Origin of the sequence: Ferruginibacter sp. (assembly GCF_014377975.1) — a bacterium.
Lineage (GTDB): Bacteria > Bacteroidota > Bacteroidia > Chitinophagales > Chitinophagaceae > Ferruginibacter.
In genome coordinates this window covers 1-57671 of the sequence record NZ_JACMOO010000186.1, presented here as the reverse complement: position 1 = coordinate 57671, position 57671 = coordinate 1, and the positions used below count along the sequence as shown (strand labels likewise).

Sequence of the window (57671 nt, the reverse complement as noted above, 5' to 3'; positions counted from 1 at the left end):
TATGGGCAGGTAATTACCCAGCTCTTTTTTTAAATCAATTTTACCCTGCTCATACAAGCGCATAATGGAAATAGTAGTGGCGCAAATTTTTGTGACAGAAGCCATATCGTACGCGGTTTCTGTTGTTACCGGCGTGGGGTCATTGTAATTAAAATGTCCGTACGCTTTTTGATAAGCAACCTTCCCGTCTTTTACTACCAATACCACACAACCAGGTGTAGCGCCTTTACTGATGGCATTTTCAGCAATTAAATCAATGGTTTTAAGTTTACTTATGTCCAACCCTGCCACTGCCGGATTTACTGAAGGAAGTATTGCAACGGTGGTATTAATTCCACTGCCAAATGGATATGCTTCACAAACTGTTACAGGCAATTTTCCTTTGGCGGAAATTTTTCCCTCTAAAAAATCAACGGCTGCATTTTGAGTGTATTCATCATCTTCGTAACAGGCCACTAAATTTTTTGCAGTACAAAAGTTTTTAATTGCATAAGCATTACCAAAAACAAAACTGATGCAATTGGTTTCTTCTTGTAATTGTGCTGCCAGGGCAATGGCTGCAGCAGCGATCCCAAAATTATTCGCAGGCCTGCGATCATAATCATGTATACCAATCACTACATTTTTATACCTTTTTTTTATTAACGCAACGGTAGATAAAATTCTGATGGCATCTGCTTTGTAGTCAAAATAAAAAACGTCTGCACCATATTCGCTGCGCATTCTTTTTGCAAATGCATTGTCTTGATTAATGCCAATGCCAACATACACAACATCTTTGTCAGTCGCTGTAGAATTTGGCTTTAAAGGAAAAAAGTCATCACTTGTTTTATGTAGTAATGTCAATGCGTTTTCTGCTACCAGCTTTTTCATTGCCGGAATATTGCTGTTTAAATCTTCAGTAATATTAGCGGGATTGATTGGCACAAAATGGTTCATACCATATTGATATTTGGCCAGCAAAACTCTTTTGCAGTGCAGGTCAATATCCGCCCAGCTCAATTGTTTACTGTTGATAGCGTCTTTTATTTTTTGAATGCTTTGTGCTACATCTCCTGGCAAACAAAGCATATCGTTGCCAGCTATTAGTGATTGTGCAGAAGCCTGTCCATCCGGAAAATATTTTTTTACTCCCTGCATTTCCAGCGCATCAGTAAAAGTTAGTCCCTGGTATCCAATCGTGTTGCGCATCAGTCCGTTTACATTTTTTGAAGAAATGGAAGTAGCTCTGTTGGCAGTATTGTCAATGGCCGGAATATACAAATGCGCCATCATCACGCTACTAATGCCAGCTTTAAATATTTCACGAAATGGATACAATTCCAGTGAATCCAATTGTGCCATTGTTTTGTTAATGACTGGTAAATCCAGATGCGAATCAACGGAAACATCGCCGTGGCCGGGAAAATGTTTGGCGCAGGCCATGATACCTGCATCCTGCAGACCCTGCATATATTTGATACCGAACAAAGCTACTTTGTATTTATCTTCTCCAAAACTACGGTCGTTGATAACCGGGTTATTGGGGTTGTTATTAATATCTACTACCGGTGCATAATTAACGTTAATGCCTAACCGTTTGCATTGCTCTGCCACTATTTTTCCATACTGATAAACGATTGACGCATCCTGCATAGCACCCAGCATCATCTGATGGGGTAATGCGGATACACTATCGAACAACCGCATGCCAACGCCCCACTCTGCGTCAATACAGGTCATGAGCGGTGTTTTGGCAATGCTTTGCAAATTGTTGATGATGGTAGCCAGTTGTACCGGGTTACCCTGAAACGGGCAGATGCCACCCACATTGTATTTTTTAATGTCCGCTGCAACTGCGCTGTCATAATAAATGGGAGTACGTGTTTTAAAATCGTAGGCAGATAAACGCAATATCATTAATTGAGCAATGCGTTGATCAGGCGAAAGGCTGTTAAATACACTGTCAACCCACTGCCGGGCAGCCATTGGATTGTTTAACCTGGTTTGTGTTTGCGCCACAAAAAAACTCATTTGTAAAATAAAAAACAGCCAATAAAATTTTCTCATAAAATAAAAGATATGTAGTACAAAATAAGTATTTTTTGCCGGAGACACGTTCAATAAATATTTTTAACTTTACACTATGTCAATCGCAGCAAAATACCGGCCTTATTATACGTACGAAGATTATTGCCAGTGGGAAGGCAGGTGGGAATTGATTGAAGGCATGCCTTACGCTATGAGCCCGGCACCGGTTCCAGATCATCAAAGAGTATGTGTACGATTGTGCCTTCGCCTGGAGCAAGCTTTGGAACACTGTAAAAAATGCAAGGTATATCTTCCAATAGACTGGAAGATAACCGAAGACACCGTTGTACAACCGGATATACTGATCGTGTGCAAACCCATTAATAAAAAATTCCTTGATTTTGCTCCTGATTTGGTGGTGGAAATATTATCTCCTTCAACAGCTTCCAAAGACCGTGGAGAAAAAATGGAACTGTATCAATCACAAAAAGTAAAGTACTATCTGATTGTTGATCCGAAGTTTAAAAAAATAGAAATATATCAGTTTGTAAATAATCAATATCAGCCTGTAGCCGTCAATCCAGATAAGCAAGCTTTTATTTTTGAAGAGACTGACTGTAAGCCGGAAGTGAATCTTTTAAACATCTGGGAGTAGCCCAATTTTTATCTACGTAAATTTGCTCCAAAATAAAGAAGAAATTTTGCCCGACATTATTCAGTTATTGCCCGATAATATTGCCAATCAGATTGCTGCAGGCGAAGTAATTCAACGACCCGCCAGTGCTGTAAAGGAATTGCTGGAGAATGCAGTTGACGCAGGCGCTACAGAAATTAAGCTAATAGTAAACGATGCCGGCAAGGCATTGATACAGGTAATTGATAATGGTAAAGGTATGAGCGAAACCGATGCCCGCATGAGTTTTGAAAGACATGCCACTTCAAAAATAAAAAATATCGATGATCTTTTTCATATAAAAACCATGGGCTTCCGGGGAGAAGCACTGGCGAGTATTGCCGCAGTTTCGCAGGTTGAATTGAAATCTAAAAAGGCAGAAGATATTACCGGCACTTATATTGAAATTGACAACAGTGTAGTTAAAAAACAGGAACCCGTAGCTATGCCGCAGGGCACAAGTATTGCCATGAAAAATTTATTTTTCAATGTACCTGCAAGAAGAAATTTTTTAAAAAGTAATCCTTCTGAACTGCGGCATATTGTGGATGAGTTTATACGGGTTGCCATGGCTTTTCCCAGCGTGTTCTTTTCACTAACCAGTAACGCCCAGGAGGTTTTTCATTTGGAAAACGGCAGCATGAAACAACGCATTGTACAGTTGTTGGGCAATAGCTACAACGCCAAATTAGTAAGCGTTCAGGAGCAAAGCGATTACATGAATATTTATGGTTTTGTAGGCAAGCCTGAAACGGCAAAAAAAACCAGGGGCGATCAGTATTTTTTTGTAAATAACCGGTTTATAAAAAGCGCTTACCTAAACCATGCGGTAATGGGGGCTTTTGATGAAATGATTGCAAAAGATAGTTTTCCGATGTACACCTTATTTATTGATCTGGATCCATCACAAATTGATATTAATGTGCATCCTACCAAGCAGGAAATAAAATTTGAAGATGAAAAAATTGTATACGCATTTGTAAAAAGTGCGGTGAAGCATGCGCTGGCACAATTCAGTATTACACCCACCTTAGATTTCGAACTCGACTCGTCTATTCAACACCTGGATGCAGTGAGTAAGCCATTTACAGCCGAACGAAAATCATCGGTTGCATCTTCTTCATTATACAATACGTTTACACAAAAAAACCAGGCGCACTTTATAGAAAATAAGAGTGAGTTAAAACACTGGAAAGATTTGTATGAACCTTCCAGCGGCGAATCGGGTGCGTTAAACCCGATGCCAGCAAGCCCATTAACAAATGCGGAAGTTGCAAACCGGGAGCCGGGATTTGTACCCCTGCGTGCATTTGTAACAACGGCACCCACGGCTTTGGAGCACCTAACACAGTTGCACCACACCTATATCATGGGGCAAAATGAGGATGGGTTTATGGTAATTCATCAGCAAAATGCGCACGAAAGAATTTTGTATGAACGTTTTATGAAAGCAGTGGCAGGCAAACCAATAGCCATTCAGCAAAATCTGTTTCCCATAACAATAGAACTGGCTGCCATGGATATGGTTATTTTAACGGAACTGTTGCCTGAACTGCATTTACTTGGCTACCACCTGGAACCTTTTGGTAAAAATACTTTTGTAATTCAGGGAACACCAGCAGACGTGGACCAGGGCAACGAAAAAACTGCCATCGAAAAAATGCTGGAACAGTTTAAACATTTTAGTGCCGATTTAAAATATACAAAAAGAGAAAAGCTATTTCGTTCAATGGCCTGGCAGCGGGCAGTTAAAGGCGGTACGGCGCTTACGCAAAAAGAAATGAAAATACTTGTAGAAGATTTGTTTGCCTGCAATACACCCAATATTACTCCCAATGGCAAACCGGTTTATACTTCCTTTAAAAAAAACGAACTGGATAAAATGTTTGGCAGGTAAAAATCAAAGCATAAAATTAACTGCTACCATCAATGCTCGTTGCAAAAGGCAAACGAATCCACAAAAAATTAGTCTTTAAAATTTTCATCATCGACTCATTTATTCTACTGCTATGCTGGCGGGAATTCTTTAAATAGTATTCCCCAAGCCACAATTAATTGTATTTTATTTATTAGAAGAATAAGGGACCTCTTTTAATTTTTAGTCAAAAGCAATCATCTGCATCAATCTGTTTGTAATGCATACCTTCACGTATTTTTAATAAAGTATTTAGTACTTTCATATCTATAAATAAACCAGCATGCCGTTTACTGTTGAAAGTAAAAGCGAAGGAGATTTTGATAAAATAATTTTACAAGACAACAGCACCCAAACATCAGTGGAAATTATTCCGGGCTGCGGAGCTATTTTACATGCTTTTACTGTTTGGCATAATGATGCGTTTATAAATATTATTGAGCAGTACGAAAGCGCAGCCGATTTTGCTGCCAATGTGGAGGTTAAAGGTTTAAAAAGTTGTAAGCTGTCTCCATTTGCCTGCAGAATAAAAAATGCTACCTATAGTTTTGGGGCACAACAATACACCCTTGATAAATATATACTTGGTGGAAGTGCCATTCATGGCTTGTTGTATGATGTTGCATTTACTGTTACCCATGCCGGGGCAGGTAATGAAAAAGCCCAGGTTGTGTTAACTTACGCATACCAGGGTGATAATCCAGGTTACCCTTTTAGATATGATTGTATTATAACCTACACCTTAAAAGCCGAAAGTGCGCTTGAAATTGTTACCGAAATTATTAATAGAGACAAACAGATTATTCCCATGCAGGATGGCTGGCATCCTTATTTTACGTTTGGTAAAAAAATAGATGACCTGCAACTGGAATTTCAGAGTAAAGAAAAAATATTGTTTGATGAGTCACTGGTACCCACCGGTGAAACATTGCCCTATCAGGAATTCAACTCCCTAAAGCAAATAAAAGATACCTTTTTTGATAATTGCTTTTCTCTGAATTTTGCAACCTGTCAGCCATTGTGTGTTTTGAGAGATGCTGTACAAAAACTACAAATAGAAATTCATCCCGACAAAACATATCCCTATTTACAGATTTATACACCGCCGGGAAGAAACAGTATTGCCATCGAAAATTTAAGTGCCCTACCGGATGCATTTAACAATGGAATAGGTTTAATAACTTTAGCGCCGCAAAGCTCCCATGTTTTTGCAACTATCTATAAAATAACTACCTTAAAATAACCAATGATTTCACTTGCTGCTACTGTTTTGCAACGCTTCAGAGAAAGTTTTACATCTGAGCCAACCCTCTATTTTTCGCCGGGTCGTATTAATTTAATTGGCGAGCATGTAGATTATAATGATGGTTTTGTAATGCCTGCAGCCATTGACAAGGGCATTTACTACGCTGTTGCTGCAAACAACAATAAGGAACTTCATTTTTATTCCATGGACTTTGACGAATGGCTTACTGTTGCAGTGGCAGATATAAAAAAAATGAACAACTGGAAGAATTATGTGCTGAGCGTAGTAAACGAATTTTTATTATTGGGCCATGATGTAAAAGGATTTGATTGTGTATTTGCCGGAGACATTCCCCGTGGCTCCGGAATGAGTTCATCGGCTGCAGTTGAAGGTGGGCTTGCATTTGCATTAAATGAAATGCTGGATGCAGGATTAAACAGGGTGCAACTTGCTTTACTTTGCCAACGTGCAGAACATAATTTTCCACATGTAAATTGTGGTATCATGGACCAGTTTGCCAATATGATGGGCAGGCAGGATGAAGTATTGTTGCTGGATTGTAAAACCATGCAACATCAGTATTTTCCTTTGCAACTGCAGGGCTATAAAATTGTTTTAATTAATAGTAAAGTTCACCACACACTAGTATCCGGCGAATACAATATCCGCAGGCAACGTTGCGAGGAAGGATTGGCCATTTTAAAAAACCAGTTAAACATTCAGTCTTTCAGAGATATTACCAGGGTGGAAGATTTAATGCAATATAAATCTGGCATGCCGGAAAAAGTATTTAACTGTTGCCTGTATGTAATTGGAGAAATTGCCCGTACAAAAAAGGCAGCCGCTTTTTTACCACAGGATAATTTAATTGAGTTTGGAAAATTGATGTATGCTACCCACGAAGGGTTAAGTAAATTGTATGAAGTAAGCTGTACTGAACTGGACTTTTTAGTTGAGCTGGCAAAAAAAGATAGCCATGTAATTGGCGCAAGGATGATGGGTGGCGGTTTTGGTGGTTGTACCATTAATATTGTAAAAGAAGAAGCCATCCCCCGGTTTATTGAAACCACCAGTAAGGAATACTTGCAGCAGTTTGATATAGTTGCCGAAGCGTACGTTGTAGCAACAGCAGATGGTACCAGGAAATTGCCGGTTACACCCTGATATAAATTTTCTTTTTATCCAGCAGCCAGGCAAAACTCCACATCATGGTAATAAAACAAAGGGCATAAATTAAGGAACCAACCCTTGGCTCGGCAGGTAAAATTGGTTTGCATGCATGCTCGTAAAACCAGGCAAAAGGAGTAAGAAAATTTGGTTTGCCATCCGCCGTTACACCAGCAGGTATTTGTATCAATGCCAGCAGTCTGGGCAATATGCCGCTCATGGCAAAAATAAATAAGGCATTTTTGCCAAATACATCACAGAACCGGCTCCACTTACCCTTCCAGCCCTTAAATTCAATACAGTAAATCATTGTAGCCAGTATCAATAAAGCTAAGCCTGTTGTATAAACGGTATAACTGCTCGTCCATATTTTTTTGTTAATGGGGAAAACCATATCCCAGCAATATCCTGTAAAAATTAATACACAACCAGTTACAAATAAGCCGTTTACCATTTCGGGTGTTTTCCCTTTTTGTATAATATAATTACCGGCCAGGTAACCAAAAACTACCTGTACCACTGCACCTGTAATACTCATCAACCCTTCAGGATCAAAAGATAAACCTTCGCCTTTATAAATATGAGCTTCGCCCAAAATATCCAGGTCTATCTTAGTTCCAAACCAGCCTGTAAGGCTAAATGGGTCTGCTGCATTGGCGGCCACACAAACAAACCAATACGCCAGTAATAAAAAAGCACTCACAACAAAAGCTCCTTTTTGTTTGCCATAATGCGCCAATAAAGAAGCTAAAAAATAGCAAATGGCTATCCGTTGCAATACACCAAATATACGTACGCCCGCTGCTTTGCCATCTGCTGTAATATAGGCCCACGGCTTGCCCACCAAGTGTCCATCCTGCCACTTAATAAATGGAAACCAGTTTAAAAATAATCCAATTAAAAAAATAAGGACGGTACGCTGAATAATTTTTTTCCAAAAAAAACTTTCTCCTGCTGCCTCTAGTTTTGGCAAAACAAAAGCCATGGCATTACCAACAGCAAATAAAAAAAATGGAAATACCAGGTCGGTTGGCGTAACGCCATGCCAGGGGGCATGTTCCAGCGGTGTGTAAATATGCCCCCAGCTTCCAGGGTTATTTACCAGTATCATTAAGGCTACGGTGGCACCACGAAAAACATCGAGGGAATAAAAGCGTTGGTTCATTAGCGGCAATTTCTTTTATAAAGAAAGGTAACTAATTCTTTTCACTCAACTCCAGCCAGCGCATTTCTTTTTCATCCAGTAAATGTACAATATTGCCAATGCGCTCTGCCGATTTTTGCAGTTCATCAAAAGCGGGATTGCCTTCATTCATCCTGGTTTCAAGGTTGGCTTTTTCTTTTTGTAACTCGGGCATTTCTTTTTCCAATAGTTCCAGTTCTCTTTTTTCTTTAAAAGATAATTTATGGCTAATGGAGTTTAAAACCGCTACAGGAGCAACTTCTGCTACTTTTGGTTCCTGTTTCATCAGTTGCCGGTCGTCGGTTAAACTTCCGCTGGCAACAGCTTCCCGGTACTGGGTATAGTTACCCGGATAATCCCTTATAACACCATTGCCTTCAAAAGCAAACAGGTGATCTACCATCCTGTCCATAAAATAACGGTCATGGCTAACAATGAGGATACAGCCGGGGTATTCCATTAAAAATTCTTCCAGTGTTCGCAATGTTTGCAGGTCCAGGTCATTGGTAGGTTCATCCAGCACCAAAAAATTTGGATTTAAAAACAGTACACTCATCAGATGCAACCTGCGTTTTTCGCCCCCGCTTAATTTACTTAAAGGTGTAAATTGCTGTTCGGTAGAAAAGCCAAACTTTTCCATAAACTGGCTGGCACTTATTTTAGTACCGTCATTTAATGGAAAGTATTCTGCCATTGATTTTACGTATTCAATGGCTCTTTTATCTTCTTTATAAATCAATCCATCCTGGCTAAAATTACCAAACACCACGGTATCACCATGATTAATTTTGCCACTGTCCGGCTGTTCCTGTTGCAGGGCAATTTTTAAAAAGGTTGATTTTCCTACTCCATTTTTACCCACTACACCAATGCGTTCACCCCGTTTAAAAGTATAATCAAAGCCTTTCATTATCTGCAGGTTGCCGTAACTTTTATGCACTTTTATCAGTTCCAGAATTTTGCCGCCTAACCTCGTCATCTTCACCTGCAGGCTAACTTCTTCTACATCTTTTTTCAATTTCACCCTTTCTTCTACATCTGTAAATGCATCCTGCCTGCTCTTGCTTTTAGTAGTTCGGGCCTTGGGTTGCTTGCGCATCCATTCCAGTTCTTTTCTAAAAATATTTTTATCTTTCTGCAGCTCACTTTGCTGTACTTCCAGCCGCATGCTTTTTTGCTCTAAAAAATTATCATAATCGCCTTTGTACACAAATACTTTCTCTTCATCAATTTCTACTATTTCATTACAAACAGCATCTAAAAAATAGCGGTCATGCGTAACCAGTAGCAGGGTAACTTTTGCCGCCGCCAGGTAATCTTCCAGCCATTCAATCATGTCAACATCCAGGTGATTGGTAGGTTCATCTAATATCAGCAAACAGCGCCCCGGGTGCAGGTCGGCTTCTATTAAAGACTGTGCCAGTGCCACCCTTTTCTTTTGTCCACCGCTCAGGTTGCCTACTTTTTCATTTAAGTGATGCAGGTTTAATTTACCCAGAATCTGTTTCAGGTCACTTTCAAAACTCCAGGCATTCAGGTCATCCAGCCGGGCCATCAGTTCGCCTAATTTATCCATATCCTCCAGGCCATCTTCTAAAAACTGTTCGTATTCTTTTACAACTTTTACCACGGGGTTATCCAGGCGCAGTACATTGTCCCAAATGGTTTTACTGCCGTCAAAATCATTGTCCTGCTGCAGCATTACCACTTTAATATCCTTGTGTACCCAAACGGTTCCTTCATCGGGGGTATCCAGGCCGGTAATAATTTTTAGCAGGGTACTTTTGCCACTGCCATTGCGGGCTACCAGGGCTATTTTATCTCCTTCTTCTATATTTAAAGTGATATTTTTAAAAAGGGTTCTAATGCCGAAAGATCGACTGATATTTTCTATTGAAGCGTAATGCATGGCGGCAAAGGTAACGGAGGAATTTTTAAATCAGCTATTGACAACGATATTGAAACTGATTGTGGGATAAATTTGTACGACTGTTTATGAAAATCAATCCATTTTATAGGTGAAATTTGCTAAAATTGATTTAATAAGTCAGCATATTGTTTCATAATGATGGATAAATCAAAGTCCTTTGCCCGGTTAATTCCTACGGCAGCATAATGACTGCGCAACGTCTCTTTATCCATCATCATAACCATTGCTTCTGCCAAAGCAGCAGCGTCATTTACCGGTATCAGCAATCCGTAATTATTTTTTTCAATCCCCACACAGTGCTTACCAGGTGCAAATGTGCCTGCCAGTAATTCACGGGGCCCTGTCGGGCAATCGGTACTTATTACGGGCGTACCGCAGGCAAGTGCCTCCAGCAATGCATTGGGAAAACCTTCCGAGTCGGAGGTTAATAAATGACACTGTGACCTGGCTACATATTTTACAACATTGCTGCGATAGCCTAAAAAAACTATTTTATCGCTGATACCCATTTTGTGCGCCATTGCTTTTATATTCTCTTCCTGCGGCCCCTGACCTATCAATAAAACTTTAAAATTGCGGTGTTTTATTTTTGCGGTTGCCTGCAAAACAAGCGCATGATTTTTTCCTTTTTCTATCCTTGCCACGTGCGAAAAAGTAAAACTTTGAAACGTAAAATCTTCTACCGGTTCGCACATTTCTTTTTGTTGCCGGGTAATGTTAACCGGGTTATTGATTACGCAAAACTGGTTGGCAAGTTGAAAATTTGTGGTAAGATCGTATTGAATACCGGCTGAATTGGGAACAATAACATTGGCAAAAGGGTATAATTTTTTTACTAAAAACCGGCCTGTTTTGCCGGCAAAAGTATGCGGATTATAGGCGGAAGACGTATGTGATCTTTCACTGATTAAAATAGTACCCTTCCAGTTTAATATGCGTAAAAAGCAGTTGATATAGTTAGACCTGTTTAAAGCAGAAAAGCAGATTTCGATATTATGTTGTTGCAGATATTTTTTAAGCCGGTAAGAAAGCAGGGGAATTTTTAAAATTTCTCTGGCGCTTTTTCTTTTGGTTAGATTTGAATTGTCAATTGTTTTGATGGTAATATCATTCACTGGTAATTCAAACTCGATGGTATTATTCAATAATATCAGGTGAATATCAAAAACGGTATAAAACGAATTAATCATTTGTGCTATCACTTTTTCTGCACCAGCTACTTCCAGTGCATTAATGAGAATAGCCACTTTCTTTTTTTGCATTATAAAACGTCTCTTTAATAAAAATTTTATTGCGGGTATGTTTAAAATAACCTGTTATTTGTCATTATAAACTTTTGTATATAATGCTAACCTGCATTTTGAATTGTAAATGTAAACCTGAAATTTTTATAGAAAGAAAATTAATAGTTTTTACAAATGATATCAAGCGTGCTCTTTGCTGTACCTGATGAAAAAATTAAAACGGAATTGAAAATGGCAGGTATGATTGTACTTGCCGGTGCAGTCATTATTTATACGGTTATATTTTAGAGATAACGCGGTTCAAAAAAACTATTTTTGCCCGGGTGTTATTATTTGTAAACCAGTATAATGTTAGACAAAAAAAATATTCTTCCACAGATTGCCGCTTATAAAACGGTAATACTTGATATTGGCTGCGGCCCTTTAAAAAAACAACCTCACTGGATTGGAATAGATATGCTTGATGCCGATGGAGTGGATATTACAGGCGATATTTATGAAGTGATAAAAGCTTTTCCGGATGGTTGTGTTGATGAAGTACACGCTACTCATTTTTTAGAGCACCTTCCTGATGTACCGGGTTTACTGATTGAATTAAACCGTATTTTAAAACAAAATGGTTTTATTGAAATAGTGGTGCCACATTTTTCCAATGCTTACTTTTATTCTGATTATACCCATCAAAAATTTTTTGGGTTGTACTCTTTTTCATACATGGTAAAAGATAATTTATTGAAACGGAAAGTGCCCAGTTACAATTTGCATACGGGCTTACAATTGAAAGCCGTTTTTTTGCATTTTAAATCCCCTTGGATCATCAACAGGCCATTTCGAAAATTGTGCCAGGTAATATTTAACGCCAGTACCTTTATGAAAGAATGGTATGAAGATAGCTGGAGCAGTAACATATCCTGTTATGAAGTTGAATTTATATTAATAAAATTGTAGATTATTATGAGTGACTGCCCAGCCGTTTGCATAATGATACCTGCTTATAACCAGGCGCCTTATTTACAAAAAGCTATCGACAGTGCATTAGCGCAAGATTACCCCAATCTTATAATATTGGTGATAGACGATCATTCCGATGATGCAACGGATGAGGTAGTAGCCCCATACGTGCGCAGTAAAAAAATAAAATACATAAAAAATGATACGAATGTGGGTCGGGTGGCAAACTACCGAAAGGCACTCAACGCAGCAAATTATGCAGACTGGTTAATTAATTTAGATGGAGATGATTATTATACCAACCCGCAATTTATTTCAATAGCAATGGCTGCCATACAGGCTGCAGGCCAAAAAGAGGTATTGTTTTATCAGGGGATGCATACCTGTTTCCACGATGGTAAAGCAGATTTTTTGCCTACCGGTTTGCAAGAAGACGAATTAGTGCTGGATGGCGAAGATTATTTTTTTAGTTATTTTACCAGGCTACACTTTTCACACGTGTCTACTTTATACAATCGAAATCTGGCGGTGCAAAGTGGTTTTTATACCGAAGATATTTTATCGGCGGATATCTTTTCATTTTTACAACTCTGCCTGAATAACAGCACAAAAAAAATAATACTGAGTAAAACTATATCTGGTGTTTGGGTACAACATAAAAATAATAGCAGCCAAACGATGCAGGTAAAACCACATCTGAAAAATATGGACGGGTATAGAATACTGCACAGTCTTGCAATTAAAAAAGGCTTCAATCAACTGCGTTGCGCCAAATGGCTCATTAGGTCGCGTTATATTTATCTTCGTACTTTTACAGGCACAATTATCAGGAAATTAAAATAGTAATTTAAAGCGGATGTCGGCACAGCGAAAAACCCTAATTCAGAATTTTGTATCATTATCAGTAGTTCAGGGCCTAAGTATTTTATTTCCATTAATTACTTTTCCATATTTAATAAGAATTCTGGGCATTGAGGGTTTCGGTTTTTTCTCACTGGTGCAAACCTTTATCATGTATTTCGACCTGCTTGTTTCTTTTGGTTTTGGATTAACAGCCACTAAAAGAATATCAGCAAATATTTTAGATGAGTTGATGATAAAGCGAATAATTGTTGCTGTTTATATTATTAAGGCATTCTTATTTACCATCTCCCTGGTAATTTTTATTGCGTGTTCCTTTACCGCTTATTTAAAAGGACATTTTTATTTACTTCCCCTAGCTTCCTTTTACTTATTGGGAAATATGTTATTCCCCGACTGGTATTTTCAGGGTATACAAAAAATGAGGAACATTACATTTGTTACATTGATTTCCAAAGCAGTCTCCTTATTGCTTATTATACTATTGGTAAAAGAAAAAACAGATATAGAGTATGCTGTCATTGCTTTATCGGCGGGTAATATGATTGCTGGTATTATCGCAATGGTTTTAATGCTAAAAAGTTTAAATAAAAGTTTTGTAAAACCGGATATCTTTTTTGTAAAAGAAATGTTTTACGAAAGCCTGTATGTTTTTATAAGTATTATTTTAGTGCCTTTATACAGTTCAGTCAATATTTTTATTTTACGTTTCTTCACTAATTCTTTAATGGTTGGTTATTATGCCGTGGCTGAAAAAATATTGAATGCCGTAGGCATGCTGGCAAGTATTATTAACAGAACATTTTATCCATACCTTTCGCAATTGTATATTATCTCCCTGGAATTGTATAAAAAAAATATCCAAAGACTACTTTTAATAATTGGGTCAGTTTTTTTTGTCTTAGCTGCCATGCAATTTTCCGGTGCAACAATTATTATTAAATTTTTGATGGGGAAGGATCATGGCGATATATCCTATGCCGTTACACTATTAAAAATTATGAGTATTGCCTTACCTTTTTCACCCTTCGTATCTTTCTATTTTCAATTAATGATTATTCAGGGTCAAAAGAAGGAATCTGCTGTAAATATTGGTGTTACCGGGTTTGTAAATATTATTACAGCAAGTATTTTCACTTACTTTTGGTCGGCCGTGGGATTGGCTGTTAATTTGTGTATTATGATGATAATGTTATGCTTATTAAACCGCAGGTCATTTTTTAGGAAAATACAGTTGTTGAATTAATTCATACTATTAATAATTATCATGAGTTTTTTTTACCCCTTCAAATTGATACTAATTCTTTCATGCAATCTCTTTAATATTTACCTATTTTTATTTTAGTCAATTTATTATCTTAGTTGTTACCTTCACCAATTATTAAAAAGTAAGGGGTAATATGGAGATTAGTAAAAAACAGCCAAAAGATTGGAAACCGTTTAATATTGCCAATTTTTGGAATTGGATAAGTCAAAACCCAGCATCACAAACTGAATATTTTACTTCTGGTGTGGGCAATGGGCTCGTACGCCTGTTACGAAAACAAAAAATGCTAAAAGGCAAGGTACTTGATTACGGGTGTGGGGCAGGGCATCTTTTAAATTTGATGGTTGATGAGCCGACAGGTGATTATTATGGATTGGATTTTTCACCTGATTCTATTGAAGCAACAAGACAGCGAACCAATAACAGCAGCCGTATTAAAGAGTTGCTATGGATAGAAAACCTGCCGTGTGATTTTAACAATAATCAGTTTGACAGTATTAGTTTTATTGAAACTATTGAACATTTACAAGATGAGACATTGCATGCAACGCTTGATGAATTGTACCGTATTTTAAAACCAGAGGGTAAAATTTTAATTACTACTCCCTTTAATGAATCGTTAAATAGGAATGTAACATTTTGTCCGTTTTGTAAATCAGAGTTTCATCACATGCAGCATATGCAATCTTTTACTATAGAAAGAATGACAGCGCTTTTTCAGCAACATGGATTTGTGATTGAATATTGCAAAAATCTTGATCTCACCAAATACCAATTGGGCTCATTTAAATACGGTACTAAAAAAATATTATTACGGGTTGCCGCAAGTGTTGGCTTAAAAAAGTTAACTGAAAATCCTACACCCAACCTGGTAACAATTGTGTCAAAAAAATAATTCGATTATAAATAGCACTTGTTAAAATAATTATCAAAAATTAGGTACCCAATTTTTTAAAATGAAAATATTATTTATCGTACCGTCTTTTGCCAACGGAGGCCAGGAAAAAGCGGGTATGATTTTGTGTAATTATCTGATGCAGTATCACCAGGTGCTGGCAGTATGTTTTGAATCCCCGTCACCAACCGAGTACAATTATAAATGTGATATAAAAAGAATTATTTTAGCACCTAAAAACGGCCTGGTTGCAAGATTGCTGGGGCTCCTGGAAAAAGTAAAACGTTTGAAAAAGATAAAACAGCATTTTAATCCCAATGTGTCTATTTCGTTTGGGGACAATGCCATTGTTGCAAATTGTTTTACGGGTACAAACGAACTAAAAATTGCTTCGTTGAGGCATTCCTTTAAAAATTCGCTGATGGCCAAAACTGCCGGGGAAAAAATATATGACAGACTTTATAAATTTTGTTTAAAAAAGGCAGATATGATTGTTCCCGTTAGCAATGAAATAAACGGAGAACTAAAGAAATTATTCAACATAGAAAATAAATTGTTCGTAACAAATGGATATGATTTTGAAGAAATCAACTACAAGGCAAGCCTTCCACTTACAAATAATTTAAATGCTTTTTTCAATGATAAAGTGATTGCCCATGTGGGAAGATTTGATGCGCAAAAATGCCATGTTGAATTAGTGAAATTTTTTATAATTGTGAAACAAAGAATACCCTCTGCTAAATTAATACTGATTGGTGGAATAGACACGGCCCGATCGCAAAATAAAGAGATATATGAATTTTGTATTTCCTATTTGCAAAGGAACGATTGTGAAATTGTTTATGCTGACAAACATTATACTGAGGAGCAATTATTAAAGGCAGATATACTGATTACAGGGCGTCAAACCAACCCATTCCAGTTTCTATCTAAAGCAATACTGTTTGTATTTCCATCGCTTTTCGAAGGCTTTCCCAATGCACTGATGGAAGCCATGGCTTGTGGTTTACCGGTAATCAGTTCAGATTGTCCAACAGGTCCAAAAGAGATATTACTTGATGAAAACACGAACGAAATTTACGGGTTTTTACTTCCTTTATTTGATCATAGATATGATTTAATGGATGAAACCGTGAATGAAAATCACGAATTGTGGGCCGACACTATTGTGGAATTGCTTCATAATAAAAATAAACTGGAGCAACTTGGTAAACAATCTTACAAAAGAGTCAAACAATATACCATCGATGTAGTATGCAAAAAATGGATGGATATTTTGAGTTCGGGTAAAAATTAGTGCGCCTTCATTCTAACCATTTCCCTTAATAAACACAAATTGATTACAGCCATGCCGATTGGTGGTAACCAGGTTAACAAGGACATAATTTCTTTTTTTATAAAAATTAAAAATTGCTTCAACAGAGGCTACTTCAAATGGCAGTCCACCAATCCAATCAATCCAATCTGTGTACATGGCCATTCCCCTTGTCTGCTTATATGTTACATATCGTTTGATTGGATTTCTAACTAAAAAAAGATCAAGAAAAAAATAGCCAACAGAATAAAGACATACAAAAAATGTAGTTACCAAAAGTTTGCCTGCACTATTTGCATTGTAAGTTTGCTTAACCCTCAACCATACTTTTGATTCCAAATGTTGATCATTATAAATAGCTATAAATAACTTTCCGGTTGGTTTAACCAGTAAATCCACATTTGAAAACGCATTCCACATTTGTCCGGTATGGTGCAACACCCCCCATGAATAAACAACATCAAATTGCCCCAAAGTATTTAAATAGCCGGTATTTAAAACAGAACCTTCTTCAATTACCCAATCCGGATCATCTTTAAAATACAGTTCTTTTAGTTTACTGGTGCACGCCACAGACTTTTTATCAAAATCGAAGGAGTATACTTTAAATCCAAGCTTCCGGGCTGCCAAACTAAATAACCCACTACCGCTTCCTGCATCTAAAAAAGTTAAGCCCGTATAATCTTTGCCTCCCAGCATTTCATTAAGTGATACAATTGCTTTAATAATTCTGTCGTCATCTATTGAATCAATAAAGGATGCCCAGTTAGCGCCAAATTCAAATCTTTCGCCGCTCTTTACCTGTTCTGTATGTTGCTTTTCCATTTGGTGTATGATTATACTCAATTATATTGCAAAGTGGCAAAATTACTGGTTTTCACAATAGCAGTGATTATTCCTGTTTCCAGCGAAATGAATGCTTACAGAAGACGAAAGCTTTATATCAGTTATTAAATATTAATTTTGGTACTTACATAAATTAGTCAGGATAATATGTGTGGAATAAATGGGTTTTGCGATTTTAATAAACGGTTACAGAAGGAAGATATTGAAAAGGCCAACGAGTTATTACGGCACCGGGGGCCTGATGACGGTGAAACCGTTGTTTTTCAAACGCCGGATGCCCATATTGGATTAGGGCATAGAAGGTTATCCATTCTTGATCTGTCCAGTTTGGGTCATCAGCCTATGTACAGTGATGATAAAAAGGTGGTTATTATTTTAAACGGCGAAATATACAATTTTAAAGAATTAAGGTGCCAGCTTGAAGGCAAAGGCCACCGGTTTATTTCCAATTCCGATACAGAAGTCATCGTTAAATCATATCTGCAATATGGTATTGAATGCGTACAACAATTTATAGGGATGTTTGCGTTTGTTATATACGACATGCGGCTACAAAAAATATTTTTATGCAGGGATAGGGCTGGTGTTAAACCACTCTATTATTATTTTGCGAACGGATGTTTGTTATTTGCATCGGAGCTAAAAGCTTTTCATCAATACAAGGTGTTTAAAAAGGAGATTGAACCAAAAGCCGTATCCCTTTTTTTGAGTTACGGTTATATAAAAGAGCCCTACAGTATCTTTAAAAATACCCATAAATTATCTCCGGGCCATTATGCCATACTGGATATCAGTAACCAGCAGTTGCAGTTGCATCAATATTGGAATGTGCTGGATTATTACAATAAGCCGGTTATTGATATTGGTGAAGAAGAAGCAACAGATCATCTTGAAAAATTATTGACCTCTGCTTTTGAATACCGGATGGTAAGTGATGTGCCTGTGGGTGTTTTTTTAAGTGGAGGTTATGACAGTTCGTTGGTTAGTGCAATACTGCAAAAAAACAGTATGAACAAAATAAAAACCTTTACGATAGGGTTTAACGAAGATAAGTACAACGAAGCGGAACATGCGAAAGCAGTAGCCCATTACCTGGGTACAGATCACCATGAATATTATTGCTCTACAAAAGAAGCGCTGGAAATAATTCCAACATTGCCTTATTTTTATGATGAGCCTTTTGGTGACAGTTCTGCCATTCCAACCATACTTGTGAGCAGGTTTGCAAGGCAGCAGGTTACAGTTGCCTTATCTGCTGATGCCGGGGATGAAATCTTTGCAGGTTACGGACGATATGATCAACTGGTTAAAATCAAAAAAATCAAGCAATATATTCCATCTTTTTTAGCCAGGCCATCGTCAAAAATATTACAGCAATTACCCGTAAATAATCCACGATATGCCAAACTAGGTGAAATTTTATCTACTGAAACGGAAGTGGAAATTAGCGATAACCTCAGCCGGCATTTTACCCGCAAACAAGTAAACGCATTGTTGAATACAACTGAAAAATTTAAGGCAAGTCTCATTGATTTGGATAATATACCTTTAAAAAGCGACTTTATTAATACGGTACTGGCAGCCGATTATAAAACGTATTTAGCCGATGATATTTTAACTAAAGTAGATCGTGCCACTATGAGTGCAGGACTGGAAGGAAGGGAACCATTTTTAGATCAGCGAATTGTTGAGTGGGCCGCACAGTTGCCTTCTTCTTTAAAGTATAACAAGGGCAATAAAAAATATGTATTAAAAAAGTTAACCCACCGTTATCTGCCGGAAAAAATAATGGACAGGCCAAAAATGGGCTTTGGTATTCCAATAAATAAATGGTTGAGGGGAGAATTAAAGCCCCTGGTGATGGATATTATAAGCAGAAAAAATCTTCAAAAGCACAACCTGCTAAATGAAGACGCAGTGATTAGCTTGCGGGATAATTACCTCACCAGCAGTGAATCCGATACTTCCCAACTGTGGTTGTTATTAATGTTTCAGATGTGGTGGAACCAATGGATGGAATAAGGAGAAGGGGAAGCTGATTTGCCGCCTGCAAGCTAGAAATTAAGTGATTTTTTGAAACAAGTACTCATCACACCCGCTTGAAAAAGATTTTGATACTCCCTCTTTAACTATATTTTGTTTTATAAGTTTAAAATTATTTTTTTCGAAAAATAATCTGCATTCTGCAGGAGTAATTGCTTCATATGGGTAACCTCCCAGCCAGTCATGGATATCGTTAAAAAAATTCATACCCCTTTCTGTATGGTACTCCTTAATCATTTTATTAAAGTCTTTTCTTTTTACAAAAAAAGCCAATCGTATTTTTATGGCCCAGATATTTTGAAAAAAATGCTGCGTTCTTTTACCAGATCGTGTATAATATTTTTTAAACCATTTCCAAAAATTATCAAAAATTGTTTTTCTATACAGAGCAATGTAAAAAAAACCATTGGGTTTCACTTTTTCCATTGAATAACTAATAGAAGTATACATATTACCGGTATGGTGTAAAACTCCCCAAGAATATACGTAATCAAATTGCGGTAAAGTATCCATGAATTTTTTTTCTAATACAGAGGCCTGTTTAACAATCCAAGATGCGTCGTCATTGGGGTAATATTTGTTTTTTAGATAAATTGTGCAGTTTACAGAATCGGTATCATAATCAAAGGAAAGAACATTAGCACCCAGGTTTCTCGCTGCAAGTGAATGTAATCCGCTTCCAGAACCTATATCAAGAAAATATTTATCCTTCAACGAGCTAACATCCAGCATCTGGCATAAAGTAGTTTCAGACTCTTTAATTCTGGTATCATTCAGTATTTTTAAAAACTCAATCCAGTTTTCCCCGAATTTAAATCTAATGCCTGCTTCAACTTCATTTTTAAATAAAAAATCATTACCATCCATAATTCTTTCAGATTAATTTTTCTTTGGCTAAGATAGTTTAATAAACTTAAGAGGCAAATTAACAATACCTGGGTGCGTAATTTATAGAACTAATAATATTTAAGTCTGTGAATCAATTTCTATATAGTACAAACAGCAACTGTGGGTAATACGAAGCAATAAATTTATGACTAACTAAAATGTAAAAAAATTGATTTTACCACACTTGATTAAAATAATACCTATATTATGAATAATTTCCTTATTGCTTCAAGATATTGTTGATGGTTAAGAGATTCATCAAATTCAGCAATGGCTTTTTGTCTGCTGTGCTTACCCATGGCCAGTCTCTCTTCAGCAGATATACTGATCATCCTTTCAATGGCTGCTTTTAAAGATTCTGTATCCTTTATCGGCACCAGGTAGCCGTTTTGCAGATCATCTACCGTTTCCCTGCAGCCAACATTATTGGTAGTAATGATGGGCAAACCTTTCGACAATCCCTCTATCAGCACCCTGGGAACACCTTCACGGTAGTAAGATGGCAATACCATTACATCTACCTTATTCAATGTATTGCTCATATTATCTGATACGCCCCAATAGTCAATGATGCCCTGGTTATGAAAGTCGTTGATGATGTTTAAAGATACCGCTGAAGGGTTATTGGCTGGAGGGCCAAGCAAGGCAAAAGTAACAGAACCATATTTTTTTTTAACATCCCGGGCAGCGTCAAAATATTCGTACAAACCTTTTTCTTTCAAAAGGCGGGCCGACAAAAGAAAAATAAGTTTATCAGAATTGCTAAATAGGGTTTTATTATTGAACTCAGCCACATTTACTCCTGATCCACGTACTACGCAGATATTTTGACTTCCGTTTATAATATTTTCTTTTTTAAAAAAAGCTTTATCCTCCTCGTTTTGAAAAAAAACTGCATCTAATTTTTTGAAAGCAATCCGGTATAATTTTCTTACAGTGAATTGCAGCCATCCGGGCTGCGCATCATTAAATACAAATCCCAATCCATTAATGGTTGCAATGGCTTTAATACTGGTAAATTTAATAGCTATACTTCCATAAATATTAATCTTGGGTGTAAAAAAAAGACAACATTGGATGTGATTGGATATAAAAATTTTACGCAACTCTATTGTAAGTAAAATATCCTGAAAAGGGTTTTTACCCTGATTATTGATATGTTTCAATTCTATAAATATACAGCCCAGCGCCTCAATTTCTGGTACAAATTTGTCTCTTGGTGCAATTGCAAAAACGTTGTAGCGCTCCGTTAATTTCTTAAGCAGTCCTTTACGAAAATTGTAAACATACCAGGAAGTGTTGGATACAAGCGCTATATTTTTCATTGAGTGTCGAGCCAATTTTTAAAATTTATGACTCCTTGTCTAAACCCGGTTCTTGGCATATAGTTTAATAATTGCTCTGCCTTAAAAATATCTGCAAATGTAATAGGCACATCTCCCATTTGCTCAGGCAAATATTTGATAATAGCTTTTTTATTAAATACGGATTCAAGGGTTTGTATCATTTCAGATAAGGATACCGTTTGGTGGTTTCCCAGGTTAAAAACCTCGTAAGGAGTGCGGGTGTACTGTATTGCGTTTACGATACCGTGAATGGTATCCGCGACATAGGTATAATCCCGCCTGGTACTGCCGTTGCCAAAAAAATTTATCGCTTCGTTGTTTAAAATTTTTTTGCTAAACAGGTGAATAGCTAAATCTGGTCTTTGCCTCGGTCCAAATACAGTAAAAAACCGCAAGGCAATAAATCGTATACCAAATAAATGACTGTAAACATGCCCTAAAAGCTCACCGGAAATTTTTGTGCTGGCGTATGGACTGATTGGTTTTAGGGAAACATCGCTTTCCTTCCATGGAAAATTTATGTTAGTTCCATACACGCTGCTGGAAGAAGCAAACACAAACTGTTTGATATTTTTATGCCTTGCAAATTCCAGCATATTCTGAGTGCCTTTTACATTTACATCCTGGTAAGCTATCGGGTCTTCAATAGATGGACGAACGCCCGCTTTGGCTGCCAGGTGAACAATAACCTCGTAGCTCCCCGTCAATTGTGTGAATAATGCTTCCAAATCTAATATGTCCAGATCAATTAACTTCAAATAAGGACTATTTATTACACCTGAAATATTTTTGAGCTTAATATCTTTTGAATAAAAAGGATCAAAATTATCTACTATGGTTACTTTGTAATTATTTTCCAGTAATTCCTCTATTAAATGACTTCCAATAAAGCCTGCACCGCCGGTTACCAATATCTCTTTTCTGTTTTCTTCCATAAACAATGACTATCTCAAAAATCAAAAGTAAGCAAATTAGCTATTTAAAAGATTTAATCTGAGTCATTTGTAACAAAAGGCCGTACATATTGAATATTCAATATGTAACTGTAAATCAAATTTTGGTAAAATTGATGACAGATTTATTGGCGGCGGTTTATAATTTAATATTGATTCAATAGATCGTTAAAACACATCATTATGGCAGAGACATCAAAATTTTTCGCCCGGTTAAAGTTCTTTAATTTGTAGGTTTGATGCAACGCAGTATCAAAATATATTTTTCTCATAGCCTGGGCAAGCACCTCCGCATTTCCTACTGGTACAAGCATACCGTATTCGCCGTAGAAAATATCAGTTGTAGCAGGTGTATCTATTGCAATTGAAGGTGTCAGAAGTTCCCTTATCCCCCCTTTACAATCGGTTGAAATAACTGGTAAGCTGCATGCAAGGGCTTCCAGAACCACATTGGGGAAGCCCTCAAAATTAGACGTAAGTACAAAACAATCAGCCATGGTTAAATAACTGAATGGGTTAGAGGTGTGATCAATTATTATAACGTGTTCCTGCATACCGGCAGCCACAATATAATTGTCCAGGGTTTCCTTTAATTCTCCCTTACCAATAATTTGCACCCGGCAATTAATATCCTTTAAAAGAGAGGCCGCCTTTATCAGCATTAAGTGGTTTTTAATATAATTGAGCCGGCCAATACTTATAAAAGTAAATGGCTTACTTGTAATGCTTGCTGGTGGTGCAAACTGTTTAATTTTTTCTTTTATTACCTTTAGCTCAATTGGATTGTAAATGATACGATAATTCGTTTGCACCTTAAATGTAGTTCTAAGATCTGCCTCAATATTTTTAGAATTGCATACTATCAGGTCGGCATAGGGATATAATTTTTTTACCAGCAAACGCCCCATTTTGTCTCCGATGGTTTTAACAGTATAATATTCAGAAGTTAAAGTTCTTTCGCTCAAAATTATCTTACCCTTCCAGCCAAATACTTTTAAAAATCCTGAAATAAAATTAGGGCGGTTAAGAAAAGACAAACTTGTATTAATATTATTTTTTTTTAAAAAGCGGTAATAACGAAAAGCCAATAGTGGAATTCTTAAAACGTTTAAGAGCGGATTATTGGAAGGATTTTTATCTAATACGGTAATTTGCTGATCACTGGGAATTTCGTATTCAATAACAGGTTGCAACAGAACAAGCTGAATATCGAAAGTGTCTTTAAAATAATTCAATAAAATGGATACGACCCTTTCTGCACCTCCACTGTAGAGGGAAACGATTAATATGGAGATCTTTTTTTTTTTCATGTACAGCATGATTGGGATAAAAAGTGGCCTGTTACTGCTTTTGCTATGCGGTGATGGATGCTTTACTGGCTGTATTTTTTTTTCGCACCATTGCAAACAGTAACAATAAATAAGTGTAAAAAAATGGAACTGCAGGAAATTTATATCTTACCAAAGTACCAAAGTTAAACGAAACAAAACCTGCCAAAGGTGCAAGCAATAAACTGAAAACCAGGGAAAAAAATAAAACAGAATTTTTTGAAGCAAACTTAAAGAACCCTTTAAATTTAGTTTTAATTAATAAATATATTGTTAATAGCATTACTGTGAAAGATTCCATTGCATTTAACAGCATCAATGGATTACGAACCTCCCAGAAGTATGGCCTGAACAAAGCAACATTTAGAGATAGCAGGTAAGTTCTTAAAATACCCCAGGCCGAAAAATCAGTAACACCAGGTATAGTATAGCCGGACGCCCCATCCTCGGCCTGGGCAGATTGAGCATTTTGTATGCCAATGGCAAAGCCAGTAAAGTTTGTATATAACAGGGTTCCTAAAAACTGCATGTTTCTATATGCTAAAAGAATGCCTGTAAACAATCCCAGAAAAATAAAAAAGCGAAAAACAATCCTTATAACCGGATATTGGCTTTTGTACATACAAAAAAAAGTAATCAACACAGCAACAAGGAAGATGTAAAAGATATAATTTTTAACAAGTAATAATACTAATGATCCAATAAAAAGTTCAACCAGGTTCACCAGTTTTAGTCTTTTTTTACTAATAGCAAACAGGCCTGTTACGCAAAGCCCCAGACCATACATACAAATGGGATCTTTTAAAATATTGGTGCCCCACAAAAGTGCCGATGGTGCAAATAAACAACCAAGGGCAATTGATTTATGATACCCAGGGTTTTGTTCATAGAAAATTAAAAAAATCTTCCACGTACCCATAAAAGCCAGTAAAGAAAAAAACAGGGCGATGGGTAAATAAGTTCCAAAACAAAACATACCAATAAAACCTGCCATTCTGAATATAAACAGCGTAGGTACATTTTGAATTGGATTAATTAATTGCACCGCATATTTTTGGGCTCCAAAAGAACAGTTTTCTACTGGTTTAAATACTAGTTCAAATCCATACAACGGATTCTCTTTTGCGGCCCTCCATATTTCCTGCGATCCGTTAAAATAAGTCTCGCTATCGCTATATCCGTAGTAAAAATGGTAGATGCAAGCAAGAAAAACACAACAAATACTTTTTAAAACGAAACAGGGAATTATATACTTTGCTACAGGTGAATGGTTATAATATTTTCGTTTCCACAATATTAATAGCAAAAGTATTAAGATAAAATAGAGCGGTGCCAGTATTGCATCGTAATAAGTGAGCATTTAAGGTATTTGATGGGGCTGCAATAAGTAACAGCACTTTGATGGGTAATCCATTTATTTGTACCTGATAAAGATATTGACAAAAACTGACAACGTTTTGCGATGAAATTCAATAAGTAAAAAACAATGCCTGGCAGTTAACAATTTAGTTTTCTTAATCAAATCAAAGGTGAAAGCAGATTCCTGAAAGATCATGGTAATTTTATATCTTTGCCGTATCCTTTTTTCCAATTGCATGCCAGTAAGGCTTATTGTCAGAAAAACAGATATTGATCAAGCCACATGTTTCCATCATAAGCTGTATCTCTGCTTTTGAAAATCGGTGTTCCAGCCTGGTTCCAAACCTGTCTAATGCATCATTCCTTATAATAAAAAAAGACTTATCCTGATAATAGGATAAAGGGATTTTTTTTGCCAAACCCTGTAATCCAACAAAATGTAAAACCTTACCGGTAAAGATTATAGGTACATAAATCATCACCGCCAGCAGATCGCACATTAATTTTTTCAGAACGGAAGGCATGGAAGAAATGATTTTTCTTATCCAATTCACTATTTTAAAAATAAACCGGAATACAAAGCCCCTGTTATCAAGATTGTAATAGAGATAAACAAAAAAATATCCTCCGGGTTTTACTTTACTAACGCAATTTTGCATAGCCATCTGTGTATCCGGAATATGATGTAAAACACCAATGGATAATACAAGATCAAAAGTATTATCATTAAAAGGAATAGAATCTGCAGAAGCATTGATCATCCTTACATTGTTAATACCACATAATAATTTTTCTGCTGCCCAAATGGCTTCGCTGGGATCCATTACTTCTATAAAACCTACTTTGGAAGACAGGTACCTGGAAAATCTTCCACTACCGCAACCCATATCCAGTGCATATGTATTTTTATTTAAAATGGAAGCATCGGTAATATCAAAATATTCGTCGCCAAACTGGTTAATATCTTTTTCATTAAAGTTGCTGAATTTTAGCCATTCTTCACCAAAAGAACTTACTACTGCTTCATCGATATTAGCACTTTTTTCTTCCTCAAAAATATATACCGGTTTTTCCTTTCCTTGTATTGCTTTAATGGGTTGGGTATTAAAATTGGCTACCATATTAACTTATTCAGATATTCTAATTATGCGTGCAAAAATAGAGGAAACTAAACCAAATGCTTTTGCAAAAAAATGTAGCAGTAAACCTGATTGATTAAATTGTAGTAATAAAATAGAAATATAAGTTCTGTTTATTAATGAAAGAGAGTGTAAGTTTTTACTGAATATTTAGTTATAGAACATCCATGATTTTATAGCAAGGCCCTGAGGATTATCAATAATGATTGTGATACATAAAATTAATAGATGACGTAACCATTTTGTAATATCCCAAACTGACCTTTACTTAAAAATTTATTTCTACTTTTACAGAATTTTAATAACTAACACATGCACACTATTTTAGTTACCGGCGGCGCCGGCTTTATTGGTTCTCATTTAACAAGGTTGTTTGTTACCAAATACCCGCAATACAAAATTGTAAATCTTGATAAACTTACTTATGCCGGTAACCTTGAAAATTTAAAAGACATTGAGGCACAGCCCAACTATGAATTTGTAAAAGGCGATATAACCGATCTGCCTTTTTTACGCACCTTATTTGATAAGTATTCTTTTACTGCAGTGTTACATTGTGCTGCCGAAAGTCATGTAGACAGGTCCATTACCGATCCGCTTGCTTTTGTTACCACCAACGTGGTGGGTACCGGTTGCCTTTTGCAAACCGCCAAAGAATGCTGGAAAGATAATTTCGACGATAAAATCTTCTACCATATTTCTACCGACGAAGTATATGGCTCATTGGGTGCAGAAGGCTTTTTTACAGAAGAAACCGCTTATGACCCCCGTAGCCCATATTCCGCATCCAAAGCGGCTTCCGATCATTTGGTACGGGCCTTTTATCATACTTACCACATGCCCGTTAAAATTTCTAACTGCAGCAACAATTACGGACCTTTTCATTTTCCCGAAAAATTAATTCCTCTTTGCATTCACAATATCATCAATAATAAACCTTTACCCATTTACGGCAAGGGCGAAAACATACGGGATTGGTTGTATGTAGAAGATCATGTAAGAGCAATTGATGTTATTTTCCACAAAGGTAAAATGGGTGAAACCTATAATATTGGCGGGCATAATGAATGGACCAATATAGACCTGGTAAAGGAATTGTGCAAGCAAATGGATACAAAACTGGGCCGTGAAAAAGGCGCTTCTGAAAAGCTGATTACTTATGTTACAGACAGGGCTGGCCACGATTTGCGTTATGCCATTGATGCTACCAAACTTAAAAATGAATTGGGTTGGTTGCCTTCTCTTCAATTTGAAGAAGGCATATCAAAGACAATAGACTGGTACCTGAGCAATACGGAATGGCTTAATGACGTTACGAGTGGAAATTATCAAAATTATTACCAGCAACAATATGATAAACGATAAAAAAGCAGTTTCTCTTTTAGGAAACAGGGCAATATGAAAGGAATTATTTTAGCAGGTGGCAGCGGTACCAGGTTGTACCCCATTACCATGGGTATTAGTAAACAGTTAATGCCTGTTTATGATAAACCAATGATATATTATCCGCTGAGTACTTTAATGCTGGCAGGCATCAGGGAAATACTGATCATTACTACCCCCGACGACCAGGCCCAGTTTATGCGCCTGCTGGGTGATGGCAATCAGTGGGGTTGCGAAATTTCGTATGCAAAACAGGAAGTACCCAATGGCCTTGCCCAGGCTTTTGTTATAGGCGAAAAATTTATTGGTACTGATAGTGTTGCATTGGTTTTGGGAGATAATATTTTTTATGGAAGCGGCTTTAGTAAATTACTCCAGAATTCGGCTAATCCCGATGGCGCCGTTATATTTGCTTACCCGGTCAGCGATCCCGAAAGATATGGTGTTGTTGAATTTGATGATGCATTAAATGCTGTAAGTATTGAAGAAAAACCAATGCATCCAAAAAGTAATTTTGCGGTTCCGGGTTTATATTTTTATGATAATGAAGTAGTAAATATTGCCAAAAATATTCCTGCAAGCCCGAGGGGCGAATATGAAATTACAGATGTAAACAGGATTTACCTTAAAAATAAAAAATTAAAAGTTGGTGTGTTAGACAGGGGATTTGCCTGGCTGGATACCGGAACATTTGAATCGCTGAATGATGCCAGTGAATATGTGAGGGTAATTGAAAAGAGGCAGGGTTTAAAAATTGGCTGCCCTGAGGAAATTGCGTGGCGCATGGGATTTATTAATAAAGAGCAACTAATGAATGAAGCCCTTAAATTAAAAAAGAGTGGCTATGGTGAGTATTTACAACAACTTGTACGGTAAGGAACAGGGTACAAGCCGGTTTTTTATCTGTAATTTTTTTTAATATCAAATCACCACCAACACGTAAGGTAAATTTAAATTAAATTGAAAAAAATTCTTTTCGTTTTACCTAACCTTGGTGGTGGAGGAGCTGAAAGGGTTTTTGTGAATATAGCCAATGGTTTTTTTGCTAACGGAATTGAAACAGAGTTGTTACTTGGTAAAAAAACAGGGGTATACTTCGACATATTGAATCCTGGCATCCCCGTTCATGAGTTAGGTACAAATTCCTTTTCAGGATATTTAAAAAAACTTCCTCCATTTTTAAAAAAAAATCTTTACTCTCATATTTTTACTACCAGCGATTACATCAATGTATCATTAATAATAGTAAAAAAAAGGTTTCATTTAACCCCATTAATTATTTTAAATCAACAGTACTCTAACCCTTCTTCCACGTCTGTCCGGTTTTTAAAAGAAAGATTTTTACTTACAGTAATTCACCGTTTTTTTACACACCGGGCAGATAAAATCATAACAGCAAGTGAGGATGGTTTAAAATGGCTTCAACAAAAAACAACAAAAAAATTACCACAGGCGCTCGTAATTCATAACCCGGTTTTTGATGATAATATTTTTATAAAAGCAACAGAAAAAATTTCATTTCCATTTGAAACAGGAGGTAAGAAAATATTATTGAATATTGGTAGACTGGTAAAGCAAAAAGACCAACTAACGTTGATAAAAGCGTTTAAGGCATTACCCAATGCAGAAGGGTATATTTTGATTATTTTAGGTGTAGGACCTGAAGAAAAACTGCTTAAAAATGTGATTAGAAAAATGCAACTGGAACAAAATATTTTTTTAATCGGATTTGATAAAAATCCATATCGATGGATTAATAATTGCGATCTTTTTGTACTTTCTTCTGTTAATGAAGGGTTTGGAAATGTAATTGTAGAAGCAATGGCATTGGGTAAAACAACCGTTAGTACTGATTGCCCCACAGGGCCAGCCGAAATATTAAAAAGCGGGCAATTTGGTTTCCTTTGTAAAGTGGGTGACCCGGACGCTTTAGCTAAAATTATTGTAACAGCCATCAATGCCCCCATAAGCCCGGCTGTGTTGGTTGCTGAGAGCTGTCAATACAGTGCTAAAAATATAATTGGCAGTTTTATAAACGTTCTTCAATGACAATCTCTGCAATTATTATCGTGTATAATTTAGAAAAATATCTGGAGCAATCCATTCAGTCAGTATTGAATCAAACCAGGTGTGCTGATGAAATAATAATAGTAGATGATTGCAGTACAGATAATTCAGTTTCCATTATCAACAGGTATGCATCATCCATTAAATATATCAGACAACCTTATAATGTAGGTGCTTTAAAAAATACATTATGTGGCGTTAAAGCAGCAACCGGCGATATCATTGCTTTTTTAGACGGAGATGATGTGTGGATGCCGCAAAAGCTGGAAGAAATGGAGAAACTATTTTTATCAGATGATACAATGTGTATCGCTTCTCACAATCATTGTAGGGTAAACGAAAATTTGCAATTAACAGGAGTAAAGGATGAAACCAATCTTAACGTAGAAAGAATTACCGGAAACTTTTCTGGTGCAGAATGGAGCGATCAATTTAAACATTCCATCCTGTTCAGAGAAGGGTATTGGTTTGGTTCAGCATACTGCATCCGCAAAAAATATTTGCGGATAAATGAGTTTGAAAAAATAGCTGCTAAATATCAACATTCTCATTGGGCGTATCTTGATATGACGCTTGGGCCTTTTATAGTTGCATCCAATAGTAAACTAACCGCAGGATTTGTAAATAAGCCACTATTTAAATACCGTATCCATTCGGCTAATAGTAGTGCATGTGCTTTTACCAGCAAGGCTTTGCTAACATCCTTAAACCGTAATCAATATACTAATCAGCTTACCTGCCATCTTATTACAAACTATTTAAAGGATGCCACAATCATAAAAAGATACACCGAAATGGATGACGAGCATGGTTTAATGCGCTTGCAATATGAGGGCCATAAACTGGCAGCCGTAAAAAAATTTATTGCTATGCGTATCTTTCTTTTAAAACAAAAAAAATTAAAGAAAGAATTATACCGGCTTATAATAACTACTTTTTTAGGTGTTAAGCAATTATCAAAAATAAAAAGGACTTATGAAGTTTAGGATCGCTGATAATATAAAATATTTCTTCAAAGCAAATTTCATAAAAGCATGGTTAATGTTTCGGCAAAGCAAAGTGCTGTATAGTTCTTTAATTTTATTGCGTTCTTTTGCAGGGTATAGCATTACACTTAGCAACAATGCTTTTCTGATATCGTTGCAGTTAAACTGGTATCTATTGGAGAAGAATATGAATATCCATTTAAGGACAAGTGAAAACAATAATCGATAGTGGCCAATACAGGTTAAATCAGTGGCCGGTTTCCGCATAAATTTCTATAGATAAATATAATTACCATAGAACCTGAAGATGAAAAATTTAAATTGCTGATAAAATAGGGTACGTCAATCAATAGTAACTACATTAAAAAAAGGGCTGTGGCCAAAGGCGTACAACCTTACCAATAACGGAACCGATATAGTAACTTGGAGTTTCAGGCTAATTGAAACAAAAACGGTTAAGAGTAGTTCAGTCATTTGCTGTCAACAATATCATTAATCAATTTTCAATCAGTAGTATCAATATCCTTAAAATAAATGTAACAACAGCTTAAAAAAATATATTTGAATAAGGGCAGGAACTGTGGCTGCTAAAAATAGGTAACTTTTATAAAACGCACCATTTCATGGATAAGGGCTGTTTTAAAGCTACGATGAATACAATTTATAAATACGATTTTAAATGACAATCATTGGCTACAATCTTGTATTTATCAATAAAAATTTAAACTGCCTTGCACCAAAATCTTCATACATTACTAAAAATATATAAGCCATAAAACTGCGAACCAATACAACAATATTAAACGCTTTATCAACAGGCTTTTCAACGCTCAGAAAAAAATCTGTAGTAAAATTAATTGGCATTTATACGTTTACTAATTTTTTTACAAAAGGGCTTTCCTTTTTATTAATTCCTCTTTTTACCAACCCCGCTTATTTAACACCTGCTGACAATGGAGTATTGAGTTTATTCAACAGCTCACTCGTTTTTTTAGTTCCTTTTATTTCAATTGGCCTGGTACAATCTACCAGTACAGATTTTTTTAAATTAGATAAAAATACCTTCAGAGATTTTTTTACCACTTCGTTTGTACTTCCCATTCTCTTTACAATTATCTCAATGGCGGTACTTTTTTTGTACCGCGATTTGTTGTATCGAAAGTTCGGTTTCCCATCTGGCTTCACCTGGATCAGTCCTATTTTAGTATTGCTCATTTTTTGTAACGAGCAATTACTTGGCCTTATAAGAAATAACAATGAACCATTTTATTTTTTAACGTTTGGTATCGGTAAAACAATCATCGAATTGGGAATGGCTGTATTACTAATCCTATTTTTTAAATATCACTGGCAGGGTAGAGTGATTGGTATTTCAACAGCCTATTTTACAGTGACAATATTTGCATTTATATATTTCTTTAAAAAGGGATATCTGGGAGGAAAAATAAAAATAGAATTTTTGAAAAGCGAATTAATTTATGCCTTACCCATCATTATGTTGCAGTTAAGTATTTTTGTAATGTCGTCTTCCGATAAATTTTTTTTAGCCGGTAATCATGAAGTAGTCGGTATCTATGGAATTGCATGCACTTTTTCTTCCATCATTTTAATTTTAGGAACAGGTCTATTACAGTATATATTTCCCAAAATCTTCAGTTTACTGTCTGCATCAAATGTTGATTACGCGTCCATCCGTAAACATTTTTATTTATATGCAATTGTAATGGCTATTGGAGCCATTGCGGTGTTGCTGTTTACCCAATTATTTTATACTTTTTTTATTAATGTAAAATATTACACTGCCTTAAAATATATATATTTTATAGTACTTGGGTATTTTTTCTGGACGATTACGTATTTTTTTTACTGCTTTTTATTGTACAATAAACAAAAGCGACAAATATTATTTTTATCTGTTTTATCCATTACAATAAGTCTCGGCTGCAATAGTTTTTTTATTCCACGTTTAGGGGATGCCGGCGCGGCCATTGCTGTATGTTGCTGTTACCTGCTGATGTTGTGTTGTACTGTTTGGGTAACACGCCCATACTGGAAGCTTTTTTTTAAAAATGATTTGTGAATAAATCATATAGCAAGAAATTTTTTTATTTTTAAATAACAACGCTTTGCAACACTTGAAACCTAACCAATAATAAAGTACTATTTTCGTTATTACTCAAATGTAATTGCATGTGCGGTATTGCCGGGTATATTTCTACCAATCTTATTACAGAACAAAAATTACGACAGGCTGCATTACTGATGCAACATCGTGGTCCGGATGCAGGAGGTTTTTATTTTTCTGAAAACAAAGCTGTCGGGCTTGCTCATAGGCGCTTGTCCATTTTAGATTTATCAACGGCTGCCAATCAACCCATGTTTTCTGCCGATGGAAGATATTGTATTGTATTTAACGGGGAGGTATATAATTTCAGGGAGCTAAAAAACCAACTTGCTGATAAAGGGGCATCACTAAAAACAACGTCAGATACGGAAGTTATACTGAAATTATTTATTGAAAAAGGCTCCTCCTGTTTTGCTGTTATGAATGGCATGTTTGCATTTGCCATTTATGATTTGCAGCAGCAGGTATTAACTCTTTGTCGTGATCACCTCGGTATTAAACCGTTATTTTTATACCAGGATGAAGGAACAATTATTTTTGCCTCCGAACTAAAAGTCATCAAATCCATGATGGGCAACGGGTTGTCAGTCAACAGGCATGCCATTCCCTATTTTTTGCACTTTGGATTTATCCCCGCACCATTAACCATCTATGATAAAACCACTAAATTTCCATCGGCTTACTATACGCAAATTTCTGTTGCAAAGGTTTTGTCTCTCAACGGCAATGGCGAATGTGTGCCCTTCTGGAAAATTGAAAATGTTATACGGGAAGTAGCGGTAAGCAATGAAGTAATTGCAAAAAAAGAATTGAAAGCGTTACTGTTTGATGCTGTGCAAAAGCAATTGATCAGCGATGTGCCAATAGGAACATTTTTAAGCGGCGGTGTAGATAGCAGCCTCGTTACGGCAATTGCTGCAGAACTCTCGGGAGCCAATAAAATAAAAACCTTTAGCATTGCCATAGAGGATAAAAAGTACAATGAATCTAAATATGCGCTGCAAGTGGCAACTCATTTACAAACAGAACATCATGAATTTAAAGTAAATGAAAAAGAAGTTTTACAACTGGTGCATACATTTATTTCTACCTATGATGAGCCCTTTGCTGATTCTTCCGCATTCCCTGCAATGATGGTTAGCCGTTTGGCAAAACAGCACGTAACGGTGGCACTTAGCGGAGATGGTGGCGACGAATTGTTTTATGGATATGGAATGTATCAATGGGCAAAGCGACTGTCTTCTCCTTACTGGCAATTAATAAAAGACCCATTATTTTCTGCTTCCAGGTTACTGGGTAGCAAATACCAGCGCATTGGAAATATGTTCGGCTACCAAGATAAAAAAAATATTATCAGCCATATTTTTTCTCAGGAGCAATATAATTTCAGCGAAAAGGAACTGCTACAATTGCTGGTTACTGATAAATTTAATTTTGCTGAAATTAACACCTTACCTGCTACGGGAAGAATTTTAAGCGAAACAGAACGCCAATCATTATGGGATTTAAAATATTATTTACAAGATGATTTACTTACAAAGGTTGACCGTGCAAGTATGCAATACAGTTTAGAAACCAGGGTACCGTTGTTGGATTACAGGCTGGTAGAATTTGCCTGTAACCTGGATGAGAAATTAAAAATTAAACATGGGGATATGAAATACCTGTTGAAGCAGGTATTATATGATTATGTACCCAAAGAAATTTTTGCCAGACCTAAACGGGGATTTAGCATACCACTTTCCAGGTGGCTTAAAACCGATTTAAAATATCTGTTAGATTTATATACTTCTGAGCAGGTTATTAATAAATACAATATTGTAAATTTCAATATTGTAAATAACCTGAGGCAAAAATATTTAAAAGGAACAGATTATTTATTTAATAAACTTTGGCTTATCATCGTATTGCATTGGTGGCTGGAAGAAAATAATATTTCGAATGGCGGATAAAAAAATTCTTTTTATATCATACGATGGTATGACCGATCCGCTTGGTCAAAGCCAGGTTATACCCTACTTATCGAACCTTACAAAAGCAGGTTACAGCTTTACCATATTAAGCTGCGATAAACCAGAAAAATATCCTGCCGGTAAAGCGTATGTTGAAAAACTGATTGCACCATTCCCCATTAATTGGGTATCGGTACCTTACCATAAAAATCCACCGGTACTTTCTTCCGTGTATGATTGTTATGCTTTAAAAAAGGCAGCAAAAAACTTACAGGCTACAAATCATTTTGATATGGTACATTCCCGGCCGGGATTGCCTACCCTTGTAGCTCTGTATTTGAAAAAAAAATATGGTTTAAAATTTTTAAACGATATAAGGGGTTTTTGGGCCGATGAGAGAGTAGATGGCGGCATGTGGAATTTAAAAAATCCGGTTTTTAACTGGTTATACCATTTTTTTAAACGGCATGAATACAATTGCCTTATTAATGAAGATTATGCAATTTGCCTGACGTATAAAGGCCGTGATGAAATACACAACCGCAAAAATATCCCCGGACAACCTATCCCTCTTGAGGTGATTCCCTGTAGTGTTGATTTGGATTTATTTGATGAAAAAAATATTGATCAATCGCTGAAAGCCAAATTTAGAAACGAACTGAATATTAAGGAAGGGGATTTTATAATAAGTTACCTGGGTTCAATCGGGGGCTGGTATTTAACGGATGAAATGATGCGTTTTTGTAAAAATGTGGGCGACAGAATACCTCATGCAAAATTTCTTTTTATTTCGCCAAATAGCAATGATATAATTGTTGCTGCTGCCAAATATGGGCTGAATGCAGAAAAACTAATAATAAAACAAGGAAAAAGACATGAGGTCCCGTTATTATTATCGTTCAGTAATTATGCACTTTTTTTTATTAAGCAATGCTATTCTAAAATAGCGTCTTCGCCTACAAAGCATGCAGAAATAATGGCCATGGGCATACCGGTAATAACCAACAGCGGTATTGGCGACGTGGCTGAAATTGTTGAAAAATACAATGCGGGATATGTTGTATCCGATTTTACGGATCCGACTTTTGCCAGCGTAATTGATAAGATCATTGCAGGTAATCCCTTCGATAAAATGGCCATACGCCATGGTGCTAAAGACTTTTATTCACTGGAAACTGCTGTTGAACGCTACCGGAAAGTGTATGATAAAATATTAAAATAGCGACTTGGCATTGTTAAATCATTACCCTGACTAAAATAGTTGCGTACTTCCCTTTTTATTACCAGGCTCCTTGTAATTCGATTCTAAAAATTATAATTAAAATATTAATGGGCATCCTATGCTTATTAATCCTACTCATATTTTGAATATTCTTCTTTACTCCAAATATTAAATAATAAAACGGGTATTAAAACGTTATGTGAATACTGGTTTCTGCAATAATGCCCCATTGTATTTATCGTTTACTGGATATATAAAACCATCAGGTAAATTCAGTGTTTAATTGCAGTATAAAATTCTGCAGATTTCTATAATAAATGAGCAGTACAATTTTGTTAAAATTGATTGAGCGTATCGTGATGAAAAATAAAAAATTTGAAATTTTATTGGTAGTGCAGTTTCCCGAAAAGGTTTCTCCCTGTCAGCGGTTTCGTTTTGAATTGTACCAGGATTTACTTGCTGAAAATGGATATAGAATAACCACAAAACCATTTTTAGATAAGGAGGGCTATGCTGTAATACATCAGTATGGATTTTTTTTCGAAAAATTATTAGCCTTGTTAAAGGGGTTTGCCGGAAGAATTTTTTTACTGTTTCAGCTGCATAAATATGATTTTATTTTATTGCAAAGGGAGGTTGCGCCGATTGGTCCGCCCATTTTTGAATGGCTGTTTGTGCGGGTATTTAATAAAAAAGTGATCTACGATTTTGATGATGCCATTTGGATCAAATCTGTATCGGAGCAAAATAGCCTGGCAGCAAAATTAAAGTATGCAAAGAAGGTTAACAGTATTTGTAAATGGGCATATAAGGTTAGTGGCGGCAACAGGTTTTTATGCGACTACGCCAGTCAATACAATAAAAATATAGTCTATAATCCCACCTGTGTGGATACAGTAAAACGCTACAATGTTTTAGCAAGGCATGATGTTGAAAAGGTAACCATTGCGTGGACGGGAAGCTTTTCTACCCTGAAATATCTGGCATTGGTTGAAAAGGCTTTGCAAATGTTACAGGAAAAATATGAGTTCAACATCAAAATTATTTGCAATAAAAAGCCATCTCTGAAACTTAAAAACGTGCACTATGTTGAATGGAGTGAAGATAATGAAGTTTCGGAACTGGCATCCTGCCAGATAGGTCTGATGCCGCTGACCAACGATGAATGGAGTGAAGGAAAGTGTGGCTTTAAGCTTATTCAATATCTTGCCTTGGGCATACCAGCAGTTTCATCTGCGGTGGGTGTAAACAAAATAATTATTGACGAAGGCATAAATGGTTATTTTGCCGATACCGATACTGACTGGTACCATGCAATTGAAAAATTAATGTTAGATAGGAAAGAAAGAGAAAAAATGGGTAAGGCTGGCCGTCAAAAAATAATGACTCAATACAGCCTTCAATCAAATGAAAATAATTTTTTAACTCTTTTCGATGGCATATCCGAAAAAGCTGTTACTCCTTTTATTCCGGCAATATCCTGTTCTCTACACCCTGTGCGGGCTGCCAGCCTGTTCCCTTTATCATTATTACGCCGGAGTGATAATGTAAATGTATTACATTAACAGGCAGTGTTTCCTGCGGTTAAAAGCTTAAGCTTTGCGCTTTTGTTTTGACCACGCTTTTGTTTTTAGCAACTATATCCAGTATTAAAAACAGTGCAATAATATAAAATGGCAAACAGGGTATTTTGTACCTTACCAAGGTTCCAAAATTAAGTGTGGTAGCACCAATAAAGAGTCCGAATGTTACTGAATAGAATAAGCAAAAAAATATCATTGGGTTTAAAAAAATGTTACTTATAAATTTAACGGGGCCGGCTTTAAAAAACACATATAGTGTAAGCAGCATCAGAGCCATGCTTTCAACAGAAGATAAAAGAGTGGAGATTTTTTTTGATTCCCAAAGGTAAGGTCTGAAAAAAGTAGCGCCAATTGCTGCAGGGGCCATTTTTAATAAACTAGTAAAAGATCCGTCATATTCTACGCCCAACGAAAATGAAGACTCTGCGCCATCAGAAATATTTATAAAGTTGGTTTGTTGGGTTTTAACAGATGCTGTTATTTTATCTATTGAAAAAAATCCCAGCTCTTCCTTAAACCTATCGGCCAAGGCATAAACACCTGTAACAGTCAGTAAAAATATAGTAATGCTAATCGAAATCTTTACAATTTTATTTTTTAAAAGTTTTAGGTTAATTAATATTAGGTATAAAGCAAAAAAGGGTAGATAAGAAATAATGATATAAATTTTAATAACATACAGAATAGAAGCCGCAGCTAAAGCAATCATTGTATTTTTGAAAAAAGATTGCTTCTTTTCGAAAATATAATAGAGTGCATAGGTCATCCATCCAAGCATACCCATGCAGATAGTATCTTTTAAAATACCGGAACTCCAAAAAATCAGGGTGGGTAAGTATATAATGGCAATCGCCAATTTTTTATTTAAATAAGGATAATGCTCGTAAAAAAATTTGTATAAACGCCAAAGCCCGCTGTAAGCAATCATTGAAAAGCAAAGATTAATTAACAGGTATCTTCCAAAAGTAAAAAAAGATAAAAAGACTACCAGCCTGGTTACCATAAAATTACTTTCCATTTTAAAATAGCCGCTATTGGCAGGATCTTTTAAAAAATCTTCATCATAAGTGGTACCGGATGTAAAAAGCAGGTGTGCATTATTTACGGGATCTTTTAATATCAATTCCTTCAAATGTATGCCCTCAGGAAAATACAATGAAGTACTGTCACCGTGGGTGACGTAAACAAAAAAAATGGTAAACGCTATACTGCTGAATACTTTTATCCAAAACCCATGTTTGTGGTATTTTTTTAAAACAGGATCACTCATACGTTTTCGCCGGGCCGAAAAAATTAAATGAAAAGCAAAAACGTATAGTGGAAATAATATGAAGTCAATAAAACCCATTCTTTTTTATAAGAAAATATTTTTATAAGTAAGCGTAAATGAAAGTGTGTAAACAAATTTATCTTAAATTATCATCTGCTATTCAATAATATAGAGTTATTTTGTTCATACTAAAGATAGTGTTATATGTGTGGTATTGCAGGTGCAGTAAATTTTAAATTAATATATAAGGATATTGATCAAAATATGTTTCATCGTGGCCCTGATGAACAGGCTGGGTTTATGGTAGATAATGTTGATTTGTACCACCTGCGTTTAGCCATTCTTGACATAGAGGGAGGCAAACAACCCATGCATTTAAATGAACGGTATACTATTATTTTCAACGGAGAAATTTATAACCACAATGAAATAAGAAGCCTGCTTCACCTGCAGGGTACAACAGCTTCAGATACAGAAACCTTATTGTTATTGTACCAAAAATACGGGGTAAATTTTTTGCAACACCTGGAAGGGATGTTTGCATTTGCGATATACGATCAACAGGAAAAAAAATTATTTATTGCCCGTGACCGTGCTGGAAAAAAACCTTTGTATTACTACAACGATGGACAAAAATTTATTTTTGCCAGCGAATTAAATTGTCTGAAAGGCTTGCTGCCATTGCAGATGGAACAAAATAATTTTTATCATTACCTGCGGTTGGGATCTTTTTATGGCGCACTTACACCTTATAAAAATGTAAGTGAATTAAAGGCCGGTCATTTTTTATTGATTGATTGTACAACACTGGCAGTAAATAATCAATGCTGGTGGAGTATCAACGATTTTTATAAACAAACTCATACAGATAGTTTTGAAGAAAGCCTCGAAAAAGTGGACGGCTATTTAAATGCTGCGGTAAAAAAAAGGGTTGAGTCTTCTGATTTGGAAGTGGGCAGTTTTTTAAGTGGTGGTATAGATAGCGGCTTAACTACCGCCATTGCCAGTAAATACAACAGCAGGATAAAAACTTTTACTGTATCGTTTGATGGAGAATATGATGAAGCTCCGCTGGCAAAACTGGTGGCTGAAAAATACCAGACCAATCATACAGAAATAAAAATTTCTTTTGACCATCTTAAAAATGATCTTGAAAAAATATGCACTAATTATGGCGAACCATTTTTTGACAGTTCTGCCATACCAAGTTATTATGTAAGTGCGGCTGCAAAAAAACACCTCACCGTAATTTTAAATGGCGATGGAGCAGATGAATTGTTTGGTGGTTACAGGCGATATGTTCCCTTTGCAAAATATGATTTTTTTAAAAGTAATGGGATCATTAAAAATACGGCGGCGCTGACAAAAAAATTTCTTCCTCCCGGCAACAACAAAAAATCGAAATACAATTATTTTTACAGGTTACTTTCACTGGCTTCAAAAAACAGCCTCGAAATTTATTTATCTGCCGGTGTTGACATTATGGAAGATTATGAATCCAATATACTGCAGCTAGGTGTTGATTATCTGCAGCCAATACGGACAGATTTTAACCTGGTGGCAAATGCGCCCATTAGTGGTTTACGAAAAATTATGAACATAGATTTTAACACTACTTTGTTCACCGATTTACTGGTAAAAATGGATATAGCCAATATGGCGAATTCGCTGGAAGGCCGCAGTCCTTTTTTGTGCAGGGAATTAATGGAATATGCACCAGGTATGCATGACAGTTTTAAAATACATGGTAGCAGCACTAAATATTTATTAAGACAACTGGCAAAAAAATATCTGCCTGCCGAATTAATTAATCAACCCAAAAGAGGTTTTGAAATACCATTGAAGAAATGGGTAGAGCAGGAATTAAAGGAAGTGGTTTTTGATTACGTTGGTTCAGCAAATGCTATCAGCGGTCAGTTTTTACAGAAAAAATTTTTAGCCGGATTATTAAACAATACCATAAAAATATCTGCAGAAAAAAGGGCTAAAATTTTATGGACTTTGCTGAGTATGGAAATATGGTATAAAAAAGTTTACTTACAATAAATGAAATCAGCAGGCATACAAAAGAAAAAAATACTGCACACCACAACCAGGTTAGTATTGGGTGGAGGTGTTGAAAAAAATATTTACTACACTGTTACAAACCTCTCAGATGAATTTGAATTTCATTTAAGTTGTGGCGCATATTTTAAAGATGATTTGTTTTGTAATCACCCGGAAATAAAAATTATTATTTGCCCTTATCTGGTCAATACCATTCACCCTTTAAAAGATTTGCAGGCATTGTGGTTTTATTACCGTCTTATCCGCAGGGAAAAGTATGATATTGTACATACACATGAAACCAAAGCCAGTTTTATTACAAAGCTGGCTGCATGGCTGGCCCGCTGCCCGTATGTAATTTATGGCTTGCATGGAGTTACTTTTAATGACCCGATGAGCCGTTTAAAAAGAAAATTTTATATACTGCTTGAAAAGCTAACCATTTATTGCGCAGACCTGGTAGTGGCTGTAGGGAACGACACGGTAACTGAATATAAAAAGGAGAATATTGGAAAAAATATACCTTTTGAAATAGTAAGAAGTGGAATTGACATTAAAAATTATCTATGCCAGGCCTTACAAACAGATGAAGAAAAATTACAATTCAGAAAAGCTTTAGGCATAGATAAAGATGACATTGTATTTATAACTGTGGGCAGGTTTTCGTATTCAAAGGCACAGCGCTACTCCATTGAAGCATTTGCCGTTTTGCAAAAAAAGTATCCTACCTTAAAATTTTTGCTGATTGGTGAAGGAGAGTTGCTGGCAGAATGCAAATTACTGGCAAATGCCGCTGGTATCAATAACCGCAGTATTTTGTTTTTAGGTTATCAAAAAGATATCCCCAAATATCTATCTGTAAGTGATATTTTTATTTTTACATCGTTAAGAGAAGGATTGCCCAGAGTAATTGTTGAAGCCTCTTTATTACAGGTGCCGGTGATCACTTTTGAAGTAGAAGGAGCTTCGGAAGTTTTGGAAAATGAAAAATCAGGATTTATTGTACCTCAGGCAAATAAGGAAGCATTAATTAATAAAGCAGAACAATTAATTTTACAGCCCTCATTGAAATTAGCATTTGGTCAGCGGGCGCAGCAACATGTAAAGCAATATTGGGATATGCATGTAATGGCACAACAATTAAGAAGCATTTACAATCGAAATATCTGAAATGAAAATTGCTTTTACAATAGATTTTGAAGACTGGTACCAGGGCATTGACCTGCCCATAACCAGCTGGATAAAACTTGAAAAGAGATTGCATATCGGGCACTATAAATTACTGGAACTTTTTCAAAAGGCCAATGTAAAGGCAACTTATTTTTTATTGGGCAAAACAATTGAAGATCATCCGAAAATGATTCGTGAAATTATTGCGGAAGGTCATGAAATTGCTTGTCACACTTATTCCCACCCTTTTATTTATAAGTTAACTCCCCGCCAATTCAGGCAGGAAATACAAAAATCAAAGCAATTAATTGAACCTTTTGGCGTTAACTACACCGGGTTCAGAGCACCTTTTTTTTCTATAGATGCGAGAAGTCTGTGGGCGTTGGATATTTTAAAAGAAGAAGGGTTTACCTACGATTCCAGTATTTTTCCGGGCGATGCCAAACGTACAGGTATACCGGGCTTTAATCCGGCTATTCAATACCTTAATAATGGCTTATTGGAATTTCCAATAAGTACATTAAAAGTTTTTAATTTTGATTTTGGTGTTGGTGGTGGCTATTTTAGATTATTGCCCTACACTTTTTTTAAAGAGAAGATGGAAAGTATTTTAAAAGAAAGACACAGCATTTTTTATTTGCATCCTTGGGAACTGGATATTAAACAACCAAAACTGCCTGGTATCGACAAAAGGATAAGATTTACACATTATGTAAATTTGTATTCTGCAGAAAAAAAAGTAAGGCAGCTATTATCCGATTTTGAATGCACAACAGTATCCAATATTTTAAAAAATAGTAAAAAATGAGTAACAGCAAAGAGTACACTTTTTCAGAAACAAACGACGTAGCTACTTTTTTTCAGGGGTATGCCGCTGATTTTGACAGTATTTATGGTCATACAAAAAAAAGAAGCCGTTGGGATAAATTTTTAGACAAGTATTTTCGCCTGTCAATGCGCCTTCGTTATGAGCTTGTTTTAAAATACACATCCAATGCAGCATTAAAAACCATACTGGATGTAGGTTGTGGTGGAGGCGTTTATTGCGAAGCCTTGCTAAACGGGGGTAAAATAGTTACCGGGCTGGACATTGCACAAGGGATGCTTGAACTTGCTGAACAAAAAACTAAAAGATACCTTGCCGAGGGTAAAGTAAATTACGTGTACAGCGGATACCTGGAACATGCGTTTCCACAACAGTTTGACGCTGCTGTATTGGTTGGATTTTTCGATTATATAAAAACTCCGTTGGATATTTTTAAAAAGCTTGAAAAAGAAATTACCAAAGAATTACTAATGAGTTTTCCCAAAAGTGGAGGCTTGCTGGGCTGGCAGCGTAAAGTACGGTACAGGATGAGAAATTGCCCATTATATTATTATTCAAAAAGCGATTTGGAATCATTGTTGACAACAATGGGCTGGCAAAATAAAGCTGAAATTATTGATATTGACAGAGATTTTTTTGTAAGAGTAAAATTATAAACTGATACAAATTTTTTATGCATCCCGGCTCTTGAAGAGCCGGGATTTTTATTTCAGGCGCTTTTATAAAAGAGTAGTTGTGTTAATCTTATTAAGATTATCTTTAAACAAAATAATATGATTGTTGTTTAATAAACAAATAGAACATAATTCAATATATGAACACATTCACTATTAAAGATCTCGAAAATTTATCGGGCATTAAAGCGCATACCATTCGTATTTGGGAGCAACGCTATAATTTTTTAAAACCTTCCCGTTCTGATACCAACATACGGTATTACAGTAATGATGAATTAAAAAAAGTACTCAATATTGCGTTGCTCAATAAATATGGGTATAAAATTTCCCATATTGATAAAATGGGGGAATCTGAATTGCGCGAAAAAATTTTAACGCTAACCCAGACAGAGGCACAACAGGAACGCATAGTAAATGATCTGATACAGTGTATGGTAGATCTGGATATAGAGAGACTGGAAAATGTACTGGATAGTCACATACGGGTGCGGGGTATTGAAAGGACCATTACGCAGATTATTTTTCCTTACATGGAAAAGATAGGAATTTTATGGCTCACAAATCACATAAACCCAGCACAGGAACACCTTGTAAGCAATGTAATCCGTCAAAAATTAATTGTTGGTATTGAAGGAATTGTTACTTCTTTAAAAATAAATAAAACGGTATTACTTTTTTTACCGGAAGGAGAATATCATGAACTGGGTATGCTGTTTATGTATTATTTATTAAAAAGCAGGGGCGTTTCTACTATTTATCTGGGGGCCAACGTACCGATGCAGGATGTTGAATACGTGGTTAATTTAAAGAAGCCAGATTACCTATACTCTCATTTAACATCGGTAGGGCATAATTTTAATTTTGACAAATTTATCTCTGCCATAACAAAGAAATTTAACGGTACGCCTATTATTATATCAGGTTTGCTCACAAATAGTTACGAAAAGAAAATACCCGCACATATTAATTTCAAAAAATCATTTCCGGAAGTAATGGAATTTGTAGCTACTATATAAAATTATATAATTTTTAGGCCTGATATTTGTTTAAGAAATAATTAATTAAATTAAACAAATAAATTGAATTTGTAAATTTTATTGTTTAATTTTACTTCATAACAATTTAAACATTTTATAATGGCAACGGTAGACTTCAATCAATTGCTTGTTAATAATACAGAATTTTTAAAACCTTTTGCCATTACTCTTACCAGGGATAATGAGGTAGCAAAAGATTTATTGCAGGAAACAATGTTCAGGGCCCTTGCAAATAAAGAAAAATACAATGTGGGAACAAATATCAAAGCATGGCTTTATACCATCATGCGTAACATCTTTATTAATAATTATCGTCGCAAATCAAAACAAAATACCATTTTCGACAGTACGCCCAATGAATTTTTACTGAATTATAATCAGGTAACTACTGCCAACGCTGCTGAGGGAGCTATCAAATTAAAAGATATCCAGGTAGCCATTCATGAGCTTCCGGCAATTTTTCGTAATCCATTTATGCTTTATTTTGAGGGTTATAAATATCATGAGATTGCAGACATGCTGAGCGAACCTTTGGGCACTATTAAAAGCAGGATACATTTTGCAAGAAAATTATTAAAGGAACAGGTTTCGCGGTATTAATATTTTGTAAAAATTTTTTACTTCTCATAATTAAACTACTCCACGGTTACTTTAAAATTGAAGAACGCAGTCATCATAGGAAGCGGCTTTGCCGGATTATCGACAGCCTGTTTTATGGCAAAAGCCGGATGGAAGGTTACTGTGTTAGAAAAGCAATCCACCCCCGGTGGACGGGCAAGGCGAATGCATGTTCAAGGATTTACTTTTGACATGGGCCCAAGCTGGTACTGGATGCCTGATGTATTTGAGCATTTTTTTAATTGTTTTGATAAAACTGTTGAACAATATTATCAACTCGACAGGTTAGACCCCTCTTATAGAATCTACTGGCCGCAGGACTATGTGGACATACCAGCAGATTACAATTCCCTCAAAAAATTATTTGATAGTTTAGAGCCTGGAAGTGCAGAGATGCTGGATAATTTTATGAAGGAAGCACAGTATAAATATCAGGTGGGTATCAATAAACTGGTACACAAGCCAGGGCAAAGCATTACAGAATTTATAGACTTGGAACTCGTAAAAGGTATTTTTAAATTGGATGTTTTTACGTCTATGAAAAAACATATCCGCAAACATTTCAACCATCCTCAATTGCAGCAGCTGCTGGAATTTCCAGTGTTATTTTTAGGGGCCTTGCCGGAGAATACACCTGCTTTATATAGCCTTATGAATTATGCAGATATAAAATTGGGTACCTGGTATCCCAAAGGCGGTATGTATAAAATTGTTGAAGCTATTCACCGGCTTGCTACAGAATTAGGTGTTCAATTTCAATTTAATCATACGGCGGTGAAAATTGAAGTGGAAAACAATATAGCAAAAAGTGTTGTTACAAATACCATCGGTGATGCAGGAAAAATTGTAAAAAAAAATTATAAAGCGGATGTAGTGATAGGTGGCGCAGATTACCATTTTATTGAAACAGCGTTATTATCTAAACAGTACAGAACGTATAGTGATGCCTATTGGGATAAACGTGTAATGGCGCCAAGTTGCCTGATATATTATGTAGGCCTGAATAAAAAGCTTCACAATGTTTTACACCATACCTTATTTTTTGATGTCAGTTTCGAAGAGCATGGTAAAGAAATTTATACAATACCACAGTGGCCTAAAAGTCCGTTGTTTTACGTAAGTGTTACTTCTGTGAGCGACAATAGTGTTGCACCAGAAGGTGGTGAAAATTTATTTTTTCTGATTCCTGTAGCAGCAGGGTTAACAGGCGATACAGATGAACTAAGGGAGCATTATTTTGAACAAATAATTCAACGTTACGAAGACAGAATAGGCCAATCTGTTAAAGAAGCCATCGTGTACAAAAAATCATATTCGGTTAGTAATTTTATTGAAGATTATAATGCGTTTAAAGGAAATGCTTATGGTTTAGCGAACACTTTAATGCAAACCGCTGTTCTAAAGCCAGGATGCCGTAGCAAGAAAGTGGAAAATCTTTATTATACCGGACAATTAACAGTTCCAGGCCCGGGAGTGCCACCGGCTTTGATCAGTGGCGAAGTGGTTGCGAAGGAAATAATAAAAAACTTTTAACCAAATAAGATTTAAATCGTTATGTAATTTGATTAACATAATTTGTAAATTACAAGTATTAAAGGAAATACCAATAATCACCAAAACAAAGAAGGGCTATGATGGACATTTTTCATGATTTAAGCCAACGATGCAGTAAAGTAACAACAGAGTTATATAGCACTTCTTTTAGCAGTGCCATTAAACTGTTGCATCCTAACATGCGTACACCGGTTTTTAATATTTATGGATTTGTTCGGTTAGCTGATGAAATCGTAGATACTTTTCACCAGCACAACAAAGCAGTTTTGTTAAAAGAATTTAAGGAAGAAACTTATCTTGCTATTAGGCGGAAGATAAGTCTGAATCCTATTTTACATAGTTTTCAGCTAACTGTTAACAAGTATGGTATATCGCATTACCTGATTGAAGCATTTTTTAAAAGCATGGAGATGGATCTCAGGAAAGCATCCTACGATACTGATGGATACAAAACATATATTTATGGAAGCGCAGAAGTAGTTGGTTTAATGTGTCTCTTTGTTTTTTGTGAAGGAGATGACGTTATGTATGAAAAATTAAAACCTTCAGCGCAATTACTTGGAGCTGCTTTTCAAAAGGTAAATTTTTTGCGGGATGTGAAAGCGGATTATGAGGGATTGAGCAGAACTTATTTTCCCGGAGTGGATTTTGCAAATTTTACCAGTGCCATGAAAATGCAAATTGAAGAAGAAATTGAAGATGATTTTGCACGTGCGTACGAAGGCATTATTCAGTTACCCATAAAAGCAAGGTTTGGTGTATATGTGGCCTACAAATATTATTTATCTCTTTTTAAAAAAATAAAAAAAACTGCACCCGCTAATATTTTGGAACAAAGAATACGCATACCAGATTATGGAAAAGTTTTTATTGTGGCCAAGGCTGGGGTAAGAAACCAGTTTAATATTTTATAAAGCGTAACTATTTATGGATGTTATTTTAGTTGATGAAAATGATGTACCCACTGGCACCATGGAAAAAATGGAAGTACATCAAAAAGCCATGTTACACAGGGCCTTCAGCGTTTTTATATTTAACAGTGAAGGCGAAATGTTATTGCAGAAAAGATCTGCAAGTAAATACCATAGCCCATCCTTGTGGACCAATACCTGCTGTAGTCACCCGGCACCAGGGCAGGAAATAAAGCTGGCAGCTGCAAAGCGTTTAATGGAAGAAATGGGATTTACTACACAAATAAAAAAAGCATTTGAATTTATTTATAAAGCTCCGTTTGACAATGGACTTACTGAATATGAGTACGACCATGTGTTTACCGGAACCTATGATGGCACCATCATTCCTGATAAATCAGAAGTAAGTGACTATTGTTTTCAAAACTTTGATAAGATAACTACATTGATGCAATTGCATCCGGAAGAATATACCGAATGGTTTAAAATTGCCTTTCCAAAACTGCAGGCGTACCTTGTGGGTACCGGATATTGACAGCCGAATTCGCTGCAATCAGTTTTTTTTACAATGCATACACAAAAAGCAATCATTATTGGAAGTGGTATTGGTGGAATGGCAGCAGCCATCCGGCTGGCAGTACAGGGTTTTACCGTAACTGTGTACGAAAAAAATGATCAGCCAGGTGGAAAACTGTCTGCCTTGAAAAAGGATGGTTACAGCTTTGATGCAGGTCCGTCTTTATTTACCCAACCCCAAAATATTGAAGAATTATTTCTATTGGCTCAGGAACCAATTAACGATTATTTTACCTGGCAGTCGGTACCGGTTGCCTGTAAATATTTTTACGAAAATGGTAAGATAGTACAAGCACATACCAACGCAAATAAATTTGCGCAGGAGCTAAAAGAACAGTTAAATGAATCACCTGAAACGGTGAAGGCATATTTAACTCAATCCGAAAAATTATATAACAATATTGGCACCCTGTTTTTAAATAATTCGCTCCAAAAAACAAACACGTGGGTAAATAAAAAAATAGTGTCAGCCTTAAAAACGTTTAGGTTTGGGTATCTGTTTAAGTCCCTCAACCAGCACAACAACAAACATTTTTCATCACCCGAAGCAGTACAATTATTCAACCGCTTTGCAACCTACAATGGTAGTAATCCTTACAAAGCACCGTCCATGCTTAGTGTGATACCTCACCTGGAACAAAATCAGGGTACTTTTTATCCTAATGGAGGCATGATCAGCATCACCAACGCCTTGTACAAGCTGGCAATAAAAAAGGGGGTACAGTTTTATTTTGATATGCCCGTGCAGCAAATTACGCATCATAAAAAATTAGTAAATGGAGTGGTTGTAAATAATGAAAAGGTAATGGCTGACGTAGTTGTAAGCAATGCAGATGTATATTTTACCTATAAAAATTTACTGGGTAATATGTACAAGGCAAAAAAAGTTTTAAAGCAGGAGCGTAGCAGCAGTGCATTAATTTTTTACTGGGGCATTAACAAGTCTTTTTCGCAATTGCAACTACATAATATCTTTTTTAGCAAAGATTATAAAAACGAGTTTGACAATATTTTTGTTCATAAACAATTAACCGGTGATCCTACAGTATACATCAACATTACTTCTAAAATTGAAAGCAGCCAATGCCCCGATGGAAAGGAGAATTGGTTTGTAATGGTAAATGCACCGGCTAATACGGGGCAAAACTGGGAGCAGTTAAAAATAGTTGCACGCAATAATGTTATCAGTAAATTAAGCCGTATGCTAGGTCAAAATATAGAGGGATTGATAGAAACTGAACACACATTGGATCCGATTATGATAGAAGCAAAAACGGATTCCTATATGGGGTCTTTATACGGTACCAGTTCCAACTCAGTATTGGCAGCTTTTTTCAGGCATGCTAATTTTACAAATGCAATTAAAGGCCTGTATTTTTGCGGTGGCAGTGTGCATCCCGGTGGCGGTATTCCGCTGTGCTTAAAAAGTGCTAAAATTGTAAGTGAACTTATTGCGAACGATTACAAAAAATGAACCACCCGTTATTGTTAACCAGTTTTTCAAAATATCAAATTGCAACCGGCACTGCTATTTTTTTTCATGCCATTGGTTTAACCGGAATATTGTTTTTCAACAATAGTTTTTTCCTGCAATCTACCCCGTTTAATCTTTTGCTAAGTGTTGCTTTACTGGTGTGGACGCAACAGGATAGAAATAAATGGTTCTTGCTTTTTGCACTGGTAGTATTTACTATTGGCTTTGCTGTTGAGGTAATTGGCGTAAACACCGGACTGCTTTTTGGTAACTATAGTTATGGGAAAGTATTGGGATTTCAATGGAAGAATGTACCAGTTATCATTGGGCTAAACTGGTTCATAGTAATTTATTGTTGTGGGGTGAGCATCCATATCTTTTTAGCGAGAATTATTAAACGGTTGACATTTGAAACAAAAACTACCCCAATGGCGTTGAAAGCAATATCTATAATTGCGGACGGTGCAACACTGGCAGTGTTGTTTGACTGGCTCATAGAGCCCGTTGCTGTTAAATTGGGATACTGGCACTGGAAGGGTGATGGCAGCATTCCACCGTACAATTATATTTGCTGGGCACTAACCAGTGCTTTGTTGCTAACTGTTTTTCATTTTTGTCCTTTCAACAAGGAAAACAAATTTGCTATACATTTGTTACTGATTCAAGCGTTGTTTTTCTTACTACTCCGCACTTTTTTGAAATAATTTTTATATTATGCAAGGGCTTTTATTTATATCAGTTATCCTGATTACCTTTTTTATTATGGAAGGGATCACCTGGCTTACGCATCGTTACATCATGCATGGATTTTTATGGTATCTGCACGAAGACCACCATCAGCCTAAGCCTGGTTTTTTTGAAAAAAATGATGCATTCTTTTTAATTTTTGCTATTCCCAGCTGGCTTTGTATTATGCTGGGTCTTCAATATCAACTATATGCTTTAGCCGCCATTGGTTTTGGAATAACACTATATGGACTAGCCTATTTTATAGTGCATGAAATTATCATACACCAAAGGTTTAAATGGTTTTCCCGTAGCAATAATACTTACATCCGAACCATTCGCTGGGCGCATAAAATGCATCATAAGCACCGTGACAAATTCGAGGGCGAAAGCTTTGGAATGTTATTCGTGGCAAAAAAGTATTGGCAAAAAGTAAAAGCAGATAAATTAAGAAATGCGTAAAATATTTCCGGTAAAGGCCTTTCAATTACTATGATACTTCATTTGTTGTCTTTCTGCCGCAGTGGGAGTACCCTTCTGCTAAATTTCATTATGGATCTTTTATCTTAGCGTAACAATACCTTTATACAACACTTCTAATTTAATCAGTTGAATCATCACTACACTTATTTTTTAATACTTGCGTGCAGTCTTGCAGGCCCGTTGGCATTAAGTTTTGATAAAAAAGTAGCGTTTAATAAAAAATGGAAGTGGCTTTTTCCCGCTATAGTATTGCCTGCCATCCTGTACATTGCCTGGGATGTATTCTTTACCGCAAAAAACGTTTGGAGTTTTAACGAAGCTTATATCAGCGGTATAAAAATTATCAATCTACCCATTGAGGAAGTACTTTTTTTCTTTGTGGTACCTTATTGCTGCGTATTTATTTATGAGTGTGTCCGCTGCTATTTTCCTGATCGTACCAACAAAAAGATTGCAAATAATATCCTGCAAATACTTGCCGTTTTTTTATTGGTTACCGGGTTAATTTTCTATCATAAATATTACACCAGTTCAGCCTTTATTTTGTGCGCCCTTTTTATAGTCATGCTGTACGTTTTTAATTTTTTTTTTAAAGATTTTAATGCCGCTTATTTCTTAATATCCTACTCCATTATTTTAGTTCCCTTTTTGTTGGTGAATGGTTTTTTAACAGCGATCCCTGTTGTATTATACAACGACGCAGAAAATCTTGCTATAAAGATTTACACCATTCCGGTTGAAGATATTTTTTATGGTATGTTGCTGGTATTGATGAACATTGCTTTATACGAAAAGTTAAGAAATCAAAGCTCTCCAAAATCAATAAATATCAGCTAACTGTTTTCAATTCATCCCAACGGCTGGTATATCTTGGGCTTCTCATCTCTTGCCGCATTTTCCAGTTACGTGTGGTACCGGATGCTGCAAATTTTACCATGTCATCCCGCATGGCAAAGTTTACATTGTCCAGTGTGTTCATCAGCAAACGTTTGCCGTTATTTGATTCCTCAATAAATAAATTTCCTTGTATCGTGTTGTCTGGCACTAAACCGCTTAATGTAACACCCGCTTTTTTATAGTGCCTTCCCTTTTCAAATAATTTATCTACCAGTTGCAGCGCAGGCTTTATTAATTCGTGGGTGGCAGCAGTAGCAAAAGGCAGGGTAGTATAACTGCCTACACTTGGTCCATGGCTAAAACGTTGTCCCATATTGGCTTCTTTGGGCACCACAAAAACACTGATTACGTTTGCTGCACTGTGTTGCCGGCGTAATTTTTCCGCTGCGCGGGAAGTATAGGTAGCAACCGCTTCCTTAATTTCCGCAATGGTGCTAACAGGGTTGCCAAACATCCTGGTGGTGGCAATTATTTTTTTATTAATCAATGCTTCTTCCATCTTGCTTATACATTCTCCTTTTAGTTCTTTTAAAAGTCTCACTCCAACCACGCCCCCCAAATGTATTTTCGCCCAATCTTCCTTTCGTTTACTTAGATCGAGTGCGGTGTAAATGGCATGCATTTCCCTCAGCTTTTCTGCATACTGGTGCCCTACACCCCATACATCCTGAATGGGTGTTTTGTACAAAGCATCAATAATTTTTTCTTCTGTATCAAGCACCAGCACACACTTTACTGATTTATCTTTTTTTGATAACCGGTTGGCAACCTTTGCCAGAACTTTTGTGGGTGCCACGCCAATGGATACTTTTATACCGGTCCACATTTCTACAGTATCCAATATATTTTCAGCCATTTTTTGCAAATCTTCCTGCGCACATTCACCCAGTTCTAAAAACGCTTCGTCTACTGAATACACTTCCACATTTTCTTCGCCCAGTAACATCCGCAAGGTTTCCATCACGCGCCAACTCAAATCGCCATATAAATTATAGTTGGATGAAAACGTGGCCACATTGTGTTTTTCAATTAATGGCTTTGCTAAAAAGTAAGGGCCGGCCATGCCAACGCCCAGCGCCTTTGCTTCATCGCTTCGGGATATAATACAGCCATCGTTGTTGCTCAAAACAACAACAGGTTTGTTATCCAGGTGTGGTTTAAACAACCTTTCGCAACTACAATAAAAACTATTACAATCTACAATGGCTTTCATGTTGGTGGGCTAAAGCCCTGTTTTTGTTTTTTTATTCTCCGGGCTAAAGCCCGGAGCAATTCATGAAGCATGGAGCAATTCATGAAGCATGAAGCGATTCATGAAGCTGGAGCAGCTTATAATTGATTCACCTGAATTGCCTCGTCCTTTAGGGCGAGGAGGAGGGAGGATGAGGGAGGAGAAGAAGGATTATAAAATATAAAAAATGCGCTTTAGTCCTTCATCAATACAAATCCATATTTCCTTGTAAACTCATCATTCTCCTCCTCAAATGTTTTCTTTGCATGGTGTGTCTCCTGGTTTTTGATATATTCCCTCACAGCATCTACACCAGATTCACTAACAGACACTGCAAAATATTCATCCTGCCATTCAAAATATTGTTTGCATAAATTGTTTTTATAAATCCAAAAGGAGCTTTCGCCTTTTAGAAGTTGTAATATTTTGGCAATTGTTCGGTTGGCATTTAATGAAATAAGACAATGCACGTGATCAATATGTCCGTTTACAAAATCTACATAAATATTTTTTTCCATACCATTCTCCTTTATATGTTTAAACACCTGCTGCCGCATATCTTTTGTTAACAGGGTACTCTTTTTTAGTAGCCCAAACTAAATGAACCCAGATTTTAATGAATGGCATAGTTGTACTATTTATATAATGAAAAAAATTATTTTAATTTATCTTTTTCATCAGGCAAAAGGCTGCGGCAATGTATAAATTGCCTGGGCTTCAGCCCAGGGATCTAATCACACAAATCACCACCCCCCAGATTTTAAAATCCATAAACTCGCTCACTTCAATGGTAGCCAGCTTTGGTGTTTCCGGAATCAGCCGCAGTTTATTAATCGTTCTTTCATAGCGGCGAATCAGCATTTCGCCATCTATCACCGCAATTACAATCTTACCATTGGCTGGTTTAATGCTGCGATCTACAATCACAATATCACCATCAAAAATGCCGGCATTTATCATACTGCTGCCGCTTACCCGCATAAAAAAAGTTGCCGGTTTATTGCGAATCAATTGTTCATTCAGGTCAATGCCCCGTTCCATATAATCATCTGCGGCAGCGCCAAAACCCGTTGCATTGGCGGCAGATACATTGTGCTGGGTAAAGCGTTTGGTACCTGTATAAGTACTGCCAAAAAAGTTTTCCACTTCCATATAAATGATTTTTGTTTATAACTAAATTATTTAGTAAATTTATGCTAAAATAATTCGCAAATAAAATTTAATTGTATAAAATTTTATAGTATGAAAAACATTAACAGCATCCCCGGCTACAAGGTAAATGAGTACCTGCTGGTATTAAACCCACACCAGGAACTCCGCAACAAAATCATGCAGATAAAAAAGCAATTTTCCGACACGTACAAAAATGAGTCAGCGGTATTTGGAAAACCACACATTGCGCTTGCAAATTTTGTGCAGTATAGTATGCAGGAAGAAAGACTTATCAACCGGTTAAATACTGTAGCCATGGGTTTTCACCCCATAAAAGTAGAGCTGAAAGATTACGGCAGTTTTCCCTCCCATACTATTTATATAAACATTACCTCCAAAGCACCCATTCAAAGTCTGGTAACGCAGGTGCGGTCGCAGGCCCAGCCACTCATGAAATTAAATAGCGATCACAAACCACATTTCATGATGGAGCCATACATTATCATTGCCCGAAAACTAGAGCCGGGCCAATACGAAAAAGGCTGGCTGGCATACAGTCATAAACAGTTTACCGGCAGGTTCATCGCCGATGGAATGTTGTTATTAAAGCGTCCTGCAGGCGAACTAAAATATCAGATTGTACAACGGTTTGAATTTCAAAATTTGCCGGTAACAACTACACAGGGAGCGTTGTTTGTATAGCAATAAAAATAATTGGCCTAACTAAAACACAGCTATGGGCAACATCGTTGTGTCACTCACTTGTACAAAAACAGCTAGGTGGAACTTCCATTCATTTCGCCGGCATTGGTACAATCGGTAACAGTTTAAGCAAGGAATCAAACAGATGCACAACCCTGTCAGCGGTTGGTAAACAGCAGCGATATCACCAGAAAAATTCAATACGCATGAGCAACGAATCAAACCCCGCTAACAATAAAAGAAAACCAGGGCAATTACAACAAGACAGTGTGCCCGTAAAATCAATATTAGCGATCAACAAAGAGAAAGAAAGCGTGGGTATGCAGGTTCCAAAAGTTTCCCCCCTGAAAGGAGATTCAGCGTGGACCGGTGAGGGCTTTGGCGGGCCGGAATATCACCACGGTCGCGGAGCCCAATTCAACACCAAAAATCGCTTCCTCAAAAACGAATCCACGAGAGAGCATGTTGAAGGCATCGACGATTGGGAAGAAGGAAATATACCCACCCAATACATAGAACAGCAAAGCAAAACCATTGTAAATAAAGTAGAAAGTAAAGATGTAGGCATGGGCTATAGCATGAACCCTTACGCCGGTTGCGAACATGGCTGCATATACTGCTATGCCCGCAATGTGCACGAATACTGGGGGTACAGCGCAGGACTGGATTTTGAACAAAAAATAATCGTCAAAAAAAATGCACCGCAATTACTGCGTAAATTTCTGATGCACCCAAATTGGGATGCCACACCTATCATGCTAAGCGGCAATACCCATTGCTACCAGCCAGCAGAACAAAAGTATAGATTAACAAGAGGCTTACTGGAAGTGTGCAACGAATTCAATCAACCTGTAGGCATCCTTACCAAAAACTCCTGGATATTAAAAGACAAAGACGTATTGCAGGAAATGGCAAAAAAAGGCATCGTATCCGCCATGGTAAGCATCACATCTTTCAATGAAGATTTAAGGCGCATCATGGAACCAAGAACCACCACTGCCAAACAAAAATTAAAAGTAATCAATGAACTCAGCAGTGCCGGTGTACGCATGGGTGTAATGATGGGCCCGATGATACCGGGATTAAACGAACACGAAATGCAGCGAATTATGAAAGCAGCAGCAGACAATGGTGCAACATTTACTGCTTATACATTTATCCGGCTCAATGGAGCAATCAAATTTTTATTCCACGACTGGTTGTATAAAAACTTTCCCAACCATGCCAACAAAGTGTGGCATTTAATTGAGCAAAGCCACGATGGAAAAGTAAACGATACCCGCTGGGGCGTGCGCATGCGGGGTGAAGGCCATATTGCTGAAATGGTAGCGCAGCAATATAAAAAATACGGTAAGCTCTACAACATGAATGCAGAAGAGTGGAGCCTTAACTCCAGTATTTTTAAACGTCCCGGTCAACAGGGAATTCTTTTTTAATTTTAAAATTAGCTAACTCATGACATCTATTACCGTAGAATACTTGGTTGATATTATTGTACGACAGGTTGGTAAAACCATTACGCTGCGCAGAAACAATCCCGCCGAAAAATTAATGCCGGAATATTGCGAAGCTACTGATGAAGAGATTGTAGATTTCATTTTTTCAATCCCTTATTTCGATATCAAGCTAAAAGACTTTCTGCTGGGCAATGTCGATTTACACAATATCATTATCAGCCAAACCTGGGAAAATGAGTTTATAAAAAAGTGCAGCCACTGGGCAGAAGATATGCACTGGCTGGATGCTGGGAAGGAGTATTTTGAAAGTCCGCTGAAGATTGCGAACGGGGATTTTTCGTTGCCATACTGATTTGAATTATCGAAGACAAAGAACTGTAAGTAATTTTCAGACGTTTTTATGCTTACAAATCAAAATAGAAGTGCTGTATTTTTTTGCATAAAATGTTAAACGGAAAAAGCCAAATATACTTGTAGGGAGTATGAAATTTAGCTGATTTGATATTTTCTGAGTTCATTTTATTTATTAGATTTTATTTCGTCAAACTTAACTAAGCGCTTTTTTTAAAATACTTTATCTGAACGCTTCAGCTTGATACAGGGTTCACCTTACAATAGGTAGAAAAGCCAATCAATTTCTTGATTGGCTTTCCCGTTATTGAGCTGTAAAAATTAGTCTAATCCCGCTTAAAAATATTTTGTAACACCCGGAATTGCAATAGGATAATGTCCGTCTGCATCTGGTACCAACGGTGGTAATGCATTCCAGTCGTATACTTTTGGATGCAAGTCCAGTCCGCAATTGATGGCTTTATCCCATTCAATCATTTGCCCTGTGTAGGTGGCCATACGACCTAAAATAGAGGTCATGGTGCTGAAGGCGCCTCTTTCTGCATCCGCGAATTTATAATCTCCTTTGGCGATGGCCGCAAACAATTCATCATGCTCTGTCTGGTAAGCATTGTTTTCTGTTTTCTTATCAAACTG

The 57671-nt window shown here is 36.4% G+C and carries 51 protein-coding genes and 1 pseudogene (1 of these 52 running past the window's edge); 34 read left to right on the top strand and 18 right to left on the bottom strand.

The window, feature by feature from the left end; all coding sequences use genetic code 11:
• On the bottom strand, positions 1-2049 hold part of the coding region annotated (locus tag H7254_RS10950; RefSeq protein ID WP_301933003.1) for a glycoside hydrolase family 3 N-terminal domain-containing protein (this coding region is incomplete at its 3' end). 770 nt of the annotated region lie to the left of the window's left edge; 2049 of 2819 annotated nt are visible.
• A 76-nt stretch (positions 2050-2125) separates the two neighbouring features.
• On the opposite strand from H7254_RS10950, the gene H7254_RS10945 reads away from it, so the two are divergent.
• The 4 genes from H7254_RS10945 to galK all read left to right on the top strand — a co-directional run bounded on the left by H7254_RS10945 (position 2126) and on the right by galK (position 7008).
• The gene (locus H7254_RS10945) at positions 2126-2665 is read left to right on the top strand and encodes a Uma2 family endonuclease (RefSeq protein WP_301933002.1); all 540 of its coding nucleotides are present in this window, start codon (positions 2126-2128) and stop codon (positions 2663-2665) included.
• 22 nt (positions 2666-2687) lie between these two features.
• Positions 2688-4580 (top strand): DNA mismatch repair endonuclease MutL, encoded by a 1893-nt coding sequence (mutL, locus tag H7254_RS10940; RefSeq protein WP_301933001.1) that lies wholly within the window; start codon positions 2688-2690, stop codon positions 4578-4580.
• Positions 4581-4881: 301 nt separating this feature from the next.
• Positions 4882-5841, top strand: a complete 960-nt coding sequence (locus H7254_RS10935; protein ID WP_301933000.1) for an aldose 1-epimerase — start codon at positions 4882-4884, stop codon at positions 5839-5841.
• 3 nt (positions 5842-5844) lie between these two features.
• Complete coding sequence (gene galK, locus H7254_RS10930; protein ID WP_301932999.1) at positions 5845-7008, top strand: galactokinase; 1164 nt, start codon at positions 5845-5847, stop codon at positions 7006-7008.
• Here the strand turns inward: galK and H7254_RS10925 are convergent.
• The 3 genes from H7254_RS10925 to H7254_RS10915 form a co-directional block, all read right to left on the bottom strand.
• Positions 6998-8176, bottom strand: coding sequence for an acyltransferase family protein (locus tag H7254_RS10925; RefSeq protein ID WP_301932998.1), 1179 nt, complete (start codon positions 8174-8176; stop codon positions 6998-7000). The genes galK and H7254_RS10925 overlap by 11 nt on opposite strands.
• A gap of 31 nt (positions 8177-8207) precedes the next feature.
• Positions 8208-10103: an ABC-F family ATP-binding cassette domain-containing protein gene (locus H7254_RS10920; RefSeq protein WP_301932997.1), complete on the bottom strand. Its 1896-nt coding sequence runs from the start codon at positions 10101-10103 to the stop codon at positions 8208-8210.
• A gap of 119 nt (positions 10104-10222) precedes the next feature.
• Positions 10223-11371 (bottom strand): glycosyltransferase, encoded by a 1149-nt coding sequence (locus tag H7254_RS10915; protein WP_301932996.1) that lies wholly within the window; start codon positions 11369-11371, stop codon positions 10223-10225.
• A 345-nt stretch (positions 11372-11716) separates the two neighbouring features.
• Here H7254_RS10915 and H7254_RS10910 point away from each other — a divergent pair, with 345 nt between their 5' ends.
• The 5 genes from H7254_RS10910 (at position 11717) to H7254_RS10890 (ending at position 16639) form a co-directional block, all read left to right on the top strand.
• Positions 11717-12316: a methyltransferase domain-containing protein gene (locus H7254_RS10910; RefSeq protein ID WP_301932995.1), complete on the top strand. Its 600-nt coding sequence runs from the start codon at positions 11717-11719 to the stop codon at positions 12314-12316.
• A 6-nt stretch (positions 12317-12322) separates the two neighbouring features.
• Positions 12323-13162, top strand: a complete 840-nt coding sequence (locus H7254_RS10905) for a glycosyltransferase family A protein (RefSeq protein WP_301932994.1) — start codon at positions 12323-12325, stop codon at positions 13160-13162.
• Positions 13163-13175: 13 nt separating this feature from the next.
• Positions 13176-14426: an oligosaccharide flippase family protein gene (locus H7254_RS10900; protein ID WP_301932993.1), complete on the top strand. Its 1251-nt coding sequence runs from the start codon at positions 13176-13178 to the stop codon at positions 14424-14426.
• Between the two features lie 154 nt (positions 14427-14580).
• Entirely contained in the window at positions 14581-15342 is a 762-nt protein-coding gene (locus H7254_RS10895) for a class I SAM-dependent methyltransferase (RefSeq protein WP_301932992.1), read from the top strand.
• A gap of 61 nt (positions 15343-15403) precedes the next feature.
• Complete coding sequence (locus H7254_RS10890) at positions 15404-16639, top strand: glycosyltransferase (RefSeq protein WP_301932991.1); 1236 nt, start codon at positions 15404-15406, stop codon at positions 16637-16639.
• A gap of 12 nt (positions 16640-16651) precedes the next feature.
• Here the strand turns inward: H7254_RS10890 and H7254_RS10885 are convergent, their stop codons facing one another.
• A complete protein-coding gene (locus tag H7254_RS10885; RefSeq protein ID WP_301932990.1) occupies positions 16652-17482 on the bottom strand; it encodes a bifunctional 2-polyprenyl-6-hydroxyphenol methylase/3-demethylubiquinol 3-O-methyltransferase UbiG in 831 nt (276 codons plus the stop codon).
• A gap of 168 nt (positions 17483-17650) precedes the next feature.
• Between H7254_RS10885 and asnB (H7254_RS10880) the strand changes: the two genes are divergently transcribed.
• Positions 17651-19525 carry an asparagine synthase (glutamine-hydrolyzing) gene (asnB, locus tag H7254_RS10880; protein ID WP_301932989.1) on the top strand — a complete coding sequence of 625 codons (1875 nt, stop codon included), beginning with the start codon at positions 17651-17653 and terminating at the stop codon, positions 19523-19525.
• 39 nt (positions 19526-19564) lie between these two features.
• Here asnB (H7254_RS10880) and H7254_RS10875 read toward each other — a convergent pair whose 3' ends face one another.
• From H7254_RS10875 to H7254_RS10850, 6 genes are all read right to left on the bottom strand, one after another.
• The gene (locus tag H7254_RS10875; RefSeq protein WP_301932988.1) at positions 19565-20413 is read right to left on the bottom strand and encodes a bifunctional 2-polyprenyl-6-hydroxyphenol methylase/3-demethylubiquinol 3-O-methyltransferase UbiG; all 849 of its coding nucleotides are present in this window, start codon (positions 20411-20413) and stop codon (positions 19565-19567) included.
• Between the two features lie 221 nt (positions 20414-20634).
• Positions 20635-21759 carry a glycosyltransferase family 4 protein gene (locus H7254_RS10870; RefSeq protein WP_301932987.1) on the bottom strand — a complete coding sequence of 375 codons (1125 nt, stop codon included), beginning with the start codon at positions 21757-21759 and terminating at the stop codon, positions 20635-20637.
• Entirely contained in the window at positions 21756-22715 is a 960-nt protein-coding gene (locus H7254_RS10865; protein WP_301932986.1) for an NAD-dependent epimerase/dehydratase family protein, read from the bottom strand. The genes H7254_RS10870 and H7254_RS10865 overlap by 4 nt, the downstream gene beginning before the upstream one ends.
• 164 nt (positions 22716-22879) lie before the next feature.
• Positions 22880-24043 (bottom strand): glycosyltransferase, encoded by a 1164-nt coding sequence (locus tag H7254_RS10860; protein ID WP_301932985.1) that lies wholly within the window; start codon positions 24041-24043, stop codon positions 22880-22882.
• Positions 24044-24086: 43 nt separating this feature from the next.
• Positions 24087-25421, bottom strand: a complete 1335-nt coding sequence (locus H7254_RS10855; RefSeq protein ID WP_301932984.1) for a hypothetical protein — start codon at positions 25419-25421, stop codon at positions 24087-24089.
• A gap of 202 nt (positions 25422-25623) precedes the next feature.
• Positions 25624-26541 carry a class I SAM-dependent methyltransferase gene (locus H7254_RS10850; RefSeq protein ID WP_301932983.1) on the bottom strand — a complete coding sequence of 306 codons (918 nt, stop codon included), beginning with the start codon at positions 26539-26541 and terminating at the stop codon, positions 25624-25626.
• 330 nt (positions 26542-26871) lie between these two features.
• On the opposite strand from H7254_RS10850, the gene rfbB reads away from it, so the two are divergent.
• From rfbB to H7254_RS10830, 4 genes are all read left to right on the top strand, one after another.
• Complete coding sequence (rfbB, locus tag H7254_RS10845) at positions 26872-27924, top strand: dTDP-glucose 4,6-dehydratase (RefSeq protein ID WP_301921711.1); 1053 nt, start codon at positions 26872-26874, stop codon at positions 27922-27924.
• Positions 27925-27957: 33 nt separating this feature from the next.
• Positions 27958-28818, top strand: a complete 861-nt coding sequence (gene rfbA, locus H7254_RS10840) for a glucose-1-phosphate thymidylyltransferase RfbA (RefSeq protein ID WP_301932982.1) — start codon at positions 27958-27960, stop codon at positions 28816-28818.
• Between the two features lie 84 nt (positions 28819-28902).
• Positions 28903-29991: a glycosyltransferase gene (locus tag H7254_RS10835; RefSeq protein ID WP_301932981.1), complete on the top strand. Its 1089-nt coding sequence runs from the start codon at positions 28903-28905 to the stop codon at positions 29989-29991.
• Positions 29988-30995 (top strand): glycosyltransferase, encoded by a 1008-nt coding sequence (locus tag H7254_RS10830; protein ID WP_301932980.1) that lies wholly within the window; start codon positions 29988-29990, stop codon positions 30993-30995. Before H7254_RS10835 ends, H7254_RS10830 begins: the two co-directional genes overlap by 4 nt.
• Positions 30996-31688: 693 nt before the next feature.
• Here H7254_RS10830 and H7254_RS10825 read toward each other — a convergent pair.
• A complete protein-coding gene (locus H7254_RS10825; RefSeq protein WP_301921715.1) occupies positions 31689-31859 on the bottom strand; it encodes a hypothetical protein in 171 nt (56 codons plus the stop codon).
• Between the two features lie 69 nt (positions 31860-31928).
• Positions 31929-32096 carry a hypothetical protein gene (locus H7254_RS10820; protein WP_301932979.1) on the bottom strand — a complete coding sequence of 56 codons (168 nt, stop codon included), beginning with the start codon at positions 32094-32096 and terminating at the stop codon, positions 31929-31931.
• Positions 32097-32115: 19 nt separating this feature from the next.
• On the opposite strand from H7254_RS10820, the gene H7254_RS10815 reads away from it, so the two are divergent.
• The 4 genes from H7254_RS10815 to H7254_RS10800 all read left to right on the top strand — a co-directional run bounded on the left by H7254_RS10815 (position 32116) and on the right by H7254_RS10800 (position 37859).
• Positions 32116-33075, top strand: coding sequence for a polysaccharide biosynthesis C-terminal domain-containing protein (locus H7254_RS10815; RefSeq protein ID WP_301932978.1), 960 nt, complete (start codon positions 32116-32118; stop codon positions 33073-33075).
• Between the two features lie 110 nt (positions 33076-33185).
• Positions 33186-35072 (top strand): asparagine synthase (glutamine-hydrolyzing), encoded by a 1887-nt coding sequence (asnB, locus tag H7254_RS10810; protein ID WP_301932977.1) that lies wholly within the window; start codon positions 33186-33188, stop codon positions 35070-35072.
• Entirely contained in the window at positions 35062-36294 is a 1233-nt protein-coding gene (locus tag H7254_RS10805; RefSeq protein ID WP_301932976.1) for a glycosyltransferase, read from the top strand. Before asnB (H7254_RS10810) ends, H7254_RS10805 begins: the two co-directional genes overlap by 11 nt.
• A 317-nt stretch (positions 36295-36611) precedes the next feature.
• Positions 36612-37859 carry a glycosyltransferase gene (locus tag H7254_RS10800; RefSeq protein ID WP_301932975.1) on the top strand — a complete coding sequence of 416 codons (1248 nt, stop codon included), beginning with the start codon at positions 36612-36614 and terminating at the stop codon, positions 37857-37859.
• A gap of 19 nt (positions 37860-37878) precedes the next feature.
• Here the strand turns inward: H7254_RS10800 and H7254_RS10795 are convergent, their stop codons facing one another.
• Entirely contained in the window at positions 37879-39147 is a 1269-nt protein-coding gene (locus H7254_RS10795; RefSeq protein ID WP_301932974.1) for a hypothetical protein, read from the bottom strand.
• Between the two features lie 204 nt (positions 39148-39351).
• Between H7254_RS10795 and asnB (H7254_RS10790) the strand changes: the two genes are divergently transcribed.
• The 13 genes from asnB (H7254_RS10790) (at position 39352) to H7254_RS10730 (ending at position 52082) form a co-directional block, all read left to right on the top strand.
• Positions 39352-41193 (top strand): asparagine synthase (glutamine-hydrolyzing), encoded by a 1842-nt coding sequence (gene asnB / locus H7254_RS10790; protein WP_301932973.1) that lies wholly within the window; start codon positions 39352-39354, stop codon positions 41191-41193.
• On the top strand, positions 41194-42363 hold the full coding sequence (locus H7254_RS10785; RefSeq protein ID WP_301932972.1) for a glycosyltransferase family 4 protein: 1170 nt from the start codon (positions 41194-41196) through the stop codon (positions 42361-42363).
• A gap of 1 nt (position 42364) precedes the next feature.
• Positions 42365-43171, top strand: a complete 807-nt coding sequence (locus H7254_RS10780; RefSeq protein ID WP_301932971.1) for a polysaccharide deacetylase family protein — start codon at positions 42365-42367, stop codon at positions 43169-43171.
• A complete protein-coding gene (locus H7254_RS10775) occupies positions 43168-43845 on the top strand; it encodes a bifunctional 2-polyprenyl-6-hydroxyphenol methylase/3-demethylubiquinol 3-O-methyltransferase UbiG (protein ID WP_301932970.1) in 678 nt (225 codons plus the stop codon). Before H7254_RS10780 ends, H7254_RS10775 begins: the two co-directional genes overlap by 4 nt.
• A 158-nt stretch (positions 43846-44003) precedes the next feature.
• Positions 44004-44882: a MerR family transcriptional regulator gene (locus H7254_RS10770; RefSeq protein ID WP_301924365.1), complete on the top strand. Its 879-nt coding sequence runs from the start codon at positions 44004-44006 to the stop codon at positions 44880-44882.
• A gap of 120 nt (positions 44883-45002) precedes the next feature.
• Positions 45003-45503 carry an RNA polymerase sigma factor gene (locus H7254_RS10765; RefSeq protein ID WP_301932969.1) on the top strand — a complete coding sequence of 167 codons (501 nt, stop codon included), beginning with the start codon at positions 45003-45005 and terminating at the stop codon, positions 45501-45503.
• Between the two features lie 57 nt (positions 45504-45560).
• Positions 45561-47054: an NAD(P)/FAD-dependent oxidoreductase gene (locus tag H7254_RS10760; protein ID WP_301932968.1), complete on the top strand. Its 1494-nt coding sequence runs from the start codon at positions 45561-45563 to the stop codon at positions 47052-47054.
• Positions 47055-47152: 98 nt separating this feature from the next.
• Positions 47153-47989, top strand: a complete 837-nt coding sequence (locus tag H7254_RS10755) for a phytoene/squalene synthase family protein (RefSeq protein ID WP_301932967.1) — start codon at positions 47153-47155, stop codon at positions 47987-47989.
• 13 nt (positions 47990-48002) lie between these two features.
• Positions 48003-48521: an isopentenyl-diphosphate Delta-isomerase gene (idi, locus tag H7254_RS10750; RefSeq protein WP_301932966.1), complete on the top strand. Its 519-nt coding sequence runs from the start codon at positions 48003-48005 to the stop codon at positions 48519-48521.
• A gap of 33 nt (positions 48522-48554) precedes the next feature.
• A complete protein-coding gene (gene crtD, locus H7254_RS10745; protein WP_301932965.1) occupies positions 48555-50036 on the top strand; it encodes a 1-hydroxycarotenoid 3,4-desaturase CrtD in 1482 nt (493 codons plus the stop codon).
• Positions 50033-50740, top strand: a complete 708-nt coding sequence (locus tag H7254_RS10740; protein ID WP_301932964.1) for a carotenoid biosynthesis protein — start codon at positions 50033-50035, stop codon at positions 50738-50740. The genes crtD and H7254_RS10740 overlap by 4 nt, the downstream gene beginning before the upstream one ends.
• A gap of 58 nt (positions 50741-50798) precedes the next feature.
• Positions 50799-51224 (top strand): beta-carotene hydroxylase, encoded by a 426-nt coding sequence (locus tag H7254_RS10735; RefSeq protein WP_367875438.1) that lies wholly within the window; start codon positions 50799-50801, stop codon positions 51222-51224.
• 147 nt (positions 51225-51371) lie between these two features.
• Positions 51372-52082, top strand: coding sequence for a lycopene cyclase domain-containing protein (locus H7254_RS10730; RefSeq protein WP_301932963.1), 711 nt, complete (start codon positions 51372-51374; stop codon positions 52080-52082).
• On the opposite strand, the gene H7254_RS10725 is transcribed toward H7254_RS10730, so the two are convergent.
• The 3 genes from H7254_RS10725 to H7254_RS10715 all read right to left on the bottom strand — a co-directional run bounded on the left by H7254_RS10725 (position 52075) and on the right by H7254_RS10715 (position 54525).
• The gene (locus tag H7254_RS10725; protein ID WP_301932962.1) at positions 52075-53355 is read right to left on the bottom strand and encodes a Y-family DNA polymerase; all 1281 of its coding nucleotides are present in this window, start codon (positions 53353-53355) and stop codon (positions 52075-52077) included. The two genes, H7254_RS10730 and H7254_RS10725, sit on opposite strands and share 8 nt — an antisense overlap.
• 212 nt (positions 53356-53567) lie before the next feature.
• The gene (locus tag H7254_RS10720) at positions 53568-53891 is read right to left on the bottom strand and encodes a transposase (protein WP_301932961.1); all 324 of its coding nucleotides are present in this window, start codon (positions 53889-53891) and stop codon (positions 53568-53570) included.
• A gap of 199 nt (positions 53892-54090) precedes the next feature.
• Positions 54091-54525, bottom strand: coding sequence for a LexA family transcriptional regulator (locus tag H7254_RS10715; protein ID WP_301932960.1), 435 nt, complete (start codon positions 54523-54525; stop codon positions 54091-54093).
• Between the two features lie 90 nt (positions 54526-54615).
• Between H7254_RS10715 and H7254_RS10710 the strand changes: the two genes are divergently transcribed.
• From H7254_RS10710 to H7254_RS10700, 3 genes are all read left to right on the top strand, one after another.
• Complete coding sequence (locus H7254_RS10710; protein WP_301932959.1) at positions 54616-55227, top strand: 2'-5' RNA ligase family protein; 612 nt, start codon at positions 54616-54618, stop codon at positions 55225-55227.
• A gap of 206 nt (positions 55228-55433) precedes the next feature.
• Positions 55434-56663, top strand: coding sequence for a PA0069 family radical SAM protein (locus tag H7254_RS10705; RefSeq protein ID WP_301932958.1), 1230 nt, complete (start codon positions 55434-55436; stop codon positions 56661-56663).
• Between the two features lie 19 nt (positions 56664-56682).
• On the top strand, positions 56683-57036 hold the full coding sequence (locus tag H7254_RS10700; RefSeq protein WP_301932957.1) for a hypothetical protein: 354 nt from the start codon (positions 56683-56685) through the stop codon (positions 57034-57036).
• 335 nt (positions 57037-57371) lie between these two features.
• Here H7254_RS10700 and H7254_RS10695 read toward each other — a convergent pair.
• Positions 57372-57671 (bottom strand): annotated as a pseudogene (locus tag H7254_RS10695) (dehydrogenase); the annotation flags it as partial.

Coding starts and splice junctions, on each gene's coding strand:
- H7254_RS10945 (WP_301933002.1), top strand. CDS start 2,126: ATGTCAATCGCAGCAAAATACCGGCCTTATTATACGTACGAAGATTAT.
- H7254_RS10935 (WP_301933000.1), top strand. CDS start 4,882: ATGCCGTTTACTGTTGAAAGTAAAAGCGAAGGAGATTTTGATAAAATA.
- galK (WP_301932999.1), top strand. CDS start 5,845: ATGATTTCACTTGCTGCTACTGTTTTGCAACGCTTCAGAGAAAGTTTT.
- H7254_RS10925 (WP_301932998.1), bottom strand. CDS start 8,176: ATGAACCAACGCTTTTATTCCCTCGATGTTTTTCGTGGTGCCACCGTA.
- H7254_RS10920 (WP_301932997.1), bottom strand. CDS start 10,103: ATGCATTACGCTTCAATAGAAAATATCAGTCGATCTTTCGGCATTAGA.
- H7254_RS10910 (WP_301932995.1), top strand. CDS start 11,717: ATGTTAGACAAAAAAAATATTCTTCCACAGATTGCCGCTTATAAAACG.
- H7254_RS10905 (WP_301932994.1), top strand. CDS start 12,323: ATGAGTGACTGCCCAGCCGTTTGCATAATGATACCTGCTTATAACCAG.
- H7254_RS10900 (WP_301932993.1), top strand. CDS start 13,176: ATGTCGGCACAGCGAAAAACCCTAATTCAGAATTTTGTATCATTATCA.
- H7254_RS10895 (WP_301932992.1), top strand. CDS start 14,581: ATGGAGATTAGTAAAAAACAGCCAAAAGATTGGAAACCGTTTAATATT.
- H7254_RS10890 (WP_301932991.1), top strand. CDS start 15,404: ATGAAAATATTATTTATCGTACCGTCTTTTGCCAACGGAGGCCAGGAA.
- H7254_RS10885 (WP_301932990.1), bottom strand. CDS start 17,482: ATGGAAAAGCAACATACAGAACAGGTAAAGAGCGGCGAAAGATTTGAA.
- asnB (WP_301932989.1), top strand. CDS start 17,651: ATGTGTGGAATAAATGGGTTTTGCGATTTTAATAAACGGTTACAGAAG.
- H7254_RS10875 (WP_301932988.1), bottom strand. CDS start 20,413: ATGGATGGTAATGATTTTTTATTTAAAAATGAAGTTGAAGCAGGCATT.
- H7254_RS10870 (WP_301932987.1), bottom strand. CDS start 21,759: ATGAAAAATATAGCGCTTGTATCCAACACTTCCTGGTATGTTTACAAT.
- H7254_RS10865 (WP_301932986.1), bottom strand. CDS start 22,715: ATGGAAGAAAACAGAAAAGAGATATTGGTAACCGGCGGTGCAGGCTTT.
- H7254_RS10860 (WP_301932985.1), bottom strand. CDS start 24,043: ATGAAAAAAAAAAAGATCTCCATATTAATCGTTTCCCTCTACAGTGGA.
- H7254_RS10855 (WP_301932984.1), bottom strand. CDS start 25,421: ATGCTCACTTATTACGATGCAATACTGGCACCGCTCTATTTTATCTTA.
- H7254_RS10850 (WP_301932983.1), bottom strand. CDS start 26,541: ATGGTAGCCAATTTTAATACCCAACCCATTAAAGCAATACAAGGAAAG.
- rfbB (WP_301921711.1), top strand. CDS start 26,872: ATGCACACTATTTTAGTTACCGGCGGCGCCGGCTTTATTGGTTCTCAT.
- rfbA (WP_301932982.1), top strand. CDS start 27,958: ATGAAAGGAATTATTTTAGCAGGTGGCAGCGGTACCAGGTTGTACCCC.
- H7254_RS10830 (WP_301932980.1), top strand. CDS start 29,988: ATGACAATCTCTGCAATTATTATCGTGTATAATTTAGAAAAATATCTG.
- H7254_RS10825 (WP_301921715.1), bottom strand. CDS start 31,859: ATGCCAATTAATTTTACTACAGATTTTTTTCTGAGCGTTGAAAAGCCT.
- H7254_RS10820 (WP_301932979.1), bottom strand. CDS start 32,096: ATGGGAAGTACAAACGAAGTGGTAAAAAAATCTCTGAAGGTATTTTTA.
- H7254_RS10815 (WP_301932978.1), top strand. CDS start 32,116: ATGGCGGTACTTTTTTTGTACCGCGATTTGTTGTATCGAAAGTTCGGT.
- asnB (WP_301932977.1), top strand. CDS start 33,186: ATGTGCGGTATTGCCGGGTATATTTCTACCAATCTTATTACAGAACAA.
- H7254_RS10805 (WP_301932976.1), top strand. CDS start 35,062: ATGGCGGATAAAAAAATTCTTTTTATATCATACGATGGTATGACCGAT.
- H7254_RS10800 (WP_301932975.1), top strand. CDS start 36,612: ATGAGCAGTACAATTTTGTTAAAATTGATTGAGCGTATCGTGATGAAA.
- H7254_RS10795 (WP_301932974.1), bottom strand. CDS start 39,147: ATGAGTGATCCTGTTTTAAAAAAATACCACAAACATGGGTTTTGGATA.
- asnB (WP_301932973.1), top strand. CDS start 39,352: ATGTGTGGTATTGCAGGTGCAGTAAATTTTAAATTAATATATAAGGAT.
- H7254_RS10785 (WP_301932972.1), top strand. CDS start 41,194: ATGAAATCAGCAGGCATACAAAAGAAAAAAATACTGCACACCACAACC.
- H7254_RS10780 (WP_301932971.1), top strand. CDS start 42,365: ATGAAAATTGCTTTTACAATAGATTTTGAAGACTGGTACCAGGGCATT.
- H7254_RS10775 (WP_301932970.1), top strand. CDS start 43,168: ATGAGTAACAGCAAAGAGTACACTTTTTCAGAAACAAACGACGTAGCT.
- H7254_RS10770 (WP_301924365.1), top strand. CDS start 44,004: ATGAACACATTCACTATTAAAGATCTCGAAAATTTATCGGGCATTAAA.
- H7254_RS10765 (WP_301932969.1), top strand. CDS start 45,003: ATGGCAACGGTAGACTTCAATCAATTGCTTGTTAATAATACAGAATTT.
- H7254_RS10755 (WP_301932967.1), top strand. CDS start 47,153: ATGATGGACATTTTTCATGATTTAAGCCAACGATGCAGTAAAGTAACA.
- idi (WP_301932966.1), top strand. CDS start 48,003: ATGGATGTTATTTTAGTTGATGAAAATGATGTACCCACTGGCACCATG.
- crtD (WP_301932965.1), top strand. CDS start 48,555: ATGCATACACAAAAAGCAATCATTATTGGAAGTGGTATTGGTGGAATG.
- H7254_RS10740 (WP_301932964.1), top strand. CDS start 50,033: ATGAACCACCCGTTATTGTTAACCAGTTTTTCAAAATATCAAATTGCA.
- H7254_RS10735 (WP_367875438.1), top strand. CDS start 50,799: ATGGAAGGGATCACCTGGCTTACGCATCGTTACATCATGCATGGATTT.
- H7254_RS10725 (WP_301932962.1), bottom strand. CDS start 53,355: ATGAAAGCCATTGTAGATTGTAATAGTTTTTATTGTAGTTGCGAAAGG.
- H7254_RS10720 (WP_301932961.1), bottom strand. CDS start 53,891: ATGGAAAAAAATATTTATGTAGATTTTGTAAACGGACATATTGATCAC.
- H7254_RS10715 (WP_301932960.1), bottom strand. CDS start 54,525: ATGGAAGTGGAAAACTTTTTTGGCAGTACTTATACAGGTACCAAACGC.
- H7254_RS10710 (WP_301932959.1), top strand. CDS start 54,616: ATGAAAAACATTAACAGCATCCCCGGCTACAAGGTAAATGAGTACCTG.
- H7254_RS10705 (WP_301932958.1), top strand. CDS start 55,434: ATGAGCAACGAATCAAACCCCGCTAACAATAAAAGAAAACCAGGGCAA.
- H7254_RS10700 (WP_301932957.1), top strand. CDS start 56,683: ATGACATCTATTACCGTAGAATACTTGGTTGATATTATTGTACGACAG.